This window comes from Pseudomonas sp. URMO17WK12:I11, from assembly GCF_007677725.1.
In the GTDB taxonomy this organism is placed as follows: Bacteria; Pseudomonadota; Gammaproteobacteria; order Pseudomonadales; family Pseudomonadaceae; genus Aquipseudomonas.
In genome coordinates, this window is sequence record NZ_VEDF01000002.1 from 342657 (window position 1) to 399135 (window position 56479).

The window sequence follows — 56479 nt, forward strand, 5'->3', positions numbered from 1 at the left end:
CTATCACGGTGCCGGTGGTGTTGCCCCGACCGTTGTAACCGGTCACGGCCACCAGCCCCGGCGCTGGCTCGAACAGCCGCATCAGGTGATCGGGGGTAAAGTCGATGCAGCCGGTCCAGTGCATTTCCCATTCGACCGTGCCCAGCTGCGGGTAGTAATGGCTCTGGATCCGGTCGGCCCAGCGCCGTATGAACCAGGCCGGCTTGTTGTCGACCCGGCCAAGGCTGCCGAGCAGCAGACGCCCCTGATCGTCGCGCCGGATGCTGCTCAGTACGGTGCGGGTGTCCCACGAGCCCTGGCCATGGGGCAGGACCTTGTCAGCGGCGGAACCGTGCAGCGGCTTGGACGCGACCTGGTAGTAGTAACCGCGGAAAAACTGCTTCTGCAGGTTGCTCCAATCACCTTCGGTATAGGCCCCAGTGGAGATCACCACCTTGTCGGCGCGTACCGAACCGCGTGCGCTCTTGACCCGCCAGGCATCGCCCTCGCGCTCGACGCCTTCGACCGCCGATTGCTGGAACAGCTTGCCGCCCAGGCGCGTCACCGCCGCAGCCAGGCCTTGGGTGTAGGCCATGGGGTTGATGGTGCCGGCACGGCGGTCGAGCAGCGCGGCAGAAATCTTGTCGGTCCCGCAGTACGCCTGGCACTGGGCGCCGGTGAGCAGCTCGACATCGGCGCCGCGGCGGCGCCACTGCTGATGGCGCGCCTGCAGATCGGCGATGCCGCTGGCGTTGTGCGCCATGTGCAGGGTGCCTTTGTGCTGCGCCTGGCAGTCGATGCCCAGGCGTTCGATCATGGCGAACACCTCGGCGGGCGCCTGGCCAAGCACCTGGTTCAAGCGGCTGCCTTGCGCCTGTCCAAGGGTCGCTTCGACATCGTCGGGGCGAATCCAGGTGCCGGCGTTGACCAGCCCGACGTTGCGCCCGGAGCCACCATGGCCGACCTTCCAGGCCTCGAGAACGATCACCGACTTGCCCTGTTCGAGCAGGTGAATCGCTGCCGAAAGCCCGGTGATACCACCGCCGATCACGCAGACATCGGCCCTGTGCTCACCGGCCAAGGCTTGGCTGGCGACGCTCGGTTGGCTGACATGTTCCCACAAGCATTGTTGACGCAATTCAGCCATGGCCCGGCTCCGGCAGTGGTAAGGACGCCGCCGGTTGGCGGCTTCGAGCTGCAAGCCGCAAGCGAGCGCGGATCGCATTGAGGCCACGAACTGCTTTCAGCTTGCAGCTTGGCGCTTCAGTCGAAGACGATGCCCTGGGCCAGCGGCAGCTCGCGCGAATAGTTCACGGTGTTGGTCTGGCGCCGCATGTAGCCCTTCCAGGCATCGGAGCCGGATTCACGACCACCGCCGGTTTCCTTCTCGCCGCCGAACGCGCCACCGATCTCGGCGCCACTGGTGCCGATGTTGACGTTGGCGATGCCGCAGTCGCTGCCGGCGGCGCTCTGGAAGCGCTCGGCCTCGCGCAGGTCGGTGGTGAAAATGCACGACGACAGCCCTTGAGGTACCTCGTTGTTCAGGTGCAAGGCCTGTTCGAAGTCGTCATAGGCCAATACATAAAGAATCGGTGCGAAGGTTTCGTGCCGCACCACTTCGCTCTGTGCCGGCATCTCGGCGATGGCGGGCGAAACGTAGTAGGCATTGGGGTATTGTTCGGCCAATTGGCGCTCACCGCCGAACACCTCGCCACCCTCGTCTCGGGCCTTGGCCAGCGCGCCTTGCATGGCGTCGAACGACTGCTTGTCGATCAGCGGGCCGACCAGGTTGTCTTTACGCGGGTCGCCGATGCGCACCTTGGCATAGGCAGCTTTGACCCGCGCCACCACCTCATCCTTGATCGAACGGTGCACGATCAGCCGGCGCAAGGTCGTGCAGCGCTGGCCAGCAGTGCCCACGGCCGAGAACAGAATGCCGCGCACGGCCAGGTCGAGATCGGCGCTCGGGGCGAGAATCATGGCGTTGTTGCCGCCCAGTTCGAGAATGCTGCGGCCAAAGCGCGCCGCCACCCGCGGCCCCACCTCACGGCCCATGCGCGTGCTGCCGGTCGCACTGACCAGGGCCACGCGCGGGTCGTCGACCAGGGCTTCGCCGGCTTCGCGGCCGCCGATCACCAACTGGGCAAGACCTGCCGGGGCATCGCCGAAGGCGGTTAACGCCTTGTCGAACAGGGCCTGGCACGCCAGGGCGGTCAGCGGCGTCTTCTCCGAAGGCTTCCACACCACCGCGTTACCGGCCACCAGCGCCAGGGTGGTGTTCCAGGCCCACACCGCGACCGGGAAATTGAAGGCGCTGATCACCCCGACCACGCCCAGTGGGTGCCAGGTTTCGCGCATGTGGTGGCCAGGGCGCTCGGAGGCGATGGTCAGGCCGTACAACTGCCGCGACAGGCCAACGGCGAAATCGCAGATGTCGATCATCTCCTGCACTTCACCAAGACCTTCCTGAGTGATCTTGCCCGCTTCGATGGACACCAACTCGCCCAGGTCGGCCTTGTGCTCGCGCAGCACTTCGCCGAAAAGCCGAACCAGCTCACCGCGGCGCGGTGCCGGCACGCTGCGCCAGCTATCGAAGGCACGGTGGGCCCGCTCGATGGCAGCGGTGGTCTCGGCTTGGCCGAGCAAGTGCACCGAGGCGATCTGGCTGCCGTCGATCGGCGTATGGACAGGGTAGTCGCCCTGAGTGTGGGCCTGGGCGGCAACGCCGAGGCGCTCGAGCAATCCAGCAACCATTCGTGCTTCTCCTACATCGGGTGATAGGGTTCAAAACCGTGGGATCAGTATCAATCCGATCTCAGCTGTGCAACAAACGACCTTTATTCCGCTTATCATTCCGCGAGGTAATGATCAAAGCCGCAGAGAACGCTATGTCCAAACGCCTGGTGCCTTCCATGACCGCCCTGCAGTGCTTCGAAGCTGCAGCCCGTCACTTGAGTTTTACCCGTGCCGCTGAAGAGCTGCACCTGACCCAGAGCGCGGTCAGCAAACAAGTGGCGCAGCTTGAAGAGATGCTGCGCCACCACCTGTTCCTGCGCATTCGCCGCCGCCTGCAACTGACGCCGGCAGGCAGCCTGTACCTGGCAGAGGTCAACAAGATCCTGACCCAGGTCGACATGTCCAGCCGCTACATCCTCACCTATGGCGAGCAGACCGAAATATTGAAGGTAGCCACTCAACCGAGTTTTGGCGTGCGCTGGTTGATTCCGCACCTCAAGGGCTTCGGTAAGCAGCACCCGAACATTCACCTGGATATTCGCAACGAGATGGAACCCTTCGCCTTGCTGCAGGGCTCGGCGGATGTCGTGTTCTTCTACGGCCAGGGCACCTGGCCAGGTGCGACGTGCATCGAGCTGTTCGACGAAGAAGTGGTTCCGGTGTGTGCCCCTGAACGGATGGCCGGGCGCGCGCTGGAAGACGCCAGCGAGCTGGCCGACCTGGTGCTGCTGCAAAGCACCTCGCGTCCAGAGGCTTGGCATGAGTGGTTTCTCGAGCTGGGCCTGCACAGCGTCAGCGCCTACCACGGGCCGCGCTTCGATACCTTCTACATGGCCCTGAGTGCGGCGCAGGCCGGGTGCGGCGTGGCCCTGGTGCCGCGCTACCTAGTGGCCAGGGAGCTGGCCGAAGGCAGTCTGGTGATTGCCTGGGACCACGCGATGCGCAGTACCGGCAAGCACTACCTGGCGTATGCCGAGCATGCGGCGGAGGTGCCCAAGGTCCGGGCGTTGGTGCAATGGATTGGCCAGCAGCTTCAGGCGTGAAGCGGATGCGCTGGGATCGATCACAAATGGAATGACAGCGGCACTTTTTTTCGCTTGTGGGCCACGTGCATTCCCAGCTTTCATGTAACGGTCCGAACCCATCCAGGAAGCTAGCGATGCCCGCCCACGATTTCGTCAGCCCAGACAGCATCCGCGCGCAGTTCTCTGCTGCCATGTCGCTCATGTACAAACAGGAAGTGCCGCTGTACGGCACGTTGCTAGGGCTGGTGAGCGAGATCAATCAACAGGTCATGGCCAAGCAGCCCGAAATAGCCGCAGCCTTGCGCTGGACCGGCGAAGTCGAACGTCTTGACCAGGAGCGACATGGCGCCATTCGGGTTGGCAGCGCGGAAGAGCTGGCCACGTTGGCGCGCTTGTTCGCCGTGATGGGCATGCAGCCGGTGGGCTATTACGACCTCAGTTCAGCCGGCGTGCCGGTGCATTCCACCGCGTTTCGCGCCGTGCACGAGCAGTCGCTGCATGTCAGCCCGTTTCGCGTGTTCACCTCGCTGCTGCGCCTGGAATTGATCGATGACCTGCAACTGCGTGAGCTGGCGCGCAGCATCCTGGCTGAGCGCGAGATCTTCACCTCGCAGGCGCTGGCGCTGATGACCCAGGCCGAACGCGACGGCGGGCTCAGGGCGGACGATGCGCAAGCGTTCGTGCAAGAGGCGCTGCATACCTTCCGCTGGCACCGCGACGCCACGGTGAGCGCCGAACAATACCGACGACTGCATGACCAGCATCGGCTGATCGCCGATGTCGTGGCGTTCCGCGGCCCGCATATCAACCACCTGACGCCGCGCACCCTGGACATCGATGCGATCCAGGCCGGGATGCCAGCCAAGGGCATAACGCCCAAGGCGGTGATCGAAGGCCCGCCGGCCCGTCGCCACCCGATTCTGCTGCGCCAGACCAGCTTCAAGGCGCTGCAGGAAGCGGTCGCGTTCAGCGATGCCCAGGGCAGTCACACTGCCCGCTTCGGCGAAATCGAACAGCGTGGCGCAGCCCTGACGCCCAAGGGCCGCGCGCTCTATGACCGGTTGCTGGAGGCTGCTCGCGCAGCATCAGGCGGCGCACCGAGCGAAGCCACCGCTGAGCGCTACATGACGCTGCTGCAACAAAGCTTTGCTGAATTTCCGGATGACCTGGCGCAGATGCGCGAGCAGGGGCTGGCCTATTTCCGCTACTTTGCCACCGACAAGGGCCTGGCCGAGCGGGCGCAGGCTGGGCGGCCTCAGACCCTGGAAGGCCTGATCGGCGCAGGCCACGTGCACTTCGAGGCGCTGGTCTACGAAGACTTCCTGCCGGTCAGCGCGGCAGGGATCTTCCAGTCCAACCTGGGTGATGACGGGCAGACGCAGTACGGCAGTAACGCCAATCGCGAAGCCTTCGAGGCGGCCTTGGGCATGCAGGTGCAAGACGAGCTGACGCTCTATGCGCAGACCGAGCGACGTTCGCTGCAGGCCTGTGCCCAGGCGCTGAACCTGGGGTCGCTTTAACGGGCGCGCCCCAGGCTCTCAGCGCTGCCAGCCAGCCCGCTCAGCGAAAGCGGTCCACTTCCTGACGCAGTTGCGCGGCCAGGCCTTCCAGTTCCTTGGCGGTGAAGGCCAGTTCATTGGCCACATCACGCTGCTCGGTGTTGGCCTGGGCAATGCTTTGCAGGTTGCGGCTGAGCACCGTGGCCGTGCTGCTCTGCTCCTGGGTGGCGGTGCTGATCACCGTGAACTGCTCACCGGCCATGCGGCTCTGCTCATCGATGCGTGCCAGCGCCTGGGCGACTTTATCGTTGCGCTGCAAGCCTTCCTGCATGAGCTGGTTGCCCTGCTCCAGGGTGGTGATGGCGTGCCCGGTCTGCTGCTGGATGCTGGTGATCATCCCGGAGATTTCATCGGTGGCCTGGCGCGTGCGCGCCGCCAACCCACGCACCTCATCGGCGACCACGGCAAACCCCCGGCCTTGCTCGCCGGCACGCGCGGCTTCGATGGCTGCGTTCAGCGCCAGCAAGTTGGTCTGCTCGGCAATGGCGGTGATCACGCTGATGATGCCGCCAATTTCCTGCGAGCGCGCGCCGAGGCTATCCATCACGGTCGCGGTGCCACCCAGCGCCTCGGCGATCTGGCGCAGCGAGCTGGACGCTTCATCCATGGCGCCGCGACCAATGCGCGTCTGCTGGGCGTTGTCACGGGCCATACGCTCGGTGCCGGCCATGTTGTCGGCAATGTTCATCGAGGTGGCGCTGAATTCTTCCACCGCACCGGCCATGCTGGTGATCTCCCCAGACTGTTGCTCCATGCCTTCGCAGGCACCTGCAGACAACCCGGACAACGAGCGGGCACGGCTGCTGACCTGCTCGGAGGCGCTGCGGATGTGCGCAACCATGGTCGCCAGCGCCTCGCCCATCTGGTTGAAGCTGCGCGCCAGCTGGCCGATCTCGTCGTGGCTGGTGACGTTCAGCCGCGCATTCAGATCACCCGCACCCAACGCCTCGGCCTGGCGCACCAGGTCATCCAGCGGGCGCAGCTTGCGCCGCAGCAGCCAGAGCGTGGCGGCCACCGCCAGGAGCATGGCCAACAGGCTGCCGATGGCCAGGCGCAGGCCAACGCTCCAGGTCACTTGGCGAATCTCGGCCTTGGGCATGCTGGCAACCACCGTCCACGGCCCCTCGGCGAACGGCGCGCTGGCACTGAACAGGTCCTGGTCGGCATTGGCTGGCGGCACCAACCACTGGCCCTGCTGGTCCTGAATCGCCAGCGAGCCGGTTTCACCGATGCGAAAGCGCTTGAGGTTGCTGAACTGGGCGTTCTGCGCGTCGGTGTAGTCGAAGCCCACGAACAGCACCGCAATGACCCGTCCACCGGCATCGCTGACCGGCACATAGCGGGTCATGTAGTTGCGCTCGAAGAGCACGGCGCGGCCCACATACATTTGCCCGGCCAGCAACTTGGCGTAGGCCGGGTGCTGGCGGTCGAGCTGGGTGCCGATGGCGCGGGTGCCGTCCTGCTTCTTCAGGTTGGTGCTGATGCGCACGAAATCATCGCCGCTGCGCACGAACAGGGTCGCGATGCCGGCGGTCATCTGCTGGAATTCGTCGACCACCTGGAAGTCGTTGTTCAGCAGGCGCTCGCCCAGGTACAAGGCCGGAGTGACCACGCCTGCGACCTCGACGCTCTCGCCAGGGTGCAGCGACAGCCCCGAAGCGAAGCGGCGCTCGAACAGCCCGCTCAGGCGCTGGGTGTTGTCCTTGAGCGATCCATGAAAGGTGTCGAGCTGATCGGCCAACAGGCGCGCTTCGCTGGCCAGGTGGGCCTGGCGCGTGGCGAGGTTGGCGTCGTCCAGCGAACGCAGGGCGAACAGGGTACTGCCGGAAATCACCAACGCCAGCACGATGGCGAGGGCGATACCGAGCTGGGAGGCAATCCGGGCACGCGGTTGAGACATGAAAAAAGCTCCTGGCAAGAGGCCGGGATCATCCTGATCACGCAGACCATCCGCTCGTTATCGAGGGGAGTACGCGTCCTCTTCCGGGACGCTGGTGCCAGTAGATCGGCGTCGCGGGCGAATACTTGAGTGTCGGGCCGGGATATTCGCAAACGTTTTCTCAGGCCAAGCCGCTGCTCAGAGGGCACGGAGGATCTCCACCTCCGGCAGGTCCACCGCCGCCGCTTCGTCCTGCAAGAACCGGCTCAAACGGCGCAAGCGCTCGCCACCTGGCCGCGTGCGCGGCCATACCAGGTAGTAGTCCATGCCGCTGGGCACCGCCGTCGGCCAGGGCAAGCTCAGGCGACCCTGGGCCACGTCCTCGGCGACCATCAGCAGGTCGCCCATGGAAATGCCGTAGCCCCGCGCTGCCGCGATCATGCCCAGTTCCAAGGTATCGAACACCTGCCCGCCCTTGAGCGAAACCTTGTCTGCCAGGCCCATGCGCTGCAGCCATTCGCGCCAGTCGCGTTTGTCTGGGGTGGGGTGCAGCAACTCGACCGCCGCCAGGCGGCGTTCGTCCCATGGCCCCTGCCCCAGCAGATCCGGCGCGCCCACCGGAATGAGCAACTCGGCAAACAGACGACGGACCTCCCACTCGGCCGGGAACACCCCGTCGCTGAGCAACACCGCGCAATCGAACGGTTCCTGGTTGAAGTCGACATGGTCGACGTCCATCCAGGCGCTGGTCAGTTGCACTTCGTTTCCCGGTTGCAGATGACAAAAGCGGCTTAACCGTGCCAGCAGCCAGCGCATGGTCAGGGTCGAGGGCGCCTTCATGCGCAGGATGTCGTCCTCGCCGCGCAAGGTATCGCAGGCCCGCTCGAGGGCAGCGAACCCTTCGCGCACGCCGGGCAGCAACATTCGCGCCGCCTCGGTCAGCTGCAAGCTGCGACCGCTGCGCACGAACAGGCGGCAGGCGAAGTGATCTTCCAGGGTACGGATATGCCGGCTTACCGCACTCTGGGTGATCGACAGTTCAGCCCCGGCACGGGTGAACGAACTCAGCCGCGCAGCGGCTTCGAATGCGCGCAACGCATACAAGGGCGGCAGTTGACGAGACATGGGTACCTGCTGATCGAAGCAAGGGGGCGTGCGATGGATTTTTAGGCATGAGTTGAACTCATGGCAAGCATCGCTTTTATCCTTTTGTATAAACCTGACCAAAGCCTCAGAATCGTCGCTCGCTCATCCGAATCAGGAAAGGACCACCCTCATGCATGTCGCGCCGACTACCGAACTCAAGGCTCTGCTGCGCCTGGCCGGGCCGCTGGTCGCCTCGCAGTTGGCGCACATGCTGATGGTGCTTACCGACACCCTGATGATGGCGCGTATCAGCCCCCAGGCCCTGGCTGGCGGCGGGTTGGGCGCAGCGAGCTATTCGTTCGTGTCGATCTTCTGCCTGGGCGTGATCGCCGCAGTGGGCACGCTGGTGGCGATTCGCAAAGGCGCCAACGACATCGAAGGCGCCACGCGCCTGGCGCAGAACGGCTTGTGGCTGGCTTGGGGCCTGGCGCTGGTGGCCGGGCTGGCACTGTGGAACCTCAAGCCGGTATTGCTGCTGTTTGGCCAGCAACCGCAGAACGTCGAGGCGGCGGCTGAGTTTCTCACCCTGCTGCCGCTGGCCCTGCCCGGTTATCTGACGTTCATGGCCCTGCGCGGCTTCACCAGCGCCCTGGGCCGCTCGACGCCGGTGATGGTCATCAGCCTGGTCGGCACGGTGCTCAACTATTTGCTCAACGTCGCGCTGATCGAAGGCATGTTCGGCTTGCCCAAGCTGGGCCTGATGGGTATCGGCCTGGTCACCGCCGTGGTCTCGATGGGCATGGCGATCGCTTTGGCGCTGTATATCCGCTGGCACCCCGCCTACGCCGACTACCCGCTGCGCAAGGGCCTGGCGCGTCCAAGCCTGCCGGCGCTGCGCGAGCTGTGGCGACTCGGCCTGCCGATTGGCGGTACCTACATGGTCGAAGTCGGCCTGTTCGCCTTCGCTGCGCTGTGCATGGGCGTGTTGGGTAGCACGGAACTGGCGGCGCACCAGATCGCCCTGCAGATCGTGTCCACCGCCTTCATGGTGCCGACCGGGCTGTCCTATGCGGTGACCATGCGGGTTGGCCTGTACTACGGGGCGGGCAACCTGCTGGCCGCGCGCAGCGCCGGGCGGGTGGGCATCGGCTTCGGCGCGATGATCATGTTCGCCTTCGCCGCCTTGTTCTGGCTGCTGCCCGAGGCCCTGGTGGGGCTGTTCATCGACCGCAGCGATCCGGCGTTCTCGGCCATCTTCCAACTGGCGGTGCAGTTGCTGATGGTAGCGGCCTGGTTCGAGCTGTTCGATGGCGTGCAAACCATCGCCATGGGCTCGATTCGCGGCCTCAAGGACGCCAAGATCACCTTCCTCATCGGCCTGTGCTGCTACTGGCTGGTGGGCGCGCCCAGTGCCTGGCTGCTGACCTTCACCTTCGGTGGCGGCGCCGTTGGCGTGTGGTGGGGCCTGGCCTTGGGCCTGGCCTGCGCGGCGGTAGCCCTGACCACCGCATTCGAGTGGCGGATGAAGCGGTTGCTGGCCAGGGCCAGGGATGGCGCCAGCCTGGCCGGTGTGCGCGGCTGACGCCGCGCCTGCAAAACCCTCGCTGGAAGGCGCGACTGGCGCTAGAGGATTGCGAGCTGGCGCTCGGTGGTGTGCAGCAGGTACTCCATCAGCTCGTCCACCGGCAACGGCCTGCTGACCAGAAAGCCCTGCACCTGGTCGCAGCCAAAGCCACGTAACAGGGCCAGCTGCTCAGCGCTTTCCACGCCCTCGGCCACCACCTCCAGGTTGAGGTTATGCGCCAGGTTGATCATCGCGTGGACCAGCTTGCGGTTCTCTTCGCGCATCTCCATCTCGGCGACGAAACTGCGATCGACCTTGAGCAACGTGATCGGCAGGCTGTTCAGGTGCACGAACGAAGAGAAACCGGTGCCGAAGTCGTCCAGTGAGAAGCGCACGCCCAGGCGGCCCAGCGCATCCATGGTCTGGCGCACCAACTCGTTGCGGCGCATGACCGCGGTTTCGGTCAATTCGAACTCCAGCCAGCGCGCATCGACCCCATGCTCGATGATCAAGCGGCTCAACGTGGCCAACAACTGGCTGTCCTGAAACTGCCTGAAGCTCAGGTTCACCGCCATGTGCAACGGCGCCAGCCCACGCTCGCGCAGCGCCTGCATGTCACGCAGCGCCCGCGAAATCACCCAGTAGCCCAATGGCACGATCAGCCCGCTCTGCTCGGCCAACGGCACGAATTCGCTCGGTGGCAGCAAGCCACGTTCGGCATGCCGCCAGCGCACCAGGGCCTCGAGCCCGACGATGCGGCCGTCGGCAAGGTTGAGCCGTGGTTGGTAGTGCAGTTCCAGCTCGTCGCGGCGCAGGGCCCGGCGCAGTTCGCTTTCCAGGTCGGCCAGGCTGCGCGCGTTACGGTTGATGCGTTCGTTGAACACGTGATAAGTGCAGCCCTGGCTGGCCTTGGCCTGGCGCATGGCAATGTGCGCATGCCACATCAGCGGATCGGCGCCACTCTGCGCACGGGCATGGGCCAGGCCCAGGCTGCAGCCGAGCAACAGGCTTTCGCCGTCGATCCAGTAGGGCTCGGCCAAGGCCTCGACGATGCGCTCGGCGATCCACTCGGCGCGGTTGGGGTCGCGCCGGGTATCGATGAGCAAGGCGAACTCGTCGCTGCCCAGGCGCGCCAGCTGGTCACCGGCCTCCAGCTGCTGCTTCAGGCGTGACACCACCTTGAGGATCAGGCGGTCGCCGCACTGATGGCCCAGGGCATCGTTGACGTGGCGAAAGTTGTCCAGGTCCAGGTGCCCGAGGGCCACCCCGCGGCCTTCGTGCTCGGCCAGACGGGTGGTCAGCAAGGCCTGAAAGCCCTGGCGATTGGCGATGCCGGTCAACGGATCCTGTTCGGCCAGGCGCTGCAGGGTCGCCACCAATACGCCGCGCTCACGCACGTGGCGCAGCGAGCGGCGCAGGGCATCGGTGTTGAGTTGGTCGCCTACCAGCCAGTCGCTCACCCCGGTGGGTGCGGACGCCGGCTCATGCTCCAGCAGCAAGATGGTCGGCAGCTCGCAGCGCCCAGGCGCCGGCTGCAAGGCCGGCGTGGCCAGGACCACGGCCTGGCGATCAGTGCTGAACAAGGTATCGACCGCTGCCCAGTTCGGCGCCGTCAGCAACACGGCGGCGCCATCGAGCGGTAGCAGGCAGTCGCGAAGCAAGGCAACCCAATGCGGCTCATCGGCCAGCAGCAGCAAACGCAGAGGTTCGGCAGGCGTGGACAAGCGGGCTCCTTAGGACTCGAAAGGTGAAGCGGAGAAAGTCGGATATGCTACTGCATAAATGAAAATGATTTTCACTTTTACACACATCCTTGTCGCAATACCACCCGTCGCATTTTGACGTGCATCCTGCGCGAAACTCCGACGCCGAGCAATTACGATTTTTCCGGTGAATGCCATTAGTCTGGCTAATGATGATCGCTACACAAAAGTCTGACCCAAACGTCAGACGGTCGCGCCATAAGCCGCCCATGCCTGTTAGAATGCGCGGCTATTTTCTGGCGACCCCCGGTTTCTAGCATGTCCCGACTCAATCCCCGGCAACAGGAAGCCCGTGACTACGTCGGCGGCCCTCTATTGGTGCTCGCCGGTGCCGGCTCGGGCAAAACCAGCGTGATCACGCGCAAGATTGCCCACCTCATCCAGAACTGTGGCATCCGCGCCCAGTACATCGTGGCGATGACCTTCACCAACAAGGCCGCCCGCGAGATGAAGGAACGGGTCGCCACCTTGCTGCGCCCGGGGGAAGGTCGTGGCCTGACGGTGTGCACCTTTCACAACCTTGGCCTGAACATCATCCGCAAGGAACACCAGCGCCTGGGCTACAAACCCGGCTTCTCGATTTTCGATGAGTCCGACATCAAGGCGTTGCTGTCGGACATCATGCAAAAGGAATACTCCGGCGACGACGGCATCGACGAGATCAAGAACATGATCGGTGCCTGGAAAAACGACCTGATCCTGCCCGCCGAGGCCCTGGAAAAGGCGCGCAACCCGCGCGAGCAGACTGCCGCCATCGTCTACACCCACTATCAGCGCACGCTCAAGGCATTCAACGCGGTCGACTTCGACGACCTCATCCTGCTGCCGGTCAAGCTGTTCCAGGAGCACCCAGACGTACTCGAACGCTGGCAGAACCGTGTGCGCTACTTGCTGGTGGACGAGTACCAGGACACCAACGCCAGTCAGTACCTGCTGGTGAAAATGCTCATCGGCATGCGCAACCAGTTCACCGTGGTCGGCGATGACGACCAGTCGATCTACGCCTGGCGCGGCGCCCGCCCGGAGAACCTGATGCTGCTCAAGGAGGACTACCCTTCCTTGAAGATCGTCATGCTCGAGCAGAACTACCGCTCCACCAGCCGCATCCTGCGCTGCGCCAACGTGCTCATCGCCAACAACCCGCATGCCTTCGAAAAGCAGTTGTGGAGCGAGATGGGCGTGGGCGACGAGATCCGCGTGATCCGCTGCAAGAACGAAGATGCCGAGGCCGAACGCGTGGCCATGGAAATCCTCACCTTGCACCTGCGCACCGACCGCCCGTACAGCGATTTCGCCATCCTCTACCGCGGCAACTACCAGGCCAAGCTCATCGAACTGAAGCTGCAGCACCACCAGGTGCCCTATCGCCTATCCGGCGGCAACAGCTTCTTCGGTCGCCAGGAGGTCAAGGACCTGATGGCCTACCTGCGCCTGCTGGTCAACCCCGATGACGACAACGCCTATCTGCGGGTAATCAACGTACCGCGCCGGGAGATCGGCTCGACGACCCTGGAAAAGCTCGGTAACTACGCCACCGAACGCGGCGTCTCGATGTACGCCGCCAGTGAAGAACTGGGCCTGGGTGAGCACCTGGACGCGCGCTACACAGAACGCCTGCAGCGCTTCAAGCACTGGCTCGATGGCGTGCGCCACAAGGTCGCCCTGGAAGATCCGATCGCCGCGCTGCACGAAATGATCCGCGACATCGACTACGAAAACTGGATCCGCCAGCAAACCGCCAGCGACAAGGCTGCGGAGTTTCGGATCAGCAACGTGTGGTTCCTGGTCGAAGCGCTGAAGAACACCCTCGAGAAGGACGAAGAGGGCGACATGACCATCGAGGATGCCATCGGCAAGCTGGTCTTGCGTGACATGCTCGAGCGTCAGCAGGAAGAGGAAGAGAACGCCGAAGGCGTGCAGATGATGACCCTGCATGCCTCCAAGGGCCTGGAATTCCCTTACGTGTTCATCATGGGCATGGAGGAAGAAATCCTTCCCCACCGCTCCAGCATCGAGGCCGACACCATCGAGGAAGAACGCCGCCTGGCCTACGTGGGCATCACCCGCGCACGCCAGACCCTGGCCTTCACGTTCGCCGCCAAGCGTAAGCAGTACGGCGAGATCATCGATTGCACGCCCAGCCGCTTCCTCGACGAACTACCGCCCGACGACCTGGCCTGGGAAGGCCTGGACGATGCGCCAGTGGAGGTAAAGGCCGCACGCGGCAACAACGCTCTGGCCGATATCCGGGCAATGCTCAAACGCTGATCAACCATTACTCTTAAACTCTGCCGCGTTTTGCGGCCACCTTTGTTTCATCGAGGAAACCACAGTGCAAGCACTGCATCAGAAGATTCGCGAAGAAGGCATCGTGCTTTCCGATCAGGTTCTCAAAGTCGACGCGTTTCTCAATCACCAGATCGACCCGGCGCTGATGCAGCTGATCGGTGACGAGTTCGCCCGCCTGTTCGCCGATGCCGGCGTGACCAAGATCGTCACCATCGAAGCGTCGGGCATCGCCCCGGCGGTGATGACCGGCCTGAAGCTGGGCGTCCCGGTGATCTTCGCGCGCAAGCACCAGTCGCTGACCCTGACCGAGAACCTGCTGACCGCTTCGGTCTACTCGTTCACCAAGCAGACTGAAAACACCGTGGCCATTTCGCCGCGCCACCTCAACAGCAGCGACCGCGTGCTGGTGATCGACGACTTCCTGGCCAACGGCAAGGCCTCCCAGGCGCTGATTTCGATCATCAAGCAGGCCGGCGCCACCGTGGCCGGCTTGGGTATCGTGATCGAGAAGTCGTTCCAGGGTGGGCGTGCCGAACTCGACAGCCAAGGCTACCGCGTCGAGTCGCTGGCCCGGGTCAAGTCGCTGGAAGGCGGCGTGGTCAGCTTCATCGAGTGATTGTTCCTGGGGCCGCATCGCGGCCCCGGTAATCGCTCAGGTCGCTGCCAAACCCGCCAGCAGCAGCCGCTGATACAGCTCCTCTTTCAAGCCCTGCGGCTGCTCCAGTTGCATGCGCGCCAGATGCGCTTCGTAGCCTTGCGGCCCAGGTGCTTCGAGCGTCGCCTTGCCCAACTCCAAGGCTTCGCTGAGCTTGAATTTGCCCTTGAGCCAGTTCAACGCACGCAGCAAGTCCTGCTCTTCGCTGGTGAAGTCGGTACCCAGCGGGTACTCCGGGAACAGTTGCGCATGCCGCGCCTTGAGTGCCTCCAGGCGCGCTGGCGTGTTATCGGCAAACCGCGCATCGAGCACGAAGTCCTTGGCCAGCTTGCCGGCTTGCCTGGCTTGCTCGATCAGCGCTTGCTGAAAGCGTGAATCGCTCACCGCCAGCAAGCGAGCGATCACTTCGCTGTCGGTCTGGCCACGCAGGTCCGCAATGCCGTACTCGGTCACCACAATGTCGCGCAGGTGTCGGGGAATGGTGCAGTGGCCATAGTTCCAGAACAGGTTCGATGTCACCTCGCCCGCCGCCTCACGCCAGCTGCGCAGCAGCAGGATCGAGCGCCCGCCATGCAGCGCGTGGCCTTGCGCGACGAAGTTGTATTGCCCGCCTACCCCGCTCAGCACGCGCCCATCTTCCAACTGGTCGGCCACCCCGGCGCCCAGCAAGGTCATGCCGAACACCGTATTGAGAAAGCGCGCATCGCGGCGCTGACGACGCTTGAGCGGTTCGTCGCCGTACAGCTCGTTGATGAAACCGATGCCGGTCATGGCGAAGCGGCTGCGCTGCTCCAGGGTCATGTCCTGCAAGCGCTGGTAGAACGCCTGCGGACCGAGGAAGAAGCCGCCATGTACCAAGACCCCAGATTCGTCTGCCGGACGCCGCACCACGCCGGCCTCGGCCAGCGCCAGCAGACCGTTGACGAACATCTCGCTGCAGCCGTACAGGCCTTCGGCAAAGGGCGCTTGGCCGCCCTCGCGGTCGATCAGCGCCTGCCAGAGTGAGGTGTCGAGCTCGGCGAGCACGGCGCGATAGCCGGGGTTGTCGGCGTGGCGCGCCAGCAGCGCCGATGCCACGGCATCGCCCATGGCACCGATGCCGATCTGCAATGTGCCACCGTCACGTACCAAGGTGCTGGCGTGCAGGCCGATGCAATGGTCCTGGGTGGTGACGGGCATGTTGGGGGTAGAGAACAACCGGCGTTGCTCGGCTTCGTCGATCAACAGGTCGAAGGCGTCCATCGGCAGTTCGGCGTCGCCGGGCATGTACGGCAGTTCGGCATGCACCTGGCCGAGCATGAGGATGGTTTCACCGGCGGCGCGGCGCTCGGCGATCATCGGTTGCAGGTCCAGGGTGATGTCCGGATTACAGGCCAGGCTCAGGTGCACCGGACGCTCAGGCGTAGCGGCGACCAGTTGGGCGATCAGGTTCAGGCCCTTGGCATTGATGTCACGGGCAGCATGACTGTAGTTGCTGCTGATGTAGTCCTGCTGGGCCGTGCTGCTGTGCAGCAAGCTGCCGGGCTGCATGAAGAACTGCTGCACGCGGATATTCGGCGGCAGGTTATCGTTGCGCAGCTCGGCCAGGTAGCTGAGTTCTTCGTAGTCAGCGAACACCCGTTCGACGAAAGGCTCGAGAAACCGCCGCTGCAGGCCATCGCCCAACGGCGGGCGCCCCAGGGACAACGCCGTGTAGATCGTCAGCTGACGCTGCGGCAACGCTCGGACCCTGGCGTACAACGCGTTGACGAACGCATTGGGTTTGCCCAAGCCCAGCGGCAGGCCCATGTGGATATGATCCGGCAGGCGCGCCAGGACTTGCTCGACGGCATGGTCGATGGAGCAGAGGTGCATCAGGGCCTCCTGAGTCGTCCTTGGGTTCAGGAGGTTGGACCGGGTGTCGGCGCGATGGTTGCCTAGCCAGGGTTAGCGCGAAGACGTATGCGCCAGTACCTGCGCAATGGACAGATGAACAAAACCCGCCATCGACGGCGGGCTTGTGGACACGCTTCAGGCGCTCAAAGGCCGGACATCTTCTTGATCGCTGCCTTGAGGTCATCATCCGAGCAATCTGCGCAGGTGCCCTTCGGCGGCATGGCGTTCACCCCGGTAATGGCCTTGGCCAGGATGCCATCCAAGCCACCTTGATGGTCGGCGCGTTCTTTCCAGGCTGCGGTATCGCCGATCTTCGGCGCGCCCAGCAACCCGCTGGCGTGGCAGGCGGTGCAATGCTTGGCGATCACATCGTCCGGGCTCTTGGCCGCGCCGCCGCCCGCTGCGACAGCCACATCCATGCCCTGGCATGCCCGGCCTTGCACACAGACTTGGCCAACTGGCTCGAGGCGCTTGGCGATGTCGTCGTTGGTCGCTGCGGTTGCGCTCATTGCCCAAAGGGCGAAAACGGCTGCTGGTGCGGCCAGCATTTTTTTGATTTGGTTCACGCGAACACCCTCATGGTGGCTAAACATGCCCGCGGCCACGGTAATGCGAGCGTTGCAAAGTATAGCGGCAAGCCGATGCGCGTGAAACGACCCTACTCGGCAAAGGGGTATTGCAAGAGCAATGCAATGCGCTGGATCAAAAATTCGATGGGGTAGCGGCGCTGATCAAGCGTGCTGGTGTATCGAAAGGGTTGCGAAAGCGGTGTGGGCGGCTGCTTTCGAAATAGTAACTGTCGCCGGCCTCGAGGATGAACAACTCATTGCCTACCACCAGTTCCAGCTTGCCCTCGAGCAGGATGCCGGTTTCCTCACCATCGTGGGTAAGCATTTCGGCGCCGGTGTCGGCCCCTGGCGGATAGACCTCGGTCAGAAAGGCGATGGCGCGATTGGGATGCGACTTGCCGACCAGCTTCATGGTCACCGCACCGTCGGAGATGTCGATCAGTTCGTCAGCCTTGTAGACGATCTGCGTGGGGCTTTGCGCTTCCAGTTCGACGGAAAAGAACTCCACCATCGACATGGGGATGCCGCTGAGCACCTTGCGCAGCGAGCTGATCGAGGGGCTCACGCTGTTCTTCTCGATCATCGAGATGGTGCTGTTGGTCACCCCTGCTCGCTTGGCGAGTTCACGCTGGGACAGGCCCTTGAGCTTGCGGATGGCTTGCAGTCGTTCGCCGACGTCCAAAGCTGGAGCCTCCTGAAACGGTGTGATGGCGGGGTGCATGTGAACGATATCATGGCAATGCCGTTCAGTATTTACAACACACCGCCCGCACTTGGCCGCTTCGAAGGCCTATTCGCCGTAGTACTCCAGCGGCACCCGCTTGAGGTTGCAGAAGATCTCATAGGGAATCGTCTGCGCCTGCATGGCCACGTCACTGGCCAGCACCTGCTTGCCCCATAGCTCGACCGGACTCCCAACATCGGCCTGGGGTACGTCGGTGAGGTCGATGCACAGCATGTCCATCGAAACCCGGCCGATCAATTGCGTACGCTGGCCGGCGACGAGCACCGGCGTGCCGCTGGGCGCATGCCGTGGGTAGCCGTCGGCGTAGCCCATGGCAACCACGCCGACCCGCGTCGGCCGCTGGCTGTGGAACTTCGCCCCATAACCTACCGGCTCCCCGGCCGGCAGCTCACGCACGCTGATCACCCGCGATTGCAAGGTCATCACCGGCTGCAGTCGCGCCGCCTGGGCCTGATCCTGCTCGAACGGCGTGGCGCCGTAGAGCATGATGCCTGGACGCACCCAATCGCTGGGCGCCTGTGGCCAGGCCAACACGCCGGGTGAGTTGCGCAGGCTGCACTCGGCGGCCAGCCCCTCGCGAGCGGCATTGAACACGGCAATCTGCTGCGCGGTGGCGTCGGCCTGCGGCTCGTCGGCACGGGCGAAATGACTCATCAGCACGATGCGCGCGACCTTGCCGCTTGCCAGCAGGCGCTGATACGCCGCTTGGTAGTCCTTGGGGTGCAACCCAACCCGGTGCATGCCACTGTCGAGTTTGAGCCAGATGCTCAGCGGTTTGTGCACATGGGTGTGTTCGATGGCTTCGAGTTGCCACAGCGAATGCACCACGCACCACACGTCATGCTCGGCGATCAGCGCCAGCTCGCTGGCCTCGAAGAAACCTTCCAGCAGCAACACCGGCGCTTTGATGCCAGCGGCCCGCAGCTCCAGGGCTTCCTCGATACAGGCCACGGCAAAACCGTCGGCCTCGGCCTCCAGGGCCAGGGCGCAACGCACGGCGCCGTGGCCGTAGGCGTCGGCCTTGATCACGGCCAGGGCTTTGGCGCCGGACAGTTCGCGGGCCAGGTGGTAGTTGTGACGAAGGGCTTGCAGGTCGATCAGAGCGCGGGCGGGACGCATGGCGGCTGCCTTATGGTGATTCGGATGTTGAAAACGGTGTCGGATGCTTCGCGGGCAAGCCGGCTCTAGCACGTACTGCACAGCCTTGCGACCTGCAGTGTGCATGTATGAGCCGACTTGCCCGCAACAAAATCGCGACAAACCTCTTACTGCTGATGAGCCGGCGCGCTTTCGGCGTGTTTGGCGACGTCAGCGCTGCTGCCGTAGCGCGAAATGTCCAGGCCTTCAGCACTGATCTGCGGCTTGCGGCGTGCGATCAAGTCAGCCAAAAGGCGTCCGGAGCCGCAGGCCATGGTCCAGCCCAGTGTGCCGTGGCCTGTGTTGAGGAACAGGTTGCGCAACGCAGTGGCACCGACGATTGGCGTACCGTCCGGGGTGGCTGGGCGCAGACCGGTCCAGAAGCTGGCCTGGCTCAAATCACCGCCGCGAGGATAAAGGTCGTTGACGATCATCTCCAGCGTTTCGCGCCGACGCGGATTCAGTGACAGGTCGAACCCTGCGATTTCAGCCATGCCGCCAACGCGAATGCGGTTGTCGAAGCGGGTGATCGCGACCTTGTAGGTCTCATCGAGGATGGTCGAGGTCGGCGCCATGCCGGCATTGGTGATCGGCACGGTCAACGAGTAACCCTTGAGCGGATACACCGGCGCCTTGATGCCCAACGGCTTGAGCAGCTGCGGCGAGTAGCTGCCCAACGCCAATACGTAACGGTCGGCGGTCTCAAGCTTGCCGTCGATCCACACGCCGTTGATGCGATCGCCAGCACGATCCAGGCACTGGATATCCTGACCAAAGCGGAACTCCACGCCCAGCTTGACCGCCATTTCCGCCAGCTTGGTGGTGAACAGCTGGCAATCGCCGGTCTGGTCGTTGGGCAAGCGCAAGGCGCCGGCCAGAATGTCCTTGACCCCCGCCAACGCGGGTTCGACCCGCGCGATGCCGTCGCGGTCGAGCAATTCGTAGGGCACCCCGGACTGCTCGAGTACGGCGATATCCTTGGCCGCGGCATCGACCTGAGCCTGGGTGCGGAACAGCTGGGTGGTACCGAGGCTGCGGTTTTCGTAGGCAATGCCGGTTTCGGCGCGCAGCTCGTCAAGGCAGTCGCGGCTGTACTCGGACAGCCGCACCATGCGCTCCTTGTTCACCGCATAACGATTGGCTGTGCAGTTGCGCAGCATCTGCGCCATCCACAAATACTGGTCGACGTCGCCGGTCAGCTTGATCGCCAGGGGCGCATGTCGCTCGAGCAGCCACTTGATCGCCTTGAGCGGCACGCCTGGGGCGGCCCAGGGCGAGGCATAGCCGGGCGAGATCTGGCCGGCGTTGGCAAAGCTGGTTTCCCTGGCCACTGCCGGTTGGCGGTCGACCACGGTCACCTCAAAGCCTTGCCGGGCCAGATAATAGGCACTGGCGGTACCGATCACACCGCTACCTAGTACCAAAACTCGCATCGTTCATCCCTCGCACGCGGCGCACCGCTATTTGTTGATATGGCATGGATGGGCGCAGTATATGAAGCCAAGGCCAGTGCTATTCACTATATAAAAGCCTATTATTGGCGAGAATTCTCGGCAATAACGCCTTTCACGGAGGGGCATCCCCTATGAGAACCCAGCATCAGAGCAAGCGTGAACTGGACAAGATCGACCGCAATATCCTGCGCATTCTGCAGAATGACGGGCGCATTTCCTTCACCGAGCTGGGCGAGAAAGTCGGGCTCTCCACCACCCCCTGTACGGAACGGGTACGTCGCCTGGAGCGCGAAGGGATCATCATGGGCTACAACGCCCGCCTCAATCCTCAACACTTGAAGGGCAGTCTGCTGGTGTTTGTGGAGATCAGCCTGGATTACAAGTCTGGTGACACGTTTGAAGAGTTTCGCCGTGCAGTGCTGAAACTGCCGCACGTGCTCGAGTGCCACTTGGTGTCCGGCGACTTCGACTATCTGGTGAAGGCGCGGATTTCCGAGATGGCCTCTTATCGCAAGCTGCTTGGCGACATCCTGCTCAAGCTGCCGCATGTGCGCGAGTCGAAAAGCTACATCGTGATGGAAGAGGTCAAGGAAAGCCTCTGCCTGCCTATTCCCGACTGACGCTAGACCAGCACCTGACGGGTGCTGGCAATGTAGTTGTGGACCAACTGCTCGGCTTGCGGATCGAGCATCGGGCTTGGCCCGCGGCCACGCGGGCAGGCCATGCGTGGCGTGGTGCCGAACAACCGGCAGATCAGCGGCCGCTCTGCATACACGGTGCAGCCGTCGGGCCCAAGGTGGACGCAATCCAGGCGCTCGAGCGCCGCGTCCTGCTCGGCCTGGGACTTGCGCGGCAGACGCGCCATTTCTTCGGTCGAGGTGGTCACTGGCCCACAGCAATCGTGACAGCCAGGCTCGCATTCGAATGAGGGAATCAGTTCGCGCAGGAAGGTGATTTTGTGGCGATTGCAGGACATGGCGAGGCACAAGATGAAGATGACCGCCCGATTATAAGCCCTTTGGGCACCGCGCTTGACCCACCCGCCGTTGGTTGCCCCGCCACGATCGCTCGGCTTATTCTCGCGCCTCTCGCCATCTTCAAGGGTTGTTTCAATGATCCACAGCGCGCAGCACGCCGCCTCCTACTATGCCGCCAGCAGCGCGCCACACCCTGATTACGCGTACCTGCAAGGTGAACACAGCGCCGATGTGTGCATTGTCGGCGGCGGTTATTCAGGGTTGAACACGGCGATAGAACTGGCCGAACGGGGTTTTTCGGTCATCCTGTTGGAGGCGCGCAAGCTCGGCTGGGGCGCCAGCGGGCGCAATGGTGGGCAGCTGATCCGAGGCGTCGGGCATGGGCTGGGGCAATTTCTGCCGGTACTTGGCGAAGAGGGCGTGCGCAGCCTGAAGCTGATGGGTCTGGAAGCCGTGGATATCGTCCGCGAGCGCGTCGAACGTCATGCCATCGCCTGCGACCTGACCTGGGGATACTGCGACCTGGCCAACAAACCGGCTGAACTCAGAGGCTTTGCCGAAGAGGCCGACGAACTTCGCGCGCTCGGTTACCGACACTCGCTGCGTCTGGTTGGCCGCGACGATGTCCATACCGTGGTGGGCTCGGAGCGTTACGTTGGCGGCCTGATCGACATGGGTTCCGGTCACCTGCATCCGCTGAACCTGGCACTCGGCGAGGCCGCAGTGGCCAATCGCCTTGGGGTCAGGCTGTTCGAACAGTCGCAGGTGACGCGCATTGATTACGGCATTGAAGTGCAGGTTCACACCGCCCAAGGACGGGTTCGGGCCAAGACCCTGGTGCTGTGCTGCAACGCCTACCACAACGACCTGAACCGTGAACTTGGTGGCAAGGTACTGCCCGCCGGCAGCTACATCATCGCCACCGAGCCGCTCGGCCAGGCGCGTGCTCGCGAGCTGCTGCCGCAGAACATGGCGGTGTGCGACCAGCGTGTGGCCCTGGATTACTATCGCCTGTCTGCCGACCATCGATTGTTGTTTGGCGGGGCGTGCCATTACTCCGGCCGCGATCCACGCGACATCGCCGCCTACATGCTGCCCAAGTTGCTCAAGGTGTTTCCGCAACTGGCGGGCGTGCGTATCGATTACCAGTGGGGCGGCATGATCGGCATCGGTGCCAATCGCTTGCCGCAAGTCGGCCGCCTGGCCGGCCACCCCAACGTCTACTACGCCCAGGCCTATTCAGGCCACGGCTTGAACGCTACTCACCTGGCCGCACGCTTGCTGGGCGAGGCGATCAGCGGCCAGGAGAGCGGGCGCTTCGACCTGTTCGCCAAGGTGCCGCACATGACCTTCCCTGGTGGCAGGTACCTACGCTCGCCGCTATTGGCGTTGGGCATGCTCTGGCATCGCCTGAAAGAGCTGGCCTGAGGGGTTGAGCAACCCTCTGGCTGAGTTTCTCGCATCCAGCGAACCTTGATTGAGCAAGCCAGTTGCTCCCGCAGGGGCGCGTTGGACGCTTGAAGTGAGCAACTCAGCTGCCCCCGAAAAAAGGTCTCGATGCGGGTCAGTTTTTCCAGCAAGGTTTGCGCCCTTCGGTGCGCGCCTGCTCCCAGCTCAAGCCGATATCCCGTAGCTGGTCATCATCGAGCTGCAACAGCGCGCGGCGGGTATGCCAGCGATGCAGCATCAGCCCCCAACGCCCGAGCCCTTGCGGTGCGCTGAACACACTGGTCTGCTGCCCGGCCTCCAATTCCTTGCCCAACAATTGCAAGCGCACATCGCTCATGCCTCCCATCGCTGCTTTCTCCCATTCCGTGTGTGACCGTGGAGAAAGCATGCGCGGTGAGTACCGAGACAATACAGACCCAATACAGGCTTATTATTCCCATACAGAATTGGCTCAACGCCCGCTGAATGCTGTATTTTCAGCGGATCTGTACTGGTCGAATAACAATAATTCTGCGGGAGTATGCCGTGACCCTGTATCTGAACCTGGCCGAACTGCTCGGCGCACGCATCGAGCAGGGCCTCTATCGCCCCGGCCAGCGCCTGCCGTCGGTGCGCGCATTGAGCGTCGAGCATGGGGTAAGCCTGAGTACCGTACAGCAGGCCTATCGCATGCTCGAAGACAGCGGCCTGGTTTCACCCCGTCCCAAGTCCGGTTATTTCGTCAGTGATCATCGCCAGCTTCCCGGCCTGCCGGCGGTGAGCCGCCCGGTGCAGCGCCCTGTGGATATCTCGCAGTGGGAACAGGTGCTGGAACTGGTGCGCAGCACACCGCGCCAGGATGTCATTCAGCTGGGCCGTGGCATGCCCGACATCGACAGCCCGACCCTCAAGCCGCTGCTGCGCAGCCTCGCCCAACTGAGTCGACGCCAGGACATGCCGGGGCTCTACTACGACACCATCCACGGCAACCTCGCCCTGCGCGAGCAGATCGCCCGGCTGACGCTCGACTCCGGTTGCCGCCTGAACCCGGCCGACCTGGTGGTGACCACCGGGTGTCATGAGGCGCTGTCGTGCAGTATTCGCGCAGTCTGTGCGCCCGGCGATATCGTCGCGGTCGACTCGCCGAGCTTTCATGGCGCCATGCAGACCCTCAAGGGCCTGGGCATGAAGGCGCTGGAAATCCCTACCGACCCGCTCACGGGCATCAGCCTCGAAGCGCTGGAGCTTGCGCTGGAACAGTGGCCGATCAAGCTCATCCAGATCACCCCCAGCTGTAACAATCCCCTGGGCTACATCATGCCCGAGGCGCGCAAGCGGGCGCTGCTGAGCCTGGCGCAGCGCTATGACGTGGCGATCCTCGAAGACGATGTATACGGTGACCTTGCCTATACCTATCCGCGCCCCCGCACGCTGAAATCCTTCGACGATGACGGCCGCGTGCTGCTGTGCAGTTCCTTCTCCAAGACCCTGGCGCCTGGCTTGCGCATCGGCTGGGTGGCGCCGGGGCGCTACCTGGAGCGCGTGCTGCACATGAAGTACATCAGTACCGGCAGCACCGCCAGCCAGCCCCAGCTGGCCATCGCCGACTTCATTGCCGAGGGCCATTACCAGCCCCATGTGCGGCGCATGCGCAGCCAATACCAGCGCGCCCGTGACCAGATGAGCGACTGGGTGACCCAGTATTTTCCACCAGGCACACGGGTCAGTCGCCCCCAGGGTGGTTTCGTGCTGTGGGTGGAGCTGCCGGAAAACTTCGATACGCTGCGGCTCAACCGCGCTTTACTGGAACAAGGTGTGCAGATCGCCGTAGGCAGCATCTTCTCGGCCTCGGGCAAGTTCCGTCATTGCCTGCGGATGAACTTTGCCTCGCGGGCGACGCCTGAAATCGAAGCGGCCGTACGCAAGGTGGGTGAAACCGCCATTCGTCTACTGGGTGAAGGCGATGGCCAGGCGTAACTTTGCGCCGCCCCTCACGGTCATACCCTTGGTGCATTGTTGGACAGGACAACTCAACTTTGAGATTTCAGCGAGCCTTGCCTCTGCTGCTGGCGCTACTGCTCGGCCTTAACGGCTGTGCCAGCGTCAGCATTCCCCGTGAAACCAGCCAGGCACTGCCCGCCAGCGACTCGGCTTTCGGCCGTTCGGTGGCGCGCCAGGCCGCGCCGCACGACGGGCGTTCGGGCTTTCGCCTGCTGCCCAACAGCAACGAAGCCTTTCGCGCCCGCGCCGAGCTGATTCGCCACGCCCAGACCAGTATCGATCTGCAGTACTACATCGTTCACGACGGCCTGAGCACGCGCACGCTGGTGCATGAGCTGCTGCAGGCAGCCGACCGCGGCGTGCGCGTGCGCATTTTGCTCGACGACACCACCAGCGACGGCCTGGACGCGATCATGGGCACCCTCGACGCGCATCCCAACATCCACCTGCGGGTATTCAATCCCCTGCACCTGGGCCGCAGCACCGGCGTGACGCGCGCCGTGGGGCGGCTGTTCAATCTGTCGCGCCAGCACCGGCGCATGCATAACAAGCTGTTTCTGGTCGACAACAGCATGGCCATTGTCGGCGGGCGCAACCTGGGCGACGAATACTTCGACGCCGAGCCCAACCTCAACTTCACCGACATCGACCTGCTCAGTGTCGGGCCCATCGCCGAGCAACTGGGCCACAGCTTCGACCAGTACTGGAACAGCGCGCTGAGCCGGCCGATCACCGACTTTCTGTGGCAGGCTCCCGACGCCAGCGACTTGCAAGCCAGCCGCCAGCGCCTGGAAGTGTCGCTGGCGCAGGCCAGGTTGCAGCGCAAAGCCTTGTTCGACCGCCTGATGGCCTACCAGACCCAGCCTCGACTTGAGGTGTGGCGTAACGAGTTGATCTGGGCACATGCCCAAGGGCTGTGGGATGCGCCAAGCAAGGTATTGGCCAACGATGAACCTGATCCGCAATTGCTGATGAGCCAGCAACTGGCGCCGGACCTGGCCAGCGTGCACCAGGAGCTGATCCTGGTTTCGGCGTATTTCGTACCCGGCGAGCCGGGGCTGCTCTACCTCACCGGCAGGGCCGATGCCGGAGCCTCGGTGAAGCTGCTGACCAATTCGCTCGAAGCCACCGACGTGCCTGCCGTGCATGGCGGCTATGCACCCTATCGGCGAGCCCTGCTCGAACACGGCGTGCAGCTGTTCGAGTTGCGCCGCCAGCCGGGCGATCCCAGCGCTGGCCGGCTGAATTTCCAGGGTGGCTCCGATTCCAGCCTGCACAGCAAGGCGATCGTCTTCGACCGGCGCAAGACCTTTATCGGCTCGTTCAATTTCGACCCGCGCTCGGTGCTGTGGAACACCGAGGTCGGGGTGTTGGTCGACAGCCCGGAGCTTGCCGAATACACCCGTGAGCTGGCCCAGCAGGGTATGGCGCCGCCGTTGAGTTATCAGGTCAAACTGCAGGATGACAAGCTGGTCTGGGCCACTGAGGACAATGGCCAGCTGCACGTACTGACCCGCGAGCCGGGTGGTTTGTGGCGACGCTTCAATGCCTGGATCAGTAAAGCGGTGGGCCTGGAAAAGATGCTCTGAGGCTCAGGCCGCAGCAGGCTCGAAGGCCCCCGGACGACGCGTCAGCAGCACCAACCCTGCAGCCCCGGCGGCCATCAGCCAGAGCAGTGCATGGCCACTGACCCACTGGCTGCCGGCACCGGCCAGCAGCGGCCCGAGCAGGCAGCCAATGCCCCATAGCTGCGCCACATGAGCATTGGCCCGCACCAGGGCATCGTCGCGATACCGCTCGCCGATCAGGATCAGCGACAACGTGAACAACCCACCGGCGCTGGCGCCGAACACCACCCACAAAGGCCAGATCAGCGGCGTCTGCAGCAGCATCGGGATGGCCAGGCTGGACACCAGCAACGCGACCGCGCAGCCAGTGAACAGCGCCTGACGAGAGATGCGATCGGCCAGCGCGCCGATGGGCAGCTGCAGCACCGCATCGCCGACCACCACCGTGCTGACCATGAACAGGGCAATCTCCGTGGTGAAGCCTTGCTGCAGGCAATACACCGGCAACAGGGTCAGGATCATCGCCTCGAATGCCGCGAACAGGGCGACAGCCCAGGCAATCACTGGCAGACGCCTGCAGAAGCCGAACAGATCGCTGAAGGTCACGCTGCAGGCGTCGGTGCTTGGCGCCCCACCCCGGCCCAGCAGCAGCACAGGTGCCAGCAGCAGCAAGCCAGTCGCGGCCCAGAAACCAAAGTCATCGTCTGAGCCCAGCACCCCCAACACCAACGGCCCGGCCAACTGGCTCAGGGCATAGCTGCTGCCATAAAGCGCCACTAGCCGACCGCGCCACTGCTCGACCACTAATTGGTTGATCCAGCTTTCACCAAGGATGAACACCACGGTAAGCGACATGCCGATCAACAGGCGCAGCGCCAGCCACAGCGGGTAGCTCGGGAGCAAGGCGACCAGCCCAATGGACAACGCTCCGCCCCACAGGCACAGGCGCATCGCCGCCGGTACGCCAACCCACCCGGCGAGGCGGCTGGCCAGGCTTGCACCGAGCAACACCCCCAGCGCCGGCATGGCGGCCATGACGCCAATGGCGAACCCGCCATAGCCCCAGCCTTCCAGGCGCAGGGAAACCAGCGGCATGCTCACACCGAGCGCCAGCCCGACGCTCAGCACCGATGCCAGCACGGCAAAATAGGTTCCCCAACGCATCATCGCCTCCCAGGCAGCGTGTTCCGCACCCATCAGCGAACAAGCCGGACCACCGGCTCGCCCTGTCCCTGCCGAGTCTGCGCTTCAGTGCGAAGCGACTGCCCGTGGGAGTGGCGATCCAGCGATCCGGCTTGCCCGCGACTGGCCGCAATGCGGCCCTTGTGGATTTACAGCTTGATCCAGGTCGCTTTCAGCTCGGTGTACTTTTCCAGTGCGTGCAGCGACTTGTCACGGCCATTGCCCGACTGCTTGAAGCCGCCGAACGGCGCGGTCATATCGCCGCCGTCGTACTGGTTGACCCAGACGCTACCGGCGCGCACGGCACGGGCAGTCTTGTGCGCCTTGGAGATGTCCGAGGTCCAGATACCAGCGGCCAGGCCGTATGGCGTGTCGTTGGCGATGGCCACGGCTTGCTCGGCGGTGTCGAAGGCGATCACCGACAGTACCGGGCCGAAGATCTCTTCCTGGGCGATGCGCATGGCGTTGGTGACGCCGTCGAAAATGGTGGGTTCGACGTAGGTCCCGCCGGTTTCCTCCAGGATGCGCTTGCCGCCGGCCAGAAGCTGGGCGCCGTCCTTGTGACCGGCTTCGATGTACGACAGCACGGTGTTCATCTGCTGGGTGTCGACCAGGGCACCGACCGTGGTCTGCGGATCCAGCGGGTTGCCTGGCTTCCAGCCTTTGAGGGCCTCGACAACCATGGGCAGGAATGTGTCCTTGATCGAACGCTCGACCAGCAGCCGCGAGCCTGCGGTGCAGACTTCGCCTTGGTTGAAGGCGATGGCGCTGGCGGCGGCCTCGGCGGCAGCTTGCAGGTCCGGAGCGTCAGCGAAGACGATGTTCGGGCTTTTGCCACCGGCTTCGAGCCAGATGCGCTTCATGTTCGACTCGCCCGCGTACACCATCAGCTGCTTGGCGATCTTGGTAGAGCCGGTGAACACCAGGGTATCGACATCCATGTGCAGGGCCAGGGCCTTGCCAACGGTGTGGCCGTAGCCCGGCAGCACGTTTAGTACACCGGCCGGAATGCCGGCCTCGATCGCCAGCTGGGCGATGCGGATGGCGGTCAGCGGCGACTTCTCCGATGGCTTGAGCACGACCGAGTTGCCGGTCGCCAGGGCCGGACCGAGCTTCCAGCACGCCATCAGCAGCGGGAAGTTCCAAGGCACGATGGCACCGACCACACCGACCGGCTCGCGCGTCACCAGGCCCAGCTGATCGTGCGGGGTCGGCGCCACTTCGTCGTAGACTTTGTCGATGGCCTCGGCGGTCCAATGGATCGCGTTGGCGGCACCTGGAATGTCGATGCTGGAGGAATCGCCGATCGGCTTGCCCATGTCCAGGGTTTCCAGCAGCGCCAACTCTTGCACGTTCTGGCGCAACAGGTCGGCGAAGCGGATCAGTTTGGCCTTGCGCTTGGCCGGGGCGAGCTGCGACCAGACGCCGGAATCGAAGGTGGCGCGCGCGTTTTCCACAGCGCGGTTGGCATCGGCCAGGTCGCAGCTGGCGACCTTGGCCAGGAAGCGTCCGTCGACCGGGCTCAGGCAGTCGAATGTTTCACCGGATGCGGCGTCGGTGTATTCGCCGTTGATGAAGGCGCGGCCTTCGATCTTCAGTTGCTGGGCACGTTGTTCCCAATCCGCACGGGTCAGGGTGGTCATACGAAACTCCTCCTCTTGTTTAGGTGCAACGCCGCACTGAGGACTCACTGGCGTTGTCAGAATGCTGGCCGGGCGACATGCGCACACTGGCAAGCGACACCCTAAACCAGGCGCTGCAAACTATCAATATATTTGACAGAAAAGGCCTTAAGGCCTACCTATGTGCATTTTATTAAACAATAACAGGAGCCGCATCATGAGTATCGCCAGCATCGTCGACTTCGCCCAGGTCCTGACAGAGGCCGAACGCTACCGCCCGGCAGCGGAAAAGATTCTCAAGGGCGAGCCGGACCAGGCTGTCTACAACCACTATTCCAGCCCCTGTGGCCAGTTTGCTGCGGGTGTTTGGGAAGGTGAAGTCGGGCAATGGACGGTGAACTACACCGAGCACGAATATTGCGAGATCGTTCAGGGCGTGTCGGTGCTGCGTGATGGAGCGGGCGGCGCCAAGACCTTGCGCGCCGGTGATCGTTTCGTCATTCCGGCCGGCTTCAAGGGCACTTGGGAAGTGCTGGAGCCGTGCCGCAAGATCTACGTGATGTTCGAACAGCAGTAAATATGTAGCGCCAATGCAGGCATCGGCTGCATGAGTATGGACCCGCCCCTACAGCGGGCACCACTCACGTCAAAAGGATGCTTAACATGACCAATGAAGAAGTGCTGCAAGCCATCGCCCACCTGATCGGCACCCCTTACGAGCCATCGGTGAAAGACACCATCACTGCAATCACCGGCCGTGATCGCGTCGTCGGGCCGGGAGAAGCCAGCACGCGTGAGTACGACAGCAACCGTATTCATATCAACACCGATGCCAACCGCCTGATCGAAAGCTTCAGCTTCAAGTAACAGCGGTGCAGGCATAAAAAAACCCGCGTCCTTACGGATGCGGGTTTTTTTTGGTCGCCGATCAATTACTTGATCTTGGCTTCCTTGTACACCACGTGCTTGCGAACAACCGGATCGTATTTCTTGATCTCGATTTTGTCCGGGGTGGTGCGCTTGTTCTTGTCGGTGGTGTAGAAGTGACCGGTACCGGCACTCGAAACCAAACGGATCAATTCACGCATGATGTTCTCCCTTAAACCTTGGCGCCAGCTTTACGGATGTCAACCAGAACGGCGTCGATGCCGCGCTTGTCGATGATACGCATGCCTTTGGCGGATACGCGCAGACGCACGAAACGCTTCTCGGATTCAACCCAGAAACGGTGGTGCTGCAGGTTCGGCAGGAAACGACGACGGGTTTTGTTGTTTGCGTGGGAAATGTTGTTCCCGGTTACTGGACCCTTACCAGTAACTTGACAGACTCTCGACATGACTCAGCCCTCTAAAACCACATGCCCAACCCGGCATGGGTTGGCCGCTTAATCTCTCAGTCTTTGGCGCCAGGCGCCGTGATTCTGGAGGTCTTACCGACCGGATTCGCTGATGCGACAGGCCGAGCCCCTAGAAAAGAGCGCTGCTTTATACCAGAAAGACTGCGTTGCAACAACAGAAGATGAGCATTCGTGTGCTGCAAATAGCGCGCGAGCAGCATAGCGACTCGCGCGCCGCGCTGTCGACCGCTCGTCGCCCAGGTCGCGAAAAAGAGGGTGGTCATTTGCCGCGACGCGCACTAGGGTAGGACGTTTCCAGACTGCACCGGCAGATGGGCCACTGACCAGCCAAGGAGCCACGATGCGTGCTGCCGCCCTTTCCTTATTGTTCACCTCCCTGCTCGCCGCTGGCATTGCCCAGGCCGCACCCTTGAGTGTCTGCAGCGAGGCCAGCCCTGAAGGCTTCGATGTGGTGCAGTACAATTCGCTGACCACCACCAATGCCTCGGCCGATGTGCTGATGAACCGCTTGGTGGAATTCGACGCGACTCAAGGCAAGGTCGTGCCGAGCCTGGCGCAGAGCTGGAGCGTCTCGGCCGATGGCCTGGTCTATGACTTCAAGCTGCGCGAAGGCGTGAAGTTTCATTCCACAGCGTACTTCAAACCCACCCGTGAGCTGAACGCCGATGACGTGCTGTTCAGCTTCCAGCGCATGCTCTACCCGGCGCATGCCTGGCACAAGACCGCACCGGGCGGATACCCGCATGCGCAGTCGTTGCAACTGGGCAGCCTGATCAAGGCTATCGACGCGCCCGATGCAGGCAGCGTCCGCTTCACGCTGACCCATGCCGACGCCACCTTCCTGGCGACCCTGAGCATGGGCTTCGCGTCGATCTACTCGGCCGAATATGCCGACAAGCTGCTCAAGCAGGGCACGCCCGAGAAGCTCAACAGCCAGCCCATCGGCACCGGCCCGTTCGTGTTCCAGCGCTTTCAGAAAGACGCCGTGGTGCGTTACCGCGCCAACCCTGACTATTTCGGCGGCAAGCCGGCGGTCGATCCGCTGATCTTCGCGATCACCACCGATGCCAACGTGCGCCTGCAGAAGCTCAAGCGCAACGAATGCCAGGTGGCCCTGTCGCCCAAGCCGCTGGACATCGCCGACGCCAGCCAGGATGCAACGCTCAAGGTCGCGACCACCCCAGCATTCATGACCGCTTTCGTCGCCATCAATAGCCAGCATCCACCGCTGGACAAGCCCGAGGTGCGCCAGGCGATCAACCTGGCATTCGACAAGCAGGCTTACCTCAAGGCGGTCTTCGAAGGCACCGCCACGCCCGCCAATGGTCCCTATCCGCCCAACACCTGGAGCTATGCCAAGGACTTGCCCGGCTACCCGCTGGATGTCGAGAAGGCCAAGGCGCTGCTGGCCAAGGCTGGCTTGGCCGAAGGCTTCAGCACCACGATCTGGACACGTCCCTCGGGCAGCCTGCTCAACCCCAACCCCAGCCTCGGGGCGCAGATGCTGCAGGCCGACCTTGCCAAGATCGGCATCAAGGCCGAAATCCGCGTGATCGAATGGGGCGAACTGATCCGCCGCGCCAAGGCGGGCGAGCACGATCTGCTGTTCATGGGCTGGGCGGGCGACAACGGCGACCCGGACAACTTCCTCACGCCGCAGTTTTCCTGCGCAGCCGTGCAGTCGGGAACCAACTTCGCGCGGTTCTGCGACAACCGCCTGGACCAGCTGATCAGCGCCGGGCGCACCACCACGGACCAGAGCGTACGCAGTCGGTTGTACCAACAGGCGCAGACCTTGATCCAGCAGCAGGCACTGTGGGTGCCACTGGCGCATCCGACGGCAGCGGCGCTGCTGCGAGAAGGCGTCGAGGGCTACCAGGCCAGCCCGTTCGGGCGCTTGGATTTGAGCAAGGTGTCGGTGACCAAATGAAATTGGCAGGCCGTGCAGCCGCGTCGGATCACCCGACCGCCCGCACGACCGGCCCTCGCGTTCAAGCCACGATCCAGCCCTGCTCGACCATCGACAACGGCTCGCCCTCGCCAACGATGATGTGATCGAGCACCCGCACATCGATCAACGCCAACCCGCGCTTGAGCGACAGCGTCAGGTGCACGTCCTCCTGGCTTGGCTCGCTGTGCCCCGAGGGGTGGTTGTGACACAGGATCAGCGCCGCCGCATTGTGCAACAGCGCCCGCCGAACCACCTCGCGCGGGTAGACGCAGGCCTTGTCGATGGTGCCGCGAAAGAGGATCTCGAACGCCAGTGGCCGATGCTTGGTATCCAGAAACAAGCAGCCGAACACCTCACTGGCTTCGTGGCGCAGCATGGCCTTGAGGTAACTGCGCACGGTGGCGGGGCTGTCCATGACCGACTCGCGGGCAATGCTGGTGGCCAAGTGTCTGCGACCAATCTCCAGCAATGCCTGCAATTGCCCGTAGCGCACCGGGCCTAGCCCCAGCTCACCGAGAAAGGCATCACGGTCGGCCTCGAGCAACTGGCGCAGGCTGCCGAACCTGGCCAGCAGCCCGCGCGCCAGCTCGACCACATTGCGCCCGCGGACCCCGGAGCCAAGAAACACCGCCAACAGCTCGGCATCGGAAAGACTCCCGGCCCCCTGGCGCAACAGCTTCTCCCTTGGCCGGTCCTGCGTCGGCCATTCCCTGATGTTCATTGCTTGCTCCCTGCCCTTGCTGCGGCCCGTTTCGGCCCTGTGTTAATCTATTTCGCCTCGTACATGCGACGTTCTGCCGCAGGCATCTGCAGACGTCGCCGCCCGCTCTCACTGGAAAAAGGCAAGCCTATGCAGCGGCTGTATCGCAAGCGCATCGTTCTCGGCGTCGGAGGCGGCATCGCCGCCTACAAAAGCGCCGAGCTGATCCGCCGACTCCTCGAGCACGGCGCGCAGGTGCGCGTCGTCATGACCCGGGGTGGTGCCGAATTCATCACCCCGCTGACCCTGCAGGCGCTGTCCGGCCACCCGGTGCACATGGATCTGCTCGACCCTGCCGCCGAAGCGGCCATGGGCCACATCGAACTGGCCAAGTGGGCTGACCTGGTGCTGATCGCCCCCGCTACCGCCGACCTCATGGCGCGCCTGGCCCAAGGCATGGCCGACGACCTGCTGACCACGTTGGTACTGGCCACCGACGCCAGCGTTGCCGTGGCCCCGGCCATGAACCAGGCCATGTGGCGCGACCCGGCGACGCAAGCCAACCTCGACCTGCTCAAGAGCCGTGGCATCCAGGTGTTCGGCCCTGCCTCGGGCAGCCAGGCCTGTGGCGACGTGGGCCTGGGCCGCATGCTCGAAGCCACCGACCTGGCCTGGTGCGCCGCCGAGAGCTTCAAGCGTCAGGCCTTGACCGGCAAGCACGTGTTGATCACCGCCGGCCCGACCCAGGAAAACATCGACCCGGTGCGCTACATCACCAATCATAGCTCCGGAAAGATGGGCTTCGCCCTGGCCGAGGCCGCTGCCGAGGCAGGGGCTCGGGTGACCCTCGTAACCGGCCCGGTGCACCTGCCGACCCCTGACCGCGTACAGCGAATCGACGTGGTCAGCGCGCGGGACATGCTCGCGGCCTGTGAAGCAGCCATGCCATGCGACCTGTTCATTGCCTCGGCGGCGGTCGCAGACTACCGCCCCGAAGTCGTCGCCCCGCAAAAGCTCAAGAAAGATCCTACGACCGGTGACGGCATGCTGCTGCAGATGGTGCGTAATCCCGATATCCTTGCGACCATCGCTGGCCGTAGCGACCGCCCGTTCAGCGTTGGCTTTGCCGCCGAAACCGAACATTTGCTCGATTACGCCACGCGCAAGCTCAAGGACAAGAACCTCGACCTGATCGTCGCCAATGACGTGGCCAACCCCAGCATTGGCTTCAACAGCGAGGAAAATGCCCTGACCGTGATCGACCGCCAGCAGCACCAGACCCTCTTCGCGCAGACCAGCAAGGGCAAGATCGCCCGTCAGCTGGTCGGCTTCATCGCCGAACGACTCAACCAGGTTCAATAAGCTCCATGCACGCTCTTCAAGCCAAGATTCTCGACCCCCGCCTGGGCAGCGAATTCCCGCTGCCGCAATACGCCACCCCTGGCTCCGCCGGCCTCGACCTGCGCGCCCTGCTGCAACAAGACACGGTGCTCGAGCCAGGCCAGACCTTGCTGATCCCGACCGGCCTTTCGATCTACATCGGCGACCCAGGCCTGGCAGCGATGATCCTGCCGCGCTCCGGCCTGGGTCACAAGCACGGCATCGTGCTCGGCAATCTGGTCGGGTTGATCGATTCCGACTACCAGGGCGAGCTGATGGTGTCGTGCTGGAACCGTGGCGACACGCCGTTCACCATCGCCGTGGGCGAGCGCATCGCACAACTTGTCTTGGTGCCTGTGGTACAAGCGCACTTCGACATCGTCGAACGCTTCGACGAAAGCCAGCGCGGCGCCGGCGGCTTCGGCCATTCCGGGAGCCACTGAGCCGAGACACGACGGTCAGGGCCACGGATGGCGAACTCTCTGGCGATTCCACCGTCCAAGCGATCAGTTTTTGCCTGCCCAGCAAGCCTTTGACTACTGGAGTTTCCCGAGATGAACGAGATGGCCCACCCGGTTCCTGCATTGCCTGAGAGCATCTTCCGCGCCTATGACATCCGCGGCGTGGTCGGCAAGACCCTGCACGGCGAAACCGCCTACTGGATTGGCCGCGCCATCGGCGCGCAGACCATCGCCGAGGGTGAACCGAAGATTTCCGTTGGCCGCGATGGTCGTCTGTCGGGCCCGATGCTGGTCGAGCAATTGATCCAGGGCCTGGTCGATGCCGGTTGCCAGGTCAGCGATGTCGGTCTGGTGCCGACTCCAGCGCTGTATTTCGCCGCCAACGTGCTGGCAGGCAAGTCCGGGGTGATGCTCACCGGCAGCCATAACCCATCGGACTACAACGGCTTCAAGATCGTCATCGCCGGCGATACCCTGGCCAACGAACAGATCCAGGCCCTGCTCACCCGCCTGAAGACCAACGACGTACCGCGCGGCCAAGGCAGCGTAGAGAAGGTCGAGATCCTCGAGCGTTACTTCCGGCAGATCGTCGATGACGTGAAGCTGGCGAAAAAACTCAAGGTCGTGGTGGATTGCGGCAACGGCGCTGCCGGCGTGATCGCGCCGCAACTGATCGAGGCCCTGGGCTGCGAGGTCATCCCGCTGTTCTGCGAAGTGGATGGCAACTTCCCCAACCACCACCCCGATCCCGGCAAGCCGGAAAACCTCGAGGACCTGATCGCCAAGGTCAAGCAAACCGGTGCCGACATTGGCCTGGCCTTCGACGGCGACGGCGATCGCGTAGGCGTGGTGACCAACAGCGGCAACATCGTCTACCCGGACCGCCTGCTGATGCTGTTCGCCCAGGATGTGCTGGAGCGCAACCCAGGCGCTGAAATCATCTTCGACGTCAAATGCACCCGCCGCCTGACGCCGCTGATCGAGCAGCACGGCGGCCGCGCGCTGATGTGGAAGACCGGTCACTCGTTGATCAAGAAGAAGATGAAGCAGACCGGCTCGCTGCTGGCTGGCGAAATGAGCGGCCACATCTTCATCAAGGAACGCTGGTACGGCTTCGACGATGGTATCTACAGCGCCGCGCGGCTGCTGGAGATTCTCAGCAAGGCCGCACAGAACGCCGAAGACCTGTTCGCCGCCTTCCCGAACGACATTTCCACGCCGGAAATCAACATTGATGTGACCGACGAGGGTAAATTCAGCATCATTGATGCACTGCAACGCGACGCCGACTGGGGCGATGCCAACCTGACCACCATCGACGGTGTGCGGGTCGACTACGCCAACGGCTGGGGCCTGGTACGCGCTTCCAACACCACGCCGGTGCTGGTGCTGCGTTTCGAAGCTGAAAACGACGCCGAATTGCAACGTATCAAGGATGTTTTCCGTGCCCAGTTGCTGCGGGTTGCCCCTGAGCTGCAACTGCCGTTCTGACCGATTATCTGTTCCATACAGGAGCCCTGCATGACCCTCGATCGCGATGCCGCTTCCCATGTAGCCGAGGTTTTGTCCGAAGCACTGCCGTACATTCGCCGCTTTGTCGGCAAGACCCTGGTGATCAAGTACGGCGGCAACGCGATGGAGAGCGAGGAGCTCAAGACAGGCTTTGCCCGTGACATCGTGCTGATGAAGGCCGTGGGCATCAACCCAGTGGTGGTACACGGCGGCGGCCCGCAGATCGGCGATCTGCTCAAGCGCTTGTCGATCGAGAGCCATTTCATCGACGGCATGCGCGTGACCGACGCGGCGACCATGGACGTGGTGGAGATGGTCCTGGGCGGGCAGGTCAACAAGGACATCGTCAACCTGATCAACCGCCATGGCGGCAGCGCCATCGGCCTGACCGGCAAGGACGCCGAGCTGATCCGCGCGAAGAAGCTCACCGTCAGCCGCCAGACCCCGGAAATGACCCAGCCGGAAATCATCGACATCGGCCATGTGGGCGAAGTGGTCAGCGTCAACACCGAGCTGCTGAACATGCTGGTCAAGGGCGACTTCATCCCAGTGATCGCGCCGATTGGCGTGGGTGTCGATGGCGAGTCCTACAACATCAACGCCGACCTGGTGGCCGGCAAGGTCGCCGAGGCGCTGCAGGCTGAGAAGCTGATGCTGCTGACCAACATCGCCGGGTTGATGGACAAGCAAGGCCAGGTCTTGACCGGCCTGACCACCGAGCAGGTCAACGAGCTGATCGCCGACGGCACTATCTACGGCGGCATGCTGCCGAAGATCAAGTGCGCGCTGGAAGCGGTGCAAGGTGGCGTCAATAGCTCGCACATCATCGACGGCCGTGTGCCGAATGCGGTGCTGCTGGAGATCTTCACCGACAGCGGCGTGGGCACCCTGATCACCAACCATCAGCGTCACGTCTGAACGGTAGCGGCCCTTGCGAAAGGGCCGGCACCGGGCAAACAAAAAGGCGACCTTCATCGAAGGTCGCCTTTTTCATTGCCCGGTCAGGATCAGATCCCGTACTGCGCCCGGTAGGCCTCCACAGCCGGCAGGTGCTGCTTGAGCTGCGGGTCGTCGGCCAGGAATTCCAGCACTTGGGTCAGCGACACGATGCTGACCACCGGAATGCCGAAGTCGCGCTCCACCTCCTGGATCGCCGACAGCTCGCCGTTGCCGCGCTCTTCACGGTTCAGCGCGATCAGCACGCCAGCGGCCTTGGCCTGCTGGGCATTGATGATCTGCATGACTTCGCGGATGGCAGTGCCGGCGGTGATCACGTCGTCGATGATCAACACCTCACCGGCCAGGGGCGCACCGACCAGGCTGCCGCCTTCGCCATGATCCTTGGCTTCTTTGCGGTTGAAGCACCATGGCACATCGAGCTGATGCTGATCGGCCAGGGCCACGGCAGTGGTAGCGGCCAGGGGAATGCCCTTGTACGCCGGGCCGAACAGCACATCGAACGGAATCTTGCTGTCGACGATCGCTGCTGCGTAGCAGCGACCCAGCTGGGCCAGGGCGGAGCCGGTATTGAACAGGCCGGCATTGAAGAAATACGGGCTTGTGCGCCCGGATTTCAGGGTGAATTCACCGAAACGCAGTACCCCGCGATCGATGGCAAAACGGATGAAGTCGCGCTGATACGGCTGCATGAAAAGTCCCGGACACCACGGATTTAGCTAAATGGGTTGAGCTCGGGTATCATACACGCACGAGATTTTTGGGGCCATTTATGCGGATCATCAGTGTGAACGTTAATGGCATTCAGGCTGCAGCCGAGCGTGGATTGCTCAGCTGGTTACAAGCCCAGAATGCCGACGTCATCTGCCTTCAGGATACCCGCGCCTCGGCCTTTGAACTCGACGACCCAGCTTTCCAGCTCGATGGCTATTTCCTTTATGCCTGCGACGCAGAAGTACCCGCCCAAGGTGGCGTGGCACTCTACTCGCGCATGCAGCCCAAGGCAGTCATCACCGGCCTGGGCTTCGAGACAGCCGACCGCTACGGGCGTTATCTGCAAGCAGATTTCGACAAAGTGAGTATTGCCAGCCTGCTCCTGCCTTCGGGCATGAACGGCGACGACGACTTGAATCAGAAATTCAAGTTGATGGACGACTTCGCCAAGTACCTGGACAAACAGCGCCGCAAGCGCCGTGAGTACATTTACTGCGGCTCGTTCTACGTGGCGCAGCAGAAGCTCGACATCAAGAACTGGCGTGACAGCCAGCAGTCGCCTGGCTTCCTGCCGCCTGAGCGGGCATGGATGGACGCGATCACCGGCGACATGGGCTATGTCGATGCGCTGCGCGAAGTCAGCCGTGAAGGCGACCAGTACAGCTGGTGGCCCGACAACGAGCAGGCCGAGATGCTCAACCTGGGCTATCGCTTCGACTACCAGATCCTCACGCCGGGCCTGCGCCGCTTCGTGCGCAATGCCCGCCTGCCGCGTCAACCGCGCTTCTCCCAGCATGCGCCGTTGATCGTCGACTATGACTGGACGTTGACCATCTAAAGCACCGGGGCCGCTTGGCGGCCCCGGTTGCTATCGCTCAGTCGACCAGCGCGGCATTCTGCAGCTCGAAGATTTCAGTCATGCCCTTCTGCGCCAGCGCCAGCATGGCGTTGAAGTCCTCAGGCTGGAACGGCGCGCCTTCGGCCGTGCCCTGCACTTCGATGAAACCACCGGCACTGGTCATGACCACGTTCAGGTCGGTTTCGGCAGCCGAGTCTTCCAGGTAATCCAGGTCGAGCACTGCTTCGCCCTGATACATGCCCACCGACACCGCCGCGATCATGTGCTTGAGCGGGTTACCAGCCTTCAGGCCGCCGCGCTTCTTGATCACTGCCAGGGCGTCGCACAGCGCGACCATGGCACCGGTGATCGACGCGGTCCGGGTGCCGCCGTCGGCCTGGATCACATCGCAGTCGATGTACAGGGTGATGTCGCCAAGCTTGCTCATATCCAACGCAGCACGCAGGGAACGGCCGATCAGGCGCTGGATTTCCAGGGTGCGGCCACCTTGCTTGCCACGGCTGGCCTCTCGCTGGTTACGCTCGCCGGTCGCGCGCGGCAGCATGCCGTACTCGGCGGTCAGCCAGCCTTGGCCCTGGCCTTTGAGGAAGCGCGGCACGCCATTTTCGACACTGACCGTGCAGATGACCTTGGTGTCACCGAACTCGACCAGTACCGACCCTTCGGCGTGCTTGGTGTAGTTGCGGGTGATGCGGATCGAGCGGAGCTGATCGGCGGCGCGACCACTTGGACGTTTCATCTGGGATACCTGTACTGGGACTTGAATCTGCCGGCCATTATAGAGGCCGGTGCCTTGGAGCGACATGCCTATCGTCGCGGTGTGGGCAACCGGTCGGCTTTTCTCCCTCTGCCAGGAGCGGCTCTATAACATAGGCTGATTGGGCGCCGAGCACGCACTGCGCTACAATCGCGCGCCTTCAATCCATTTACGCGAGGTACTTTCCATGGTGCACAGCATGACCGCTTTTGCGCGTGTCGAACGTGCAGGCAGCCAAGGCACCCTGGTCTGGGAACTGCGCTCGGTCAACCATCGCTACCTCGAGCCGCACCTGCGCCTGCCGGACGCCCTGCGCGACCTCGAAGGCGCCGTGCGTGAAGGCCTGCGCCAGGGCTTGTCGCGCGGCAAGGTCGAATGCACCTTGCGCCTGCACGAAGACAGCGACGGCAAGCCGCTCAAGGTCGACCGCGAGCGCGCCGCGCAACTGGTCGCCGCGGCCGAAGAAGTCGCCGGCCTGATCAAGCAGCCGGCCGCGCTCAATCCGCTCGAGGTGCTGTCCTGGCCAGGCGTGCTGGTGGCCGATGCCGCCGACCCGCAGGCGCTCAATGCCGAAGCGGTGGCGCTGTTCGAAGACGCGCTGGCCGAACTCAAGGCGGGGCGTCTGCGCGAAGGCCAGGAGCTGGCCCGGCTGATCAACGAGCGCCTGGACAGCATGGCCAGTGAAGTCAGCACCCTGCGCGCGCTGGTGCCGCAGATGCTAGCCGCCCAACGGCAGAAGATCATCGACCGCTTCGGCGACCTCAAGGCCGAGCTCGACCCGCAGCGTCTTGAGCAGGAAATGGTATTGCTGGCGCAGAAAAGCGACGTTGCCGAGGAGCTCGATCGCCTCAGCACCCACGTTACCGAAGTGCGCCGCGTGCTCAAGTCCGGCGGCGCAGCCGGCCGGCGCCTGGACTTCCTCATGCAGGAACTCAACCGCGAAGCCAACACACTCGGCTCCAAGGCCTTCGACCCGCGCAGCACGCAAGCGGCGGTCAACTTGAAGGTGCTGATCGAGCAGATGCGTGAACAAGTACAGAATATCGAGTAAGGCCATCCCGACCATGAAGCAAACCAGCGGCACCCTCTACATCGTTTCGGCCCCCTCGGGCGCCGGCAAGACCAGCCTGGTCACCGCCCTGATCGAGGCCGACCCTCGGGTCAGCGTCTCGGTCTCGCACACGACCCGCGCCATGCGCCCGGGCGAGCAGCATGGGGTGAACTACCACTTCGTCAGCCATGATGCCTTCGAGGAGCTGATCGCCCAGGGTGATTTCCTTGAGCATGCCGAAGTGTTCGGCAACTTCTACGGCACCTCGCGCAGCGCCCTGCAGCACGTGCTCGATCAAGGCAATGACCTGATCCTGGAAATCGACTGGCAAGGCGCCCAGCAGGTGCGCGCGTTGATGCCCGAGGCGCTGTCGGTGTTCATTCTGCCGCCGAGCCAGCAGGCCCTGCGCGCACGCCTGGATGGTCGCGGCCAGGACAGCGAGGAAATCATCGCCGGGCGCATGCGCGAAGCGGTCACCGAGATGGTGCACTACGACGAGTACGACTACGTGATCATCAACGATGACTTTGCCCTCGCGCTGGACGAGTTGAAGTCGGTGTTCGTGGCCAACCGGCTGCTGCTGAAAAAACAGCAGCAACGCCACAGTCAGTTGCTCGAAGAGCTGCTCGCCTGAAAGACCGCTCCTACACAAGACTGCATCAGCCCAGCTGACGCAAATGCCTGCAGGAGCGGTCGCGAAAGGGGCGCAAAGCGCCCCCAGTGTCATTCCTGCAGGGGCAAAGCAGCCTGCTGGCGCAAGGTAGCCCCCAGGAAGTAAGCCGGCGCGCGCATGCGCGACAGCACCATCAGCACGATCCCCAGCGCCGAAATGATCGTTGCGATCACGAACACCAAGCCCAAGCCGGCCACATGCGAGCCGCTGCCGAAGTCCGGCGAGGCGCTGTCGATGGCCGTGCGCACGAAAATCACCGAAAGAATTACCCCGCCCACCAACGGGCACAGCCCGCGCATGAAGAAATGCCGCAGGCTGGTGAACAGGCTGTCGCGGAAATACCACACGCAGGCGAAGGCAGTGAGCGAGTAGTAGAAGCAGATCATCATGCCCAGTGCAGTGATGGTATCGGCCAGCACGTTCTCGCTCAGGGTGCGCATGGTCACATAGAACAACCCTGCTGCCACGCCGGCGCAAATGGTCGCATAGCGGGGGGTCTGCGAGCGTGGGCAGACTTTGGCGAATTTCGGCGGTACCGCGCCGTAGTACCCCATGGCCAGCAAGGTGCGCGCCGGCGACACGAAGGTCGACTGCAGCGAGGCTGCGGTGCTGGCCAGCACCGCGATCGACATCAGGATCGCCAGCGGTCCCATCACCGGCCCGGCCAGGTGAGCGAATACGTTTTCCTGGATGCGCGGGTTGTTCAAGCCAAGGCCCTGCTCGCTGATGCCGGCAAACTGCAGCGTGGCGATCGCGGTGACCAGGTACAGGCCAAGGATCAGCAACACGGTCCAGGTCGCGGCCTTGCCGGGCACCTCGTCACTGCCGACCGACTCTTCGCTGACCGTCAGGCACACGTCCCAACCCCAGAAAATGAAAATCGACAGGGAAAGCCCGGCAGCGAATGCCGAAAATGACTCGACGCCAAACGGATTGAACCAGGTGAAGTCGAATTCCAGCGGCGGCGGCGCGGTGCTGCCACCAAAGGCGGCGAAGGCAAAACCGAGCAGTACCACCAACTGCAGGGCCACCAGACCGTACTGCACGGTCATGGTCGTGGCCATACCACGGCAGCAGATCCACACTGCCATGGCAATGAACACACAACAGGTGATGATGTTGACCAGCAAGTTATCGGCCAGGCTCGCCAGTTCGCCGTGCCCGGTGATCTGGCTGAGGAACAGATAGAAGAAATCCACCGCCACGCCGGCAAGGTTGGACAGCACGATGGTGGTGGCAACGACCAGCCCCCAGCCACCAATCCAGCCAATCATCGGGCCAAAAGCCCGCGCAGACCAGGTGAATGACGTGCCGCTGTCGGGCTCGGCGGAGTTGAGCTCGCGGTACCCGAGGGCCACCAGCAACATCGGCAGAAAGCCAACGATGAATACCGCCGGCAGGTGCGCACCGACCTCGCGTACGGTCGGCCCAAGGGCGCCGGTCAGGGTGTAGACCGGGGCAATGGTGGAGATGCCCAGCACTACGCTTGCCAGCAACCCGAGCCGCCCTTTGGCCAAGCCCTTGCTATTGTGCGTGCTGCCCGAATCGGCCGCATCGGGTGGGCGGCCAGCTTCTGTGTAATTGCTCATGAGTTTTTGCCGTAACTATTGGAATTGTTTTCACAGGCGCTGTTCCCAAGACCTGTTTCCACTCATTGAAAGCGCGCTGGCAGGGGCGTCATCCCGGACTCTTGCCCGACGTGTGGTCAGGCCTCCCGCGCAGCATGGGCGATGCAGGCCTCGCGAAACGCCTGGAACAGGCGCCGCGAGACCGGGTTTTCGGTGAATCGCCACTCCGGGTGCCACTGCACACCGAGCACGAAGCCCGGCGCAGCAGGCATCGACACCGCCTCGATCAGGCCATCCGGGGCTCGTGCCTCCACCCGCAGGCCGCTGGCCAGGCGATCGATGCCCTGGCTGTGCAGCGAGTTGACGTCGAATTGTGCAGGCAGCCCCAGGCGCTCGAACACGCCGCCAGGCGCAACGCTGACAGGGTGACGAGGGCCGTATTGCTCTTCAAGTGCAGCGTCTTCCGGCTCACGGTGATCGAGGTAGCCCGGCAGCGCCTGCACCCGCTGGTGCAAGCTGCCACCCAGGGCCACGTTGAGTTCCTGAAAGCCCCGGCAGATGCACAGCACCGGCACGCCAGCAGCGACGGCTGCCTGCAACAACGGCAAGGTCAGACGGTCACGCGCCAGGTCGTGCCGAGTGCCCGGGGCGCTAGGAGCGCCATTGTAATGCTGCGGCTCGACATTTGAAGGCGAGCCGGTGAAAACAATACCGTCGAGGCGGGCCAGCAGCGCCTGCGGGTCGCTGCCGCCATCGCGCGCAGGCAGAATCAGGGGCAGTCCGGCAAATGCGGCTGCCTCGACATACTTGTCGCCTACTGTGTGCGACGCGTTCTTGCCCACCTGCTGACGGCAGGCGCTGACACCGATCAAAGGGACCGCAGTTGCGCTCATGGGCTTACACCGTGTGCAGGTACCAGTTGTACTCGAGGTCGGAAATCGACACTTCGAACTCGGCCAGCTCGCTTTCCTTGCAGGCCACGAAGATATCGATGTAGTCCGGGCTGATGTACTGATTGAGGATTTCGCTGTCGTCCAGTGCGCGCAGGGCGTCACGCAAGTTGTTGGGCAGGCTCTGCTCCAGCTGCTCGTAGGCGTTGCCTTCGATCGGCGCTGCCGGCTCGATCTGGCGGGTGAGGCCATGGTGGATCCCGGCGAGGAGCGCCGCCAGCATCAGGTAGGGGTTGGCGTCGGCGCCCGCTACCCGGTGCTCGATGCGTACGTTATCGCTGCTGTCGGTCGGTACGCGTACGGCGACGGTGCGGTTGTCCAGACCCCAGCTTGGCGCATTCGGCACGTAGAACTGGGCACCAAAGCGGCGATAGGAATTGATGTTCGGGCACAGGAAGGCCATCGAAGCCGGCATGGTCTGCAAGACGCCGCCGATGGCATGGCGCAAGGCGTCGCTCTGCAAGGGGTCATCGCTGGCGAAGATGTTCTTGCCGGTCTGCTTGTCGAGCAGCGAGATATGCACGTGCAGGCCGTTACCCGCCTGGCCCGGGTAGGGCTTGGCCATGAACGTGGTGTCCATCTCGTGATCGTAGGCGACGTTCTTGATCAGGCGCTTGAGCAGAATCGCGTAATCGCACGCCTTCAGCGGATCGGCCACGTGGTGCAGGTTGACCTCGAACTGCGCCGGGGCGCTTTCCTTGACGATGGCGTCGGCGGGCAAGCCTTGCTCCTTGGCCGCTTCGAGCATGTCTTGCAGGCAGTCGGCGTACTCGTCGAGGTCGTCGATCAAGTACACCTGCGTCGATTGCGGGCGCTTGCCGGAAATCGGCGAGCGTGGCGGTTGCGGGCGGCCGTTGAGGTTGTCCTGATCGATCAGGTAGAACTCCAGCTCGAACGCGGCGCAGATGCTCAGGCCCATGGCGTCGAACTTGCTCACCACCTGGCGCAGCACTTCGCGCGGGTCGGCGAAGAACGGCGCGCCGTCGAGCTCGTGCATGGTCATCAGCAACTGGGCCGTCGGGCGCTTCTGCCACGGTTCGTCGCACAAAGTTCCGGCAATCGGGTAGCAGATGCGGTCGGCGTCCCCGATATCCAGTCCCAGGCCGGTACTCTCGACCGTCGAGCCGTTGATGTCCAGGGCGAACAGCGATGCCGGCAGGTTGATGCCCTTCTCGTACACCTTGTGCAGGCTGGCGCGTTCGATGCGCTTGCCACGTACCACGCCGTTCATGTCGGAAATCAGCAGATCGACGTACTGAGTATCCGGATGGGCCTGAAGAAAGTCGTTCATCTCGCTGGAAGTACTGGCGCACGGGGTGACCGACGTCATGGCTTACATCCTATGATTTGCTGCGGCGATGTGGAGGGTACGGCTGGCGCCTCACGGCGACGATGGTTTGCAGCTGTTGTTTTTTTAACGTTCCCATCGTGGGGATTGCTCCGACCGGGCGCATTGATTCCCGGGGGCCGTTTCACTATAAAATGGCCCTCACGCAACAGACATTGGCAATTCGGCAAGCAGAGCGTGCACCAATGCAATATCAGATCACTCACGCCGACCTTTCTCTGGTCCTGGCACTGGAACGTGGGCGCTCGCTGGCCAAGGCCGCCGAGCTGCTCAAGGTCGATGTCTCGACCGTATTTCGCTCGATACGGCGGCTGGAATCGGCGCTGGGCACTGCGCTGTTCGTGAAAAGCCGCAAAGGCTACCTGCCGACCGACACAGCCCAGGCCCTGGCCGAGCAGGCAGAGCGTGCCGAGCAGGCGCTGGAGGCAGCGCGCATCGCCATGAGCAGTGGCGAGCAGGTGGTCAGTGGCACAGTACGGCTGACCTGTACCGAAGCTGTGATGCACAGCCTGCTGCTGCCGGCGCTGGCCGCGTTCATGCCCAATTACCCGGCGCTGTCGCTGGAAATGGGTACATCCAATACCTTCGCCAATCTCAGCCGGCGCGATGCCGACATCGCCCTGCGCCTGACCAACACCCCACCGGAACATCTGGTCGGGCGCTGCCTGGGCTCCACCTCCTATGTGATCTGCGGCCAGCCGCAGTGGCGCGAGCGCCTGGGCCAATCGGCCAGCAGCGTGCCCTGGATCGCGCCGGACGACTCGATGCAAGACCACCCCACAGTGGTCTGGCGCAACCAGCATTACCCAGGTCTGGGCCCGCGCTACCAGTGCAGCAGCATGTCGACCATCGCCCAGCTGGTCAGCACCGGGCTGGGCGTGGCGGCGCTACCGGACTACATGGTGCACGCCTTGCCAGGGGTAGACGCGTTGAGCGGGCCGTTGCCTGGTTGCGATACCCAGCTATGGTTGCTGACCCGCCCCGACTGCCGTGCCTTGCGCTCGGTTCAGACCCTGTTCGAAGAGCTGACGCCGCGATTGCGGGACGCGCTGGTCTGAGGTTATTGTCAGGGCATACGTCGAGGGCGTCTGCCCCGCGCCTTTGGCGGACACGCCAGATGGCCGGACAAAACAGCGCTTCCCTATTGGCTGGTGATTTTTTAAACTATCGAGTCCGCCTGCCCGTATTGGGCTGCACGCCCACCGCATTTGCTACTGAGGAAGACCATGGCCCGCGTAACTGTTGAAGACTGCCTGGAACACGTGGATAACCGTTTTGAGCTGGTCATGCTCTCGACCAAGCGCGCCCGTCAGCTGGCTACCGGCGGCAAAGAGCCACGCGTTGCGTGGGAAAACGACAAACCGACCGTTGTCGCCCTGCGCGAGATCGCCGAAGGTATCGTGACCCCCGAGTTCATCGCTGCTGAAGAGATCGTCACCGAGGATCCGGTCTTCGCCGCATTCGAGGACGAGTCCAACGAGGCTGTCTGATCCATGCCCGGTCGACGTCGCGCGGCACAAGGCCCTCTTCCCCGGCAAGAGGTGAAACCATGCCGGGTATAGAAGCCCTGGCCGAACGGCTGTCGACCTACCTTGGCCCCGAACAGGTCAACCTGGTTCGGCGCGCCTACTTCTACGCCGAACAAGCTCACGACGGGCAACGCCGCCGCAGCGGCGAGCCCTACGTGACGCATCCGCTGGCCGTGGCCAGCATCCTCGCCGACATGCACATGGACCATCAGAGCCTGATGGCCGCCATGTTGCACGACGTCATCGAAGACACCGGCATCGCCAAAGAGGCGCTGTGCCAGCAGTTTGGCGAAACCGTCGCCGAGCTGGTCGATGGGGTCAGCAAGCTGACCCAGATGAACTTCGAGACCAAGGCCGAGGCGCAGGCCGAGAACTTCCAGAAGATGGCCATGGCCATGGCGCGCGACATTCGCGTGATCCTGGTCAAGCTCGCCGACCGCCTGCACAACATGCGCACCCTTGAAGTGCTGTCTGGCGAGAAACGCCGACGCATCGCCAAGGAAACCCTGGAAATCTACGCGCCCATCGCCAATCGCCTGGGTATGCACACCGTGCGCGTCGAATTCGAGGACCTGGGCTTCAAGGCCATGCACCCGATGCGCTCCTCGCTGATTCATCGCGCGGTGAAGAGTGCGCGTGGCAACCGCAAGGAAATCGTCGCCAAGATCGAACACTCGCTGGCCAACTGCCTGGCCGCCGACGGCATCGAAGGTGAAGTCAGCGGGCGCCAGAAACACCTCTATGGCATCTACAAGAAGATGCGCGGCAAACGCCGCGCCTTCACCGAAATCATGGATGTGTATGCGTTCCGCATCATCGTCGACAAGGTCGACACCTGCTACCGCGTGCTCGGCGCCGTGCACAACCTGTACAAGCCACTGCCCGGCCGCTTCAAGGACTACATCGCGATTCCCAAAGCCAACGGCTACCAGTCGTTGCACACCACCTTGTTCGGCATGCACGGCGTGCCCATCGAAATCCAGATACGTACCCGCGAAATGGAAGAGATGGCCAACAACGGCATTGCCGCACATTGGCTGTACAAGTCCAACGAGCACGATCAACCCAATAGCCATGCCCGTGCACGGCAGTGGGTCAAGGGCATCCTCGAGCTGCAGCAGCGCGCCGGCAATTCGCTGGAATTCATCGAGAGCGTGAAGATCGACCTGTTCCCGGACGAGGTCTATGTGTTCACGCCCAAGGGCCGCATCATGGAGCTGCCCAAAGGCTCCACCGCGGTCGATTTCGCCTACGCCGTGCATACCGATGTCGGCAACAGCTGCATCGCCTGCCGCATCAACCGGCGCCTGGCGCCGCTGTCCGAGCCGCTGCAAAGTGGCTCGACCGTCGAAATCGTCAGCGCTCCAGGCGCCCGGCCGAATCCGGCCTGGCTCAACTTCGTGGTCACCGGCAAGGCCCGCACGCACATACGCCACGCCCTCAAGCAGCAGCGCCGTTCCGAATCGATCAGCCTCGGCGAGCGCCTGCTGAACAAGGTGCTGACAGGTTTCGACAGCAGCCTGGAGCGAATTCCGCAGGAGCGTATCCAGGCGATTCTCAGCGAGTACCGCCTGGAACTGACCGAAGACCTGCTCGAGGATATCGGCCTGGGCAACCGCATGGCCTACGTGGTCGCCCGCCGCCTGCTGTCGGCCGAGGGCGAACCGCTGCCGGCACCGGAAGGCCCGCTGGCGATCCGCGGCACCGAGGGCCTGGTACTGAGCTACGCGAAGTGCTGCACGCCGATCCCCGGCGACCCGATCGTCGGCCATTTGTCGGCTGGCAAAGGCATGGTCGTGCACCTGGAAAACTGCCGCAATATCAGTGAAATTCGTCACAACCCGGAAAAATGCGTTCAGCTTTCCTGGGCCAAGGACATCCCTGGCGAGTTCAATGTCGAGTTGCGTGTCGAGCTCGAACACCAGCGCGGGCTCATCGCGCTGCTGGCCAGCAGCGTGAATGCCGCCGACGGCAACATCGAGAAAATCAGCATGGACGAACGCGACGGCCGTATCAGCGTGGTCCAACTGGTGGTCAGCGTGCACGACCGTGTGCACCTGGCGCGTGTGATCAAGAAGCTGCGTACCTTGACCGGCGTGGTCCGCATCACCCGCATGCGTACGTAGTCCGCCAACCGCAAGGAGTCATCATGAGCAAGACGGTAATCAACAGCGACAAGGCCCCTGCCGCTATCGGCACCTACTCTCAGGCGATCAAGGCCGGCAATACCGTGTACATGTCGGGCCAGATCCCACTGGACCCCAAGACCATGGAGCTGGTCGAAGGCTTCGAAGCGCAGACCGTACAGGTGTTCGAGAACCTCAAGGCGGTGGCCGAAGCGGCGGGCGGTTCGTTCAAGGATATCGTCAAGCTGAACATTTTCCTCACCGACCTGAGCCACTTCGCCAAGGTCAACGAGGTCATGGGCCGCTACTTCGAGCAGCCGTACCCTGCGCGTGCCGCCATTGGTGTTGCCGCACTGCCCAAAGGCGCCCAGGTCGAAATGGACGCCATCCTGGTCATCGACTGATGCCACGGTGACGGGCTGATCGCCCGTCACCCTCCTTTGCAAGGTTATCCCGTCATGCGTCAAGCACTGCCCCTCGCGCTGGCAGCCCTGCTTCTGAGCGGTTGCGCCAGCCACAAGCCTGAAGACTTCAACGGCACCTGGATCAACCAGGCCGCCATCGACGCTGCCAGTAACAATGGCAGCCTGCGCCAAGCCCTCGATACCCATGGCCCGGTGCTGGAGTGGAAGCTTGACGTCACTCGCCAGCAGGCCAGCTTCAGCAATGGTTTCGAAGCGGCCGATGGCCGTTTGAGCGCTGACCAGAAGCACTGGCAGGCGAGCTTCGAAGGTGGCCAGACCGAGCAACTGGAGCTCGATGGCGACGAACTCAAGGCCACGGCCGCGAACGGCAGCGAGCGAACCTTCGTTCGCGCCGCGCAGGCGGGCAATGCGCCGCTGGGCGCAACGTTCGAAAAAGCGCTGTATCAGGCCTACCTGGGCGGAGATTGGAAAATCATCGAAGGTCAGGGCCAGGGCGCGACCGTGCGCTTTGGCGATACGGGTAATGTCACCGGCCTGCCAGGCCCGGACCGATTCGCCCTGTGCCTGGCCGGCGACTGCGCCAGCATGGGCGGCAACAACGACAGCTTGTGGCTCGAACGCAACCAGCGTGGGGCGCCGTTCATCTTCAAGCGCGACGGCAACACGCTGACGATCTACCAGGCGGTCAATACCGCCAACGCCGACGAGATTCCTCAGCTGAGCCCCGGCCCCCGGCAGTGGGTACTGGAGCGCAGCTGAAGGCGCTCCCCGTGGGTTCAGCGCTTGCCTGCGAGTATGGCGGCGTAGCCTTCCTGGTAGCTCGGATAGGCGGGCACCCAGCCCAACGCCCGTGCCCGGGCATTGCTGCAACGCTTGCTACCGGTGCGCCGCACGCGTTGCTCATCCGACCAGTGAGTAACGCCCAGGTACTGGCGTAGCCACGCCACGACCTCGGCCAGCGGCGCGGGCGCGTCATCGACACCGATGTAGCAGTCCTGCAGCGCTACCCCGTCCACGTCAGCTTGCAACAGGTGAGCCATCAGGCCAGCCGCGTCCTCGGCGTGGATGCGATTGCCATACAGCGGCGGATCGACCGCCACCCGATACCCTTGGCGCACCTGGCTCAGCAGCCACTCGCGCCCCGGGCCATAGATGCCGGTCAGGCGCACGACGCACGCGGGCAGCCCGCTGGCATGGGCAAGGCTTTCGGCCTGCAGCATGATCTTCCCGGAATACCCCTCAGGCTCGGTGGCGCTGGTCTCGTCGACCCACTGCCCATCTTTTTGCGCAAACACACTGCTGCTGGAGACGAACAGCAAGCGCCGTGGTCGCTGGCCCCGATCGGCTAACCAGCCCAGCACATGCCGCAAGCCGTCGACATAGGCTGATTGATAGCCTGCCTCGTCGTGCTGACTGGCGGCAACGCAGTACACCAGGTAGTCAGGCGATCGCAGCGGCCAGGCTTGGGGAATGACCGGATTCGCTAGATCGGCTGCGATGGCTTCGACCCCTTCAGGCAGTGCACTGACCGTGCGGCGCAGACCGCTGACGTGCCAGCCCTTGGCCAACAGTTGTCGGGCCAGACGCCCGCCAACATCACCGCATCCCACAATCATTGCGGAAAGGTCCGACATCATGAAACTCCCTAGACCAAAGGGTCAGGCTAGCCGGATTACACGATGGGCGGCTAGGCCCTGGGCGAAAAAAGCAACGAGATTACTTTTGTTAACAAGAATTACTTGCAATAATGGCGGCCCTATCTGTTCTCGGCCTATCTCGAGGCCTTGGAGAACGCTCACTTTTTCTTCATCAGGTCCGGCTAGCATGACACGTACTCAACCTTCCGCTTCGCCAACCCCGTCGCGCGCCTGGCGCGCCATCGCCGCGCTGGTTTTCAGCCTGGTGCTGGCCCCGGTGGCCCTGGCCGATGAGCCGAACGCCACTGCTGCAACGCCAGCCGCTGCCGCTGCGCCAGCCACCCCGGTTGCCGCCGAAGGCCAGGCCCCGACCGCCGCCGAAGGCCAGCCCGCCGCTGCCCCCGTGGCCGATCCAGCGGCCCAGGAACTGGTTGAAGATACTTCCCTGGGCATGGCACATGACTTGTCGCCCTGGGGCATGTACAAAAATGCCGACGTCGTGGTCAAGGCCGTGATGATCGGCCTGGCCATTGCCTCGATCATCACCTGGACCATCTGGATCGCCAAGGGCTTCGAGCTGCTGGGCGCCAAGCGCCGCCTGCGGGGCGAGATCGCGGCATTGAAGAAGTCGGTCAGCCTCAAGGACGCCAGCGAGGTTTCCAACAAGGAAGGCACCCTGGCCCACACGCTGGTGCATGACGCCCTCGAAGAGATGCGCCTGTCGGCCAACGCTCGCGAGAAAGAAGGCATCAAGGAGCGCGTGAGCTTCCGCCTCGAGCGCCTGGTCGCCGCCAGCGGCCGGACCATGAGCAGCGGCACCGGTGTGCTGGCGACCATTGGTTCCACCGCCCCGTTCGTGGGTCTGTTCGGTACCGTCTGGGGCATCATGAACAGCTTCATCGGCATCGCCAAAACCCAGACCACCAACCTGGCCGTGGTCGCCCCCGGTATCGCCGAAGCCCTGCTGGCGACCGCTCTGGGTCTGGTGGCGGCGATTCCGGCGGTGGTGATCTACAACGTCTTCGCGCGTTCGATCGCCGGCTACAAGGCTCAGGTGTCCGACGCTTCTGCCCAGGTACTGCTGCTGGTCAGCCGTGACCTGGACCACCAAGGTGGCGAGCGCGCCGCCCCGCACATGGTGAAAGTGGGGTAAACCATGGGCCTGCATCTGAACGAAGGTGGCGACGACCTCGCCGAGAACCACGAAATCAACGTGACGCCATTCATCGACGTGATGCTGGTGCTGCTGATCATCTTCATGGTCGCCGCACCGCTGGCCACAGTCGATATCAAGGTCGACCTGCCCGCCTCCAGCGCCAAACCGGCGCCACGGCCGGAAAAACCAGTGTTCGTCAGCGTCAAGGCTGACCAGAAACTTTACGTCGGTGACGATCAGGTGGCCACCCCGGCGCAACTTGGCCCGATGCTCGATGCCAAGACCAAGGGCGACAAGGAAACCACCATCTTCTTCCAGGCTGACAAAGGCGTGGACTACGGTGACCTGATGGAGGTGATGAACACCATGCGCGCGGCCGGCTACCTGAAAGTCGGTCTGGTCGGGCTCGAGACGGCAGCCAAGAAATGACCAAACCGCGCTCAAACGTGGCGCGCTACGTTGGCAGCCTGGCGATCGTGCTGGGCGTGCACGTGGTCGCCGTGCTGCTGACCCTCAACTGGTCGGTGCCCCAAGCCATCGAACTGCCGCCGGCAGCCATGATGGTCGAGTTGGCACCGCTGCCCGAGCCTGCGCCGCCACCACCGCCCAAAGCCGCCCCGCAGCCGCCTGCACCGGTCGAGGAGCCGCCGATGCCGAAGCTGGTCGAGGCCCCGAAACCGAAGATCGCCGTCGCCAAACCCAAGCCCAAGCCCAAACCTCAGCCGCCCAAGCCTGAGAAAAAGCCTGAGCCGCCAAAGGACGAGCCACCGGCCAAGCAGGAAGTCGCCGATACCCCGCCAAGCGAGGCGCCACCGCAGAAGTCAGCGGCCCCGGCACCGAGCATCGCGGCCAACAGCAAGGCGCTGCCAACCTGGCAAAGCGACCTGCTGCGTCACCTGGGCAAGTTCAAGCGCTATCCGGAGGACGCACGCCGTCGCGGCCTGCAGGGCATCAACCGCCTGCGTTTCGTGGTCGATGCCGACGGCAAGATCGTCTCCTACTCCATGGCCGGCGGCTCGGGCAGCGCAGCCCTGGACCGGGCGACGATGGAAATGATCCGCCGCGCCGGCAAGGTGCCCAAGCCGCCTGCGGAATTGCTGACCAATGGCACGATCGAGGTGGTGGCGCCGTTCGTCTACTCGCTGGACCGTCGCTGATACTTTTGTTTCTGTCACAAATCGGCAAGTCTGATAACGTGCGTCTATCGATTGCAGCCGCTATGCTGGGCCCGCAACTTCATGGACGCACGTTATGACCCTCACTGAACTACGCTACATCGTCACGCTCGCCCAAGAGCAGCACTTCGGCCATGCTGCCGAGCGCTGCCACGTCAGCCAACCGACGCTCTCGGTCGGCGTGAAAAAGCTTGAGGACGAGCTGGGTGTATTGATCTTCGAACGCAGCAAGAGCGCGGTGCGTCTGACCCCGGTTGGCGAGAGCATCGTGGCCCAGGCGCAGAAGGTGCTCGAGCAGGCTCAGGGGATTCGCGAGCTGGCCCAGGCGGGCAAGAACCAATTGACCGCCCCGCTCAAGGTCGGTGCCATCTACACTGTCGGCCCGTACCTGTTCCCCCACCTGATTCCGCAGCTGCACCGCGTAGCGCCGCAGATGCCGCTGTATATCGAAGAAAACTTCACCCACGTGCTGCGCGAAAAACTGCGTAATGGCGAACTGGACGCGGTGATCATCGCCCTGCCGTTCAATGAAGCCGATGTCCTGACCCTGCCTCTGTACGACGAACCCTTCTGTGCGCTCATGCCTGCCGACCACCCCTGGACGGCGAAGAAGACCATCGACACCGCGCTGCTCAATGACAAGAGCCTGCTACTGCTAGGCGAAGGTCACTGTTTCCGCGATCAGGTGCTCGAGGCTTGCCCCACCCTGATCAAGGGCGGCGAAGGCGCAAAGCACACCACGGTCGAGTCCAGCTCGCTGGAAACCATCCGCCACATGGTCGCCTCGGGTTTGGGCGTGTCCATCCTGCCGCTGTCGGCCGTGCACAGCCATCATTATGCGCCGGGCGTGATCGAAGTCCGTCCGCTGACGGCTCCGGCGCCGTTCCGCACCGTCGCCATCGCCTGGCGCGCCAGCTTCCCGCGGCCGAAAGCCATCGAGATCCTCGCCGACTCGATTCGCCTGTGCTCGGTTGCCAAGGCGCCCGCGGACCCGTCGGCCTGATCCATGACTGAGCTGTCGAAGGTTTCGGTCACGGCGCTCAAGGGCGTAGGCGATGCCATGGCGGAAAAGCTCGCCAAGGTCGGCCTGGAAAACCTGCAAGATGTGCTGTTTCATCTGCCCTTGCGCTATCAGGACCGCACCCGCGTGGTGCCCATTGGCCAATTGCGGCCGGGTCAGGATGCCGTGATCGAAGGGGTGGTCAGTGGTGCCGACGTGACCATGGGCAAGCGCCGTAGCCTCGTCGTGCGCCTGGGCGACGGCACTGGCGTATTGAGCCTGCGCTTCTACCATTTCAGCAACGCACAAAAAGAAGGCCTCAAGCGCGGCACGCACCTGCGTTGCTACGGCGAGGCGCGTCCCGGCGCCTCGGGCCTGGAGATCTACCATCCGGAGTACCGCGCGCTCAACGGCGACGAGCCGCCGCCGCCGGTCGAACAGACCCTGACGCCGATCTATCCTTCCACCGAAGGCCTGACCCAACAGCGCTTGCGTCAGCTTTGCCAGCAGAGCCTGAGCATGCTTGGCCCCCGTAGCCTGCCCGATTGGCTACCGGATGAGCTGGCCCGCGACTATCAGCTGGCGCCGCTGGACGACGCCATTCGTTATCTGCACAACCCGCCCGCCGATGCCGACCTCGACGAACTTGCCGAGGGCCAGCACTGGGCGCAGCACCGCCTGGCCTTCGAGGAACTGCTGACCCATCAGCTGTCTCAGCAACGCCTGCGCGAGAGCCTGCGCAGCCTGCGCGCCCCGGTACTGCCCAAAGCCAAGCGTCTGCCGGCCCAATACCTGGCCAACCTGGGCTTCCAGCCGACCGGCGCGCAACAGCGCGTCGCCGGCGAAATTGCCTATGACTTGAGCCAGCACGAACCGATGCTGCGCCTGGTGCAAGGCGACGTCGGCGCCGGCAAGACGGTGGTCGCCGCCCTGGCGGCGTTACAGGCACTGGAAGCCGGCTATCAGGTCGCCCTGATGGCACCTACCGAGATCCTCGCCGAACAGCACTACATCACCTTCAAGCGCTGGCTCGAGCCGCTGGGCATCGAGGTCGCCTGGCTCGCCGGCAAGCTCAAGGGCAAGGCCCGCGCCAGCGCCCTCGAGCAGATCGCCGGCGGTGCGCCGATGGTGGTCGGGACCCATGCCTTGTTCCAGGAAGAAGTGAAGTTCCAGCGCCTGGCCCTGGCCATCATCGACGAACAACACCGCTTTGGCGTACAGCAGCGCCTGGCCCTGCGCAAGAAAGGCGTGGCCGGAGAGCTGTGCCCGCACCAGCTGATCATGACCGCCACACCCATCCCGCGCACCCTGGCCATGAGCGCCTATGCCGACCTGGACACGTCGGTGCTCGACGAACTGCCGCCCGGGCGGACGCCGGTCAACACCGTTCTGGTGGTCGACAGCCGCCGTTTCGAAGTGGTCGAACGTGTGCGCGCCGCCTGCGCAGAAGGCCGCCAGGCCTATTGGGTGTGCACCCTGATCGAAGAATCCGAAGAACTCACCTGCCAGGCTGCCGAAAGCACCTTCGAAGAGCTTGGCAGTGCGCTCGGCGAGCTGCGCGTGGGCCTGATCCACGGGCGCATGAAGCCTGCGGAAAAAGCCGAGGTCATGGCTGAGTTCAAGCAGGGCAGTCTGCAACTGCTGGTCGCGACCACGGTGATCGAAGTGGGTGTCGACGTGCCCAATGCCAGCTTGATGATCATCGAGAACCCCGAGCGCCTGGGCCTGGCCCAGCTTCACCAGCTGCGCGGCCGGGTCGGCCGAGGGAGCGCGGTGAGCCACTGCGTGCTGCTCTACCACCCGCCGCTTTCGCAAATCGGACGGGAACGCCTGGGCATCATGCGCGAAACCAATGACGGTTTCGTCATCGCCGAAAAAGACCTGGAGCTGCGCGGCCCGGGCGAGATGCTCGGCACCCGCCAGACCGGCCTGCTGCAGTTCAAGGTGGCCGACCTGATGCGTGACGCTGACCTGCTGCCGGCCGTGCGCGATGCCGCCCAGGCGCTGCTGGCGCGCTGGCCGGACCACGTTAGCCCCTTGCTCGACCGCTGGCTGCGTCACGGCCAGCAATATGGCCAGGTATGAGCCTGGCCATAATGG

51 protein-coding genes and 2 pseudogenes (1 of these 53 running past the window's edge) are annotated in these 56479 nt (G+C 63.5%); 29 read left to right on the forward strand and 24 right to left on the reverse strand.

What is annotated here, in order from left to right; all coding sequences use genetic code 11:
* Both FS665_RS04860 and FS665_RS04865 read right to left on the reverse strand, forming a co-directional pair.
* On the reverse strand, positions 1 to 1126 hold the 5' portion of the coding sequence (locus FS665_RS04860) for an FAD-binding oxidoreductase (RefSeq protein ID WP_145184254.1). The gene continues 161 nt to the left of window position 1, outside the view; the window shows 1126 of its 1287 coding nt (coding positions 1-1126); its start codon is at positions 1124 to 1126; its stop codon lies beyond the left edge, outside the window.
* A 116-nt stretch (positions 1127 to 1242) separates the two neighbouring features.
* Positions 1243 to 2733: an aldehyde dehydrogenase family protein gene (locus tag FS665_RS04865; protein ID WP_145184257.1), complete on the reverse strand. Its 1491-nt coding sequence runs from the start codon at positions 2731 to 2733 to the stop codon at positions 1243 to 1245.
* A gap of 134 nt (positions 2734 to 2867) precedes the next feature.
* On the opposite strand from FS665_RS04865, the gene FS665_RS04870 reads away from it, so the two are divergent.
* Positions 2868 to 3758 (forward strand): LysR family transcriptional regulator, encoded by an 891-nt coding sequence (locus FS665_RS04870; protein ID WP_145184260.1) that lies wholly within the window; start codon positions 2868 to 2870, stop codon positions 3756 to 3758.
* A gap of 116 nt (positions 3759 to 3874) precedes the next feature.
* Positions 3875 to 5260 carry a VOC family protein gene (locus FS665_RS04875; RefSeq protein ID WP_145184263.1) on the forward strand — a complete coding sequence of 462 codons (1386 nt, stop codon included), beginning with the start codon at positions 3875 to 3877 and terminating at the stop codon, positions 5258 to 5260.
* 40 nt (positions 5261 to 5300) lie between these two features.
* Here FS665_RS04875 and FS665_RS23870 read toward each other — a convergent pair whose 3' ends face one another.
* The 3 genes and pseudogenes from FS665_RS23870 to FS665_RS04885 form a co-directional block, all read right to left on the reverse strand.
* The gene (locus FS665_RS23870) at positions 5301 to 6161 is read right to left on the reverse strand and encodes a methyl-accepting chemotaxis protein (RefSeq protein WP_371921229.1); all 861 of its coding nucleotides are present in this window, start codon (positions 6159 to 6161) and stop codon (positions 5301 to 5303) included.
* A pseudogene (locus FS665_RS23875) lies at positions 6159 to 7199 on the reverse strand (Cache 3/Cache 2 fusion domain-containing protein); the annotation flags it as partial. The gene FS665_RS23870 and the pseudogene FS665_RS23875, both read right to left, overlap by 3 nt.
* Positions 7200 to 7376: 177 nt before the next feature.
* Positions 7377 to 8303, reverse strand: coding sequence for a LysR substrate-binding domain-containing protein (locus FS665_RS04885; protein ID WP_145184269.1), 927 nt, complete (start codon positions 8301 to 8303; stop codon positions 7377 to 7379).
* 151 nt (positions 8304 to 8454) lie between these two features.
* Here FS665_RS04885 and FS665_RS04890 point away from each other — a divergent pair, with 151 nt between their 5' ends.
* Positions 8455 to 9846, forward strand: a complete 1392-nt coding sequence (locus tag FS665_RS04890; RefSeq protein WP_145184272.1) for a NorM family multidrug efflux MATE transporter — start codon at positions 8455 to 8457, stop codon at positions 9844 to 9846.
* Between the two features lie 41 nt (positions 9847 to 9887).
* Here FS665_RS04890 and FS665_RS04895 read toward each other — a convergent pair whose 3' ends face one another.
* Positions 9888 to 11552 carry a bifunctional diguanylate cyclase/phosphodiesterase gene (locus tag FS665_RS04895; protein ID WP_145184275.1) on the reverse strand — a complete coding sequence of 555 codons (1665 nt, stop codon included), beginning with the start codon at positions 11550 to 11552 and terminating at the stop codon, positions 9888 to 9890.
* Positions 11553 to 11849: 297 nt separating this feature from the next.
* Here FS665_RS04895 and rep point away from each other — a divergent pair, with 297 nt between their 5' ends.
* Both rep and FS665_RS04905 read left to right on the forward strand, forming a co-directional pair.
* Complete coding sequence (gene rep, locus FS665_RS04900; RefSeq protein ID WP_145184278.1) at positions 11850 to 13859, forward strand: DNA helicase Rep; 2010 nt, start codon at positions 11850 to 11852, stop codon at positions 13857 to 13859.
* 64 nt (positions 13860 to 13923) lie between these two features.
* Positions 13924 to 14496 carry a xanthine phosphoribosyltransferase gene (locus FS665_RS04905; protein ID WP_060477211.1) on the forward strand — a complete coding sequence of 191 codons (573 nt, stop codon included), beginning with the start codon at positions 13924 to 13926 and terminating at the stop codon, positions 14494 to 14496.
* A gap of 36 nt (positions 14497 to 14532) precedes the next feature.
* On the opposite strand, the gene FS665_RS04910 is transcribed toward FS665_RS04905, so the two are convergent.
* The 5 genes from FS665_RS04910 to dadA all read right to left on the reverse strand — a co-directional run bounded on the left by FS665_RS04910 (position 14533) and on the right by dadA (position 20294).
* The gene (locus FS665_RS04910; RefSeq protein ID WP_145184281.1) at positions 14533 to 16389 is read right to left on the reverse strand and encodes an acetyl-CoA hydrolase/transferase C-terminal domain-containing protein; all 1857 of its coding nucleotides are present in this window, start codon (positions 16387 to 16389) and stop codon (positions 14533 to 14535) included.
* 164 nt (positions 16390 to 16553) lie between these two features.
* A complete protein-coding gene (locus tag FS665_RS04915; protein ID WP_178108292.1) occupies positions 16554 to 16976 on the reverse strand; it encodes a cytochrome c5 family protein in 423 nt (140 codons plus the stop codon).
* Positions 16977 to 17112: 136 nt separating this feature from the next.
* Complete coding sequence (locus tag FS665_RS04920; protein ID WP_145184980.1) at positions 17113 to 17661, reverse strand: cupin domain-containing protein; 549 nt, start codon at positions 17659 to 17661, stop codon at positions 17113 to 17115.
* A 108-nt stretch (positions 17662 to 17769) separates the two neighbouring features.
* A complete protein-coding gene (gene alr, locus FS665_RS04925; RefSeq protein WP_145184284.1) occupies positions 17770 to 18843 on the reverse strand; it encodes an alanine racemase in 1074 nt (357 codons plus the stop codon).
* Between the two features lie 146 nt (positions 18844 to 18989).
* The gene (gene dadA, locus FS665_RS04930) at positions 18990 to 20294 is read right to left on the reverse strand and encodes a D-amino acid dehydrogenase (protein ID WP_145184287.1); all 1305 of its coding nucleotides are present in this window, start codon (positions 20292 to 20294) and stop codon (positions 18990 to 18992) included.
* Positions 20295 to 20446: 152 nt separating this feature from the next.
* On the opposite strand from dadA, the gene dadR reads away from it, so the two are divergent.
* Entirely contained in the window at positions 20447 to 20935 is a 489-nt protein-coding gene (dadR, locus tag FS665_RS04935; protein WP_003258963.1) for a transcriptional regulator DadR, read from the forward strand.
* 2 nt (positions 20936 to 20937) lie between these two features.
* Here dadR and FS665_RS04940 read toward each other — a convergent pair whose 3' ends face one another.
* Positions 20938 to 21291, reverse strand: coding sequence for a YkgJ family cysteine cluster protein (locus tag FS665_RS04940; RefSeq protein ID WP_145184290.1), 354 nt, complete (start codon positions 21289 to 21291; stop codon positions 20938 to 20940).
* A gap of 136 nt (positions 21292 to 21427) precedes the next feature.
* On the opposite strand from FS665_RS04940, the gene FS665_RS04945 reads away from it, so the two are divergent.
* The gene (locus FS665_RS04945) at positions 21428 to 22720 is read left to right on the forward strand and encodes an FAD-binding oxidoreductase (RefSeq protein WP_145184293.1); all 1293 of its coding nucleotides are present in this window, start codon (positions 21428 to 21430) and stop codon (positions 22718 to 22720) included.
* A gap of 136 nt (positions 22721 to 22856) precedes the next feature.
* Here FS665_RS04945 and FS665_RS04950 read toward each other — a convergent pair whose 3' ends face one another.
* On the reverse strand, positions 22857 to 23087 hold the full coding sequence (locus FS665_RS04950; protein ID WP_145184296.1) for a DUF1127 domain-containing protein: 231 nt from the start codon (positions 23085 to 23087) through the stop codon (positions 22857 to 22859).
* A 179-nt stretch (positions 23088 to 23266) separates the two neighbouring features.
* Between FS665_RS04950 and FS665_RS04955 the strand changes: the two genes are divergently transcribed.
* Together FS665_RS04955 and FS665_RS04960 are read left to right on the forward strand one after the other, a co-directional pair.
* Positions 23267 to 24697 (forward strand): PLP-dependent aminotransferase family protein, encoded by a 1431-nt coding sequence (locus FS665_RS04955; protein ID WP_178108293.1) that lies wholly within the window; start codon positions 23267 to 23269, stop codon positions 24695 to 24697.
* Between the two features lie 59 nt (positions 24698 to 24756).
* Complete coding sequence (locus FS665_RS04960) at positions 24757 to 26310, forward strand: phospholipase D family protein (protein WP_145184302.1); 1554 nt, start codon at positions 24757 to 24759, stop codon at positions 26308 to 26310.
* 3 nt (positions 26311 to 26313) lie between these two features.
* On the opposite strand, the gene FS665_RS04965 is transcribed toward FS665_RS04960, so the two are convergent.
* Together FS665_RS04965 and FS665_RS04970 are read right to left on the reverse strand one after the other, a co-directional pair.
* Positions 26314 to 27453 carry an MFS transporter gene (locus FS665_RS04965; RefSeq protein WP_145184305.1) on the reverse strand — a complete coding sequence of 380 codons (1140 nt, stop codon included), beginning with the start codon at positions 27451 to 27453 and terminating at the stop codon, positions 26314 to 26316.
* Between the two features lie 167 nt (positions 27454 to 27620).
* Complete coding sequence (locus tag FS665_RS04970; RefSeq protein ID WP_145184308.1) at positions 27621 to 29114, reverse strand: aldehyde dehydrogenase; 1494 nt, start codon at positions 29112 to 29114, stop codon at positions 27621 to 27623.
* A 196-nt stretch (positions 29115 to 29310) separates the two neighbouring features.
* On the opposite strand from FS665_RS04970, the gene FS665_RS04975 reads away from it, so the two are divergent.
* Positions 29311 to 29670 (forward strand): cupin domain-containing protein, encoded by a 360-nt coding sequence (locus tag FS665_RS04975; RefSeq protein WP_145184311.1) that lies wholly within the window; start codon positions 29311 to 29313, stop codon positions 29668 to 29670.
* An 86-nt stretch (positions 29671 to 29756) separates the two neighbouring features.
* Complete coding sequence (locus tag FS665_RS04980; protein ID WP_145184313.1) at positions 29757 to 29960, forward strand: I78 family peptidase inhibitor; 204 nt, start codon at positions 29757 to 29759, stop codon at positions 29958 to 29960.
* A 65-nt stretch (positions 29961 to 30025) separates the two neighbouring features.
* Here the strand turns inward: FS665_RS04980 and rpmG are convergent, their stop codons facing one another.
* Positions 30026 to 30181: a 50S ribosomal protein L33 gene (rpmG, locus tag FS665_RS04985; protein ID WP_003253507.1), complete on the reverse strand. Its 156-nt coding sequence runs from the start codon at positions 30179 to 30181 to the stop codon at positions 30026 to 30028.
* A gap of 11 nt (positions 30182 to 30192) precedes the next feature.
* Complete coding sequence (gene rpmB / locus FS665_RS04990; RefSeq protein ID WP_003253504.1) at positions 30193 to 30429, reverse strand: 50S ribosomal protein L28; 237 nt, start codon at positions 30427 to 30429, stop codon at positions 30193 to 30195.
* A gap of 361 nt (positions 30430 to 30790) precedes the next feature.
* On the opposite strand from rpmB, the gene FS665_RS04995 reads away from it, so the two are divergent.
* Entirely contained in the window at positions 30791 to 32380 is a 1590-nt protein-coding gene (locus FS665_RS04995; protein ID WP_145184316.1) for an ABC transporter substrate-binding protein, read from the forward strand.
* A 61-nt stretch (positions 32381 to 32441) separates the two neighbouring features.
* Here FS665_RS04995 and radC read toward each other — a convergent pair whose 3' ends face one another.
* The gene (gene radC, locus FS665_RS05000; RefSeq protein WP_145184319.1) at positions 32442 to 33122 is read right to left on the reverse strand and encodes a DNA repair protein RadC; all 681 of its coding nucleotides are present in this window, start codon (positions 33120 to 33122) and stop codon (positions 32442 to 32444) included.
* A 129-nt stretch (positions 33123 to 33251) separates the two neighbouring features.
* On the opposite strand from radC, the gene coaBC reads away from it, so the two are divergent.
* The 4 genes and pseudogenes from coaBC to argB all read left to right on the forward strand — a co-directional run bounded on the left by coaBC (position 33252) and on the right by argB (position 37372).
* On the forward strand, positions 33252 to 34463 hold the full coding sequence (gene coaBC / locus FS665_RS05005; RefSeq protein ID WP_145184321.1) for a bifunctional phosphopantothenoylcysteine decarboxylase/phosphopantothenate--cysteine ligase CoaBC: 1212 nt from the start codon (positions 33252 to 33254) through the stop codon (positions 34461 to 34463).
* 5 nt (positions 34464 to 34468) lie between these two features.
* Entirely contained in the window at positions 34469 to 34924 is a 456-nt protein-coding gene (dut, locus tag FS665_RS05010; RefSeq protein WP_145184324.1) for a dUTP diphosphatase, read from the forward strand.
* Positions 34925 to 35059: 135 nt separating this feature from the next.
* Positions 35060 to 36433: pseudogene (locus FS665_RS05015) on the forward strand (phosphomannomutase/phosphoglucomutase); the annotation flags it as partial.
* Between the two features lie 30 nt (positions 36434 to 36463).
* Complete coding sequence (gene argB / locus FS665_RS05020) at positions 36464 to 37372, forward strand: acetylglutamate kinase (protein ID WP_145184330.1); 909 nt, start codon at positions 36464 to 36466, stop codon at positions 37370 to 37372.
* 89 nt (positions 37373 to 37461) lie between these two features.
* Here the strand turns inward: argB and pyrE are convergent, their stop codons facing one another.
* A complete protein-coding gene (gene pyrE, locus FS665_RS05025; RefSeq protein WP_016394033.1) occupies positions 37462 to 38103 on the reverse strand; it encodes an orotate phosphoribosyltransferase in 642 nt (213 codons plus the stop codon).
* Positions 38104 to 38183: 80 nt separating this feature from the next.
* On the opposite strand from pyrE, the gene FS665_RS05030 reads away from it, so the two are divergent.
* Positions 38184 to 38963 carry an exodeoxyribonuclease III gene (locus tag FS665_RS05030; RefSeq protein ID WP_012312131.1) on the forward strand — a complete coding sequence of 260 codons (780 nt, stop codon included), beginning with the start codon at positions 38184 to 38186 and terminating at the stop codon, positions 38961 to 38963.
* A 37-nt stretch (positions 38964 to 39000) separates the two neighbouring features.
* Here FS665_RS05030 and rph read toward each other — a convergent pair whose 3' ends face one another.
* Positions 39001 to 39723 carry a ribonuclease PH gene (rph, locus tag FS665_RS05035; RefSeq protein ID WP_145184333.1) on the reverse strand — a complete coding sequence of 241 codons (723 nt, stop codon included), beginning with the start codon at positions 39721 to 39723 and terminating at the stop codon, positions 39001 to 39003.
* A 205-nt stretch (positions 39724 to 39928) separates the two neighbouring features.
* On the opposite strand from rph, the gene FS665_RS05040 reads away from it, so the two are divergent.
* Positions 39929 to 40792, forward strand: coding sequence for a YicC/YloC family endoribonuclease (locus FS665_RS05040; RefSeq protein WP_145184337.1), 864 nt, complete (start codon positions 39929 to 39931; stop codon positions 40790 to 40792).
* Between the two features lie 13 nt (positions 40793 to 40805).
* Positions 40806 to 41426 (forward strand): guanylate kinase, encoded by a 621-nt coding sequence (gene gmk / locus FS665_RS05045; protein ID WP_145184340.1) that lies wholly within the window; start codon positions 40806 to 40808, stop codon positions 41424 to 41426.
* An 89-nt stretch (positions 41427 to 41515) separates the two neighbouring features.
* On the opposite strand, the gene FS665_RS05050 is transcribed toward gmk, so the two are convergent.
* The 3 genes from FS665_RS05050 to FS665_RS05060 form a co-directional block, all read right to left on the reverse strand.
* Positions 41516 to 43054 (reverse strand): APC family permease, encoded by a 1539-nt coding sequence (locus FS665_RS05050; protein WP_145184343.1) that lies wholly within the window; start codon positions 43052 to 43054, stop codon positions 41516 to 41518.
* 116 nt (positions 43055 to 43170) lie between these two features.
* The gene (locus FS665_RS05055; protein ID WP_145184345.1) at positions 43171 to 43926 is read right to left on the reverse strand and encodes a gamma-glutamyl-gamma-aminobutyrate hydrolase family protein; all 756 of its coding nucleotides are present in this window, start codon (positions 43924 to 43926) and stop codon (positions 43171 to 43173) included.
* A gap of 4 nt (positions 43927 to 43930) precedes the next feature.
* Entirely contained in the window at positions 43931 to 45313 is a 1383-nt protein-coding gene (locus FS665_RS05060) for a glutamine synthetase family protein (RefSeq protein WP_145184348.1), read from the reverse strand.
* Between the two features lie 203 nt (positions 45314 to 45516).
* Between FS665_RS05060 and FS665_RS05065 the strand changes: the two genes are divergently transcribed.
* The 5 genes from FS665_RS05065 (at position 45517) to FS665_RS05085 (ending at position 50170) form a co-directional block, all read left to right on the forward strand.
* The gene (locus FS665_RS05065; RefSeq protein WP_145184351.1) at positions 45517 to 46389 is read left to right on the forward strand and encodes a LysR family transcriptional regulator; all 873 of its coding nucleotides are present in this window, start codon (positions 45517 to 45519) and stop codon (positions 46387 to 46389) included.
* A 168-nt stretch (positions 46390 to 46557) separates the two neighbouring features.
* Positions 46558 to 46821: a DNA-directed RNA polymerase subunit omega gene (gene rpoZ / locus FS665_RS05070; protein WP_016394025.1), complete on the forward strand. Its 264-nt coding sequence runs from the start codon at positions 46558 to 46560 to the stop codon at positions 46819 to 46821.
* 59 nt (positions 46822 to 46880) lie between these two features.
* Positions 46881 to 48986, forward strand: coding sequence for a bifunctional GTP diphosphokinase/guanosine-3',5'-bis pyrophosphate 3'-pyrophosphohydrolase (spoT, locus tag FS665_RS05075; RefSeq protein WP_145184354.1), 2106 nt, complete (start codon positions 46881 to 46883; stop codon positions 48984 to 48986).
* A 23-nt stretch (positions 48987 to 49009) separates the two neighbouring features.
* Positions 49010 to 49390: a RidA family protein gene (locus tag FS665_RS05080; protein WP_145184357.1), complete on the forward strand. Its 381-nt coding sequence runs from the start codon at positions 49010 to 49012 to the stop codon at positions 49388 to 49390.
* Positions 49391 to 49444: 54 nt separating this feature from the next.
* Positions 49445 to 50170: a hypothetical protein gene (locus tag FS665_RS05085; RefSeq protein WP_145184360.1), complete on the forward strand. Its 726-nt coding sequence runs from the start codon at positions 49445 to 49447 to the stop codon at positions 50168 to 50170.
* Positions 50171 to 50187: 17 nt separating this feature from the next.
* On the opposite strand, the gene FS665_RS05090 is transcribed toward FS665_RS05085, so the two are convergent.
* Entirely contained in the window at positions 50188 to 51045 is an 858-nt protein-coding gene (locus FS665_RS05090; protein WP_145184362.1) for an SDR family oxidoreductase, read from the reverse strand.
* A gap of 190 nt (positions 51046 to 51235) precedes the next feature.
* On the opposite strand from FS665_RS05090, the gene exbB reads away from it, so the two are divergent.
* The 5 genes from exbB (at position 51236) to recG (ending at position 56464) form a co-directional block, all read left to right on the forward strand.
* Positions 51236 to 52201, forward strand: coding sequence for a tonB-system energizer ExbB (gene exbB / locus FS665_RS05095; protein WP_145184365.1), 966 nt, complete (start codon positions 51236 to 51238; stop codon positions 52199 to 52201).
* A gap of 3 nt (positions 52202 to 52204) precedes the next feature.
* Entirely contained in the window at positions 52205 to 52633 is a 429-nt protein-coding gene (gene exbD / locus FS665_RS05100; protein ID WP_145184368.1) for a TonB system transport protein ExbD, read from the forward strand.
* Positions 52630 to 53361, forward strand: coding sequence for an energy transducer TonB (locus tag FS665_RS05105; RefSeq protein WP_145184371.1), 732 nt, complete (start codon positions 52630 to 52632; stop codon positions 53359 to 53361). Before exbD ends, FS665_RS05105 begins: the two co-directional genes overlap by 4 nt.
* Before the next feature lie 94 nt (positions 53362 to 53455).
* A complete protein-coding gene (locus FS665_RS05110) occupies positions 53456 to 54382 on the forward strand; it encodes a hydrogen peroxide-inducible genes activator (RefSeq protein ID WP_145184374.1) in 927 nt (308 codons plus the stop codon).
* A 3-nt stretch (positions 54383 to 54385) separates the two neighbouring features.
* A complete protein-coding gene (recG, locus tag FS665_RS05115; RefSeq protein ID WP_145184377.1) occupies positions 54386 to 56464 on the forward strand; it encodes an ATP-dependent DNA helicase RecG in 2079 nt (692 codons plus the stop codon).
* Positions 56465 to 56479: the final 15 nt, after the last annotated feature.

What these genes read in the sequence shown, in the direction of transcription:
- dadA (WP_145184287.1), bottom strand. Translation starts at nt 20,294, where the DNA reads ATGCGAGTTTTGGTACTAGGTAGCGGTGTGATCGGTACCGCCAGTGCC.
- FS665_RS04890 (WP_145184272.1), top strand. Translation starts at nt 8,455, where the DNA reads ATGCATGTCGCGCCGACTACCGAACTCAAGGCTCTGCTGCGCCTGGCC.
- FS665_RS04970 (WP_145184308.1), bottom strand. Translation starts at nt 29,114, where the DNA reads ATGACCACCCTGACCCGTGCGGATTGGGAACAACGTGCCCAGCAACTG.
- FS665_RS04875 (WP_145184263.1), top strand. Translation starts at nt 3,875, where the DNA reads ATGCCCGCCCACGATTTCGTCAGCCCAGACAGCATCCGCGCGCAGTTC.
- FS665_RS04950 (WP_145184296.1), bottom strand. Translation starts at nt 23,087, where the DNA reads ATGGGAGGCATGAGCGATGTGCGCTTGCAATTGTTGGGCAAGGAATTG.
- rpoZ (WP_016394025.1), top strand. Translation starts at nt 46,558, where the DNA reads ATGGCCCGCGTAACTGTTGAAGACTGCCTGGAACACGTGGATAACCGT.
- rph (WP_145184333.1), bottom strand. Translation starts at nt 39,723, where the DNA reads ATGAAACGTCCAAGTGGTCGCGCCGCCGATCAGCTCCGCTCGATCCGC.
- FS665_RS04945 (WP_145184293.1), top strand. Translation starts at nt 21,428, where the DNA reads ATGATCCACAGCGCGCAGCACGCCGCCTCCTACTATGCCGCCAGCAGC.
- argB (WP_145184330.1), top strand. Translation starts at nt 36,464, where the DNA reads ATGACCCTCGATCGCGATGCCGCTTCCCATGTAGCCGAGGTTTTGTCC.
- rep (WP_145184278.1), top strand. Translation starts at nt 11,850, where the DNA reads ATGTCCCGACTCAATCCCCGGCAACAGGAAGCCCGTGACTACGTCGGC.
- alr (WP_145184284.1), bottom strand. Translation starts at nt 18,843, where the DNA reads ATGCGTCCCGCCCGCGCTCTGATCGACCTGCAAGCCCTTCGTCACAAC.
- FS665_RS04980 (WP_145184313.1), top strand. Translation starts at nt 29,757, where the DNA reads ATGACCAATGAAGAAGTGCTGCAAGCCATCGCCCACCTGATCGGCACC.
- FS665_RS04965 (WP_145184305.1), bottom strand. Translation starts at nt 27,453, where the DNA reads ATGCGTTGGGGAACCTATTTTGCCGTGCTGGCATCGGTGCTGAGCGTC.
- FS665_RS04975 (WP_145184311.1), top strand. Translation starts at nt 29,311, where the DNA reads ATGAGTATCGCCAGCATCGTCGACTTCGCCCAGGTCCTGACAGAGGCC.
- FS665_RS04865 (WP_145184257.1), bottom strand. Translation starts at nt 2,733, where the DNA reads ATGGTTGCTGGATTGCTCGAGCGCCTCGGCGTTGCCGCCCAGGCCCAC.
- radC (WP_145184319.1), bottom strand. Translation starts at nt 33,122, where the DNA reads ATGAACATCAGGGAATGGCCGACGCAGGACCGGCCAAGGGAGAAGCTG.
- FS665_RS04870 (WP_145184260.1), top strand. Translation starts at nt 2,868, where the DNA reads ATGTCCAAACGCCTGGTGCCTTCCATGACCGCCCTGCAGTGCTTCGAA.
- rpmG (WP_003253507.1), bottom strand. Translation starts at nt 30,181, where the DNA reads ATGCGTGAATTGATCCGTTTGGTTTCGAGTGCCGGTACCGGTCACTTC.
- FS665_RS04885 (WP_145184269.1), bottom strand. Translation starts at nt 8,303, where the DNA reads ATGTCTCGTCAACTGCCGCCCTTGTATGCGTTGCGCGCATTCGAAGCC.
- FS665_RS04910 (WP_145184281.1), bottom strand. Translation starts at nt 16,389, where the DNA reads ATGCACCTCTGCTCCATCGACCATGCCGTCGAGCAAGTCCTGGCGCGC.
- FS665_RS05085 (WP_145184360.1), top strand. Translation starts at nt 49,445, where the DNA reads ATGCGTCAAGCACTGCCCCTCGCGCTGGCAGCCCTGCTTCTGAGCGGT.
- FS665_RS05050 (WP_145184343.1), bottom strand. Translation starts at nt 43,054, where the DNA reads ATGAGCAATTACACAGAAGCTGGCCGCCCACCCGATGCGGCCGATTCG.
- FS665_RS23870 (WP_371921229.1), bottom strand. Translation starts at nt 6,161, where the DNA reads ATGGGCGAGGCGCTGGCGACCATGGTTGCGCACATCCGCAGCGCCTCC.
- dut (WP_145184324.1), top strand. Translation starts at nt 34,469, where the DNA reads ATGCACGCTCTTCAAGCCAAGATTCTCGACCCCCGCCTGGGCAGCGAA.
- FS665_RS05090 (WP_145184362.1), bottom strand. Translation starts at nt 51,045, where the DNA reads ATGTCGGACCTTTCCGCAATGATTGTGGGATGCGGTGATGTTGGCGGG.
- exbD (WP_145184368.1), top strand. Translation starts at nt 52,205, where the DNA reads ATGGGCCTGCATCTGAACGAAGGTGGCGACGACCTCGCCGAGAACCAC.
- FS665_RS05040 (WP_145184337.1), top strand. Translation starts at nt 39,929, where the DNA reads ATGGTGCACAGCATGACCGCTTTTGCGCGTGTCGAACGTGCAGGCAGC.
- FS665_RS05080 (WP_145184357.1), top strand. Translation starts at nt 49,010, where the DNA reads ATGAGCAAGACGGTAATCAACAGCGACAAGGCCCCTGCCGCTATCGGC.
- FS665_RS05110 (WP_145184374.1), top strand. Translation starts at nt 53,456, where the DNA reads ATGACCCTCACTGAACTACGCTACATCGTCACGCTCGCCCAAGAGCAG.
- coaBC (WP_145184321.1), top strand. Translation starts at nt 33,252, where the DNA reads ATGCAGCGGCTGTATCGCAAGCGCATCGTTCTCGGCGTCGGAGGCGGC.
- FS665_RS04995 (WP_145184316.1), top strand. Translation starts at nt 30,791, where the DNA reads ATGCGTGCTGCCGCCCTTTCCTTATTGTTCACCTCCCTGCTCGCCGCT.
- rpmB (WP_003253504.1), bottom strand. Translation starts at nt 30,429, where the DNA reads ATGTCGAGAGTCTGTCAAGTTACTGGTAAGGGTCCAGTAACCGGGAAC.
- FS665_RS05065 (WP_145184351.1), top strand. Translation starts at nt 45,517, where the DNA reads ATGCAATATCAGATCACTCACGCCGACCTTTCTCTGGTCCTGGCACTG.
- FS665_RS05105 (WP_145184371.1), top strand. Translation starts at nt 52,630, where the DNA reads ATGACCAAACCGCGCTCAAACGTGGCGCGCTACGTTGGCAGCCTGGCG.
- spoT (WP_145184354.1), top strand. Translation starts at nt 46,881, where the DNA reads ATGCCGGGTATAGAAGCCCTGGCCGAACGGCTGTCGACCTACCTTGGC.
- dadR (WP_003258963.1), top strand. Translation starts at nt 20,447, where the DNA reads ATGAGAACCCAGCATCAGAGCAAGCGTGAACTGGACAAGATCGACCGC.
- exbB (WP_145184365.1), top strand. Translation starts at nt 51,236, where the DNA reads ATGACACGTACTCAACCTTCCGCTTCGCCAACCCCGTCGCGCGCCTGG.
- recG (WP_145184377.1), top strand. Translation starts at nt 54,386, where the DNA reads ATGACTGAGCTGTCGAAGGTTTCGGTCACGGCGCTCAAGGGCGTAGGC.
- FS665_RS05055 (WP_145184345.1), bottom strand. Translation starts at nt 43,926, where the DNA reads ATGAGCGCAACTGCGGTCCCTTTGATCGGTGTCAGCGCCTGCCGTCAG.
- gmk (WP_145184340.1), top strand. Translation starts at nt 40,806, where the DNA reads ATGAAGCAAACCAGCGGCACCCTCTACATCGTTTCGGCCCCCTCGGGC.
- FS665_RS05060 (WP_145184348.1), bottom strand. Translation starts at nt 45,313, where the DNA reads ATGACGTCGGTCACCCCGTGCGCCAGTACTTCCAGCGAGATGAACGAC.
- FS665_RS04940 (WP_145184290.1), bottom strand. Translation starts at nt 21,291, where the DNA reads ATGTCCTGCAATCGCCACAAAATCACCTTCCTGCGCGAACTGATTCCC.
- pyrE (WP_016394033.1), bottom strand. Translation starts at nt 38,103, where the DNA reads ATGCAGCCGTATCAGCGCGACTTCATCCGTTTTGCCATCGATCGCGGG.
- FS665_RS05030 (WP_012312131.1), top strand. Translation starts at nt 38,184, where the DNA reads ATGCGGATCATCAGTGTGAACGTTAATGGCATTCAGGCTGCAGCCGAG.